This is a genomic window from Phenylobacterium sp., from assembly GCF_025351295.1.
Classification (GTDB): Bacteria; Pseudomonadota; Alphaproteobacteria; order Caulobacterales; family Caulobacteraceae; genus Phenylobacterium.
The window spans coordinates 55,362-100,132 of sequence record NZ_JANXWD010000087.1 but is presented as its reverse complement, the minus strand read 5'-3'; the positions used below and the strand labels follow the sequence as shown (position 1 = coordinate 100,132).

Annotated in this window: 45 protein-coding genes (1 of these 45 only partly in view); 16 read left to right on the top strand and 29 right to left on the bottom strand. The window is 71.1% G+C overall.

The features are described 5' to 3' along the window. Positions 1 to 344: 344 nt before the first annotated feature. Both Q0R13_RS12485 and mnmH read right to left on the bottom strand, forming a co-directional pair. On the bottom strand, positions 345 to 1,115 hold the full coding sequence (locus Q0R13_RS12485) for a class II aldolase/adducin family protein (protein ID WP_293904344.1): 771 nt from the start codon (positions 1,113 to 1,115) through the stop codon (positions 345 to 347). Positions 1,116 to 1,170: 55 nt separating this feature from the next. Next, positions 1,171 to 2,226: a tRNA 2-selenouridine(34) synthase MnmH gene (gene mnmH, locus Q0R13_RS12480; protein ID WP_293904342.1), complete on the bottom strand. Its 1,056-nt coding sequence runs from the start codon at positions 2,224 to 2,226 to the stop codon at positions 1,171 to 1,173. A 39-nt stretch (positions 2,227 to 2,265) separates the two neighbouring features. Here mnmH and selD point away from each other — a divergent pair, with 39 nt between their 5' ends. Further along, positions 2,266 to 3,321 (top strand): selenide, water dikinase SelD, encoded by a 1,056-nt coding sequence (gene selD / locus Q0R13_RS12475; RefSeq protein ID WP_293904340.1) that lies wholly within the window; start codon positions 2,266 to 2,268, stop codon positions 3,319 to 3,321. Here the strand turns inward: selD and glpK are convergent. Beyond that, complete coding sequence (glpK, locus tag Q0R13_RS12470) at positions 3,318 to 4,814, bottom strand: glycerol kinase GlpK (protein ID WP_293904338.1); 1,497 nt, start codon at positions 4,812 to 4,814, stop codon at positions 3,318 to 3,320. The genes selD and glpK overlap by 4 nt on opposite strands. Positions 4,815 to 4,928: 114 nt before the next feature. On the opposite strand from glpK, the gene Q0R13_RS12465 reads away from it, so the two are divergent. The 3 genes from Q0R13_RS12465 (at position 4,929) to Q0R13_RS12455 (ending at position 7,659) form a co-directional block, all read left to right on the top strand. Beyond that, positions 4,929 to 6,041, top strand: coding sequence for a DUF2336 domain-containing protein (locus Q0R13_RS12465; protein ID WP_293904336.1), 1,113 nt, complete (start codon positions 4,929 to 4,931; stop codon positions 6,039 to 6,041). 259 nt (positions 6,042 to 6,300) lie between these two features. Beyond that, positions 6,301 to 7,080 (top strand): NAD kinase, encoded by a 780-nt coding sequence (locus tag Q0R13_RS12460; protein ID WP_293904334.1) that lies wholly within the window; start codon positions 6,301 to 6,303, stop codon positions 7,078 to 7,080. A 96-nt stretch (positions 7,081 to 7,176) separates the two neighbouring features. After that, positions 7,177 to 7,659, top strand: a complete 483-nt coding sequence (locus tag Q0R13_RS12455) for an Hpt domain-containing protein (protein ID WP_293904332.1) — start codon at positions 7,177 to 7,179, stop codon at positions 7,657 to 7,659. 156 nt (positions 7,660 to 7,815) lie between these two features. Here Q0R13_RS12455 and Q0R13_RS12450 read toward each other — a convergent pair whose 3' ends face one another. Both Q0R13_RS12450 and Q0R13_RS12445 read right to left on the bottom strand, forming a co-directional pair. Beyond that, the gene (locus Q0R13_RS12450; RefSeq protein WP_293904330.1) at positions 7,816 to 8,601 is read right to left on the bottom strand and encodes an NUDIX domain-containing protein; all 786 of its coding nucleotides are present in this window, start codon (positions 8,599 to 8,601) and stop codon (positions 7,816 to 7,818) included. A gap of 43 nt (positions 8,602 to 8,644) precedes the next feature. Then, positions 8,645 to 9,790 (bottom strand): DUF2336 domain-containing protein, encoded by a 1,146-nt coding sequence (locus tag Q0R13_RS12445; RefSeq protein ID WP_293904328.1) that lies wholly within the window; start codon positions 9,788 to 9,790, stop codon positions 8,645 to 8,647. A 173-nt stretch (positions 9,791 to 9,963) separates the two neighbouring features. Between Q0R13_RS12445 and Q0R13_RS12440 the strand changes: the two genes are divergently transcribed. Then, positions 9,964 to 11,718, top strand: coding sequence for an ATP-binding protein (locus Q0R13_RS12440; protein ID WP_293904326.1), 1,755 nt, complete (start codon positions 9,964 to 9,966; stop codon positions 11,716 to 11,718). 45 nt (positions 11,719 to 11,763) lie between these two features. Next, entirely contained in the window at positions 11,764 to 12,960 is a 1,197-nt protein-coding gene (locus Q0R13_RS12435; protein ID WP_293904324.1) for a CaiB/BaiF CoA-transferase family protein, read from the top strand. Position 12,961: 1 nt separating this feature from the next. Here the strand turns inward: Q0R13_RS12435 and Q0R13_RS12430 are convergent, their stop codons facing one another. The 4 genes from Q0R13_RS12430 to Q0R13_RS12415 all read right to left on the bottom strand — a co-directional run bounded on the left by Q0R13_RS12430 (position 12,962) and on the right by Q0R13_RS12415 (position 16,629). Beyond that, positions 12,962 to 13,786, bottom strand: a complete 825-nt coding sequence (locus Q0R13_RS12430; RefSeq protein WP_293904322.1) for a transglycosylase SLT domain-containing protein — start codon at positions 13,784 to 13,786, stop codon at positions 12,962 to 12,964. Positions 13,787 to 13,937: 151 nt separating this feature from the next. Beyond that, positions 13,938 to 14,435 (bottom strand): GNAT family N-acetyltransferase, encoded by a 498-nt coding sequence (locus Q0R13_RS12425; protein WP_293904320.1) that lies wholly within the window; start codon positions 14,433 to 14,435, stop codon positions 13,938 to 13,940. Next, the gene (locus Q0R13_RS12420) at positions 14,436 to 15,605 is read right to left on the bottom strand and encodes an acyl-CoA dehydrogenase family protein (protein ID WP_293904318.1); all 1,170 of its coding nucleotides are present in this window, start codon (positions 15,603 to 15,605) and stop codon (positions 14,436 to 14,438) included. A 1-nt stretch (position 15,606) separates the two neighbouring features. Continuing rightward, complete coding sequence (locus Q0R13_RS12415; RefSeq protein ID WP_293904316.1) at positions 15,607 to 16,629, bottom strand: FAD-dependent oxidoreductase; 1,023 nt, start codon at positions 16,627 to 16,629, stop codon at positions 15,607 to 15,609. 203 nt (positions 16,630 to 16,832) lie between these two features. Here Q0R13_RS12415 and Q0R13_RS12410 point away from each other — a divergent pair, with 203 nt between their 5' ends. Continuing rightward, positions 16,833 to 17,447, top strand: coding sequence for a DUF6644 family protein (locus tag Q0R13_RS12410; protein ID WP_293904314.1), 615 nt, complete (start codon positions 16,833 to 16,835; stop codon positions 17,445 to 17,447). Further along, positions 17,444 to 18,283: a DUF6644 family protein gene (locus Q0R13_RS12405; RefSeq protein WP_293904312.1), complete on the top strand. Its 840-nt coding sequence runs from the start codon at positions 17,444 to 17,446 to the stop codon at positions 18,281 to 18,283. Before Q0R13_RS12410 ends, Q0R13_RS12405 begins: the two co-directional genes overlap by 4 nt. On the opposite strand, the gene Q0R13_RS12400 is transcribed toward Q0R13_RS12405, so the two are convergent. Both Q0R13_RS12400 and Q0R13_RS12395 read right to left on the bottom strand, forming a co-directional pair. Then, entirely contained in the window at positions 18,280 to 18,693 is a 414-nt protein-coding gene (locus Q0R13_RS12400) for a DUF5360 family protein (protein ID WP_293904310.1), read from the bottom strand. The two genes, Q0R13_RS12405 and Q0R13_RS12400, sit on opposite strands and share 4 nt — an antisense overlap. Before the next feature lie 14 nt (positions 18,694 to 18,707). Next, positions 18,708 to 19,715, bottom strand: a complete 1,008-nt coding sequence (locus Q0R13_RS12395; protein ID WP_293904308.1) for a LysR family transcriptional regulator — start codon at positions 19,713 to 19,715, stop codon at positions 18,708 to 18,710. A 55-nt stretch (positions 19,716 to 19,770) separates the two neighbouring features. Between Q0R13_RS12395 and Q0R13_RS12390 the strand changes: the two genes are divergently transcribed. After that, a complete protein-coding gene (locus Q0R13_RS12390) occupies positions 19,771 to 20,346 on the top strand; it encodes an NAD(P)H-dependent oxidoreductase (protein ID WP_293904306.1) in 576 nt (191 codons plus the stop codon). A gap of 212 nt (positions 20,347 to 20,558) precedes the next feature. Beyond that, positions 20,559 to 21,359, top strand: coding sequence for a class III extradiol ring-cleavage dioxygenase (locus Q0R13_RS12385; protein WP_293904304.1), 801 nt, complete (start codon positions 20,559 to 20,561; stop codon positions 21,357 to 21,359). Between the two features lie 94 nt (positions 21,360 to 21,453). On the opposite strand, the gene Q0R13_RS12380 is transcribed toward Q0R13_RS12385, so the two are convergent. The 3 genes from Q0R13_RS12380 to Q0R13_RS12370 all read right to left on the bottom strand — a co-directional run bounded on the left by Q0R13_RS12380 (position 21,454) and on the right by Q0R13_RS12370 (position 25,331). Continuing rightward, positions 21,454 to 22,191 (bottom strand): RNA methyltransferase, encoded by a 738-nt coding sequence (locus Q0R13_RS12380; protein ID WP_293904302.1) that lies wholly within the window; start codon positions 22,189 to 22,191, stop codon positions 21,454 to 21,456. 80 nt (positions 22,192 to 22,271) lie between these two features. After that, positions 22,272 to 24,410 (bottom strand): M13 family metallopeptidase, encoded by a 2,139-nt coding sequence (locus Q0R13_RS12375; RefSeq protein WP_293904300.1) that lies wholly within the window; start codon positions 24,408 to 24,410, stop codon positions 22,272 to 22,274. 102 nt (positions 24,411 to 24,512) lie between these two features. Then, on the bottom strand, positions 24,513 to 25,331 hold the full coding sequence (locus Q0R13_RS12370) for an acyl-CoA thioesterase domain-containing protein (protein WP_293904298.1): 819 nt from the start codon (positions 25,329 to 25,331) through the stop codon (positions 24,513 to 24,515). Between the two features lie 132 nt (positions 25,332 to 25,463). On the opposite strand from Q0R13_RS12370, the gene Q0R13_RS12365 reads away from it, so the two are divergent. Further along, entirely contained in the window at positions 25,464 to 25,886 is a 423-nt protein-coding gene (locus tag Q0R13_RS12365) for a hypothetical protein (protein ID WP_293904296.1), read from the top strand. Here Q0R13_RS12365 and Q0R13_RS12360 read toward each other — a convergent pair. Genes Q0R13_RS12360 through Q0R13_RS12345 form a run of 4 tightly spaced genes read right to left on the bottom strand, consistent with a single transcriptional unit; the run spans position 25,883 to position 30,059 of the window. After that, on the bottom strand, positions 25,883 to 26,647 hold the full coding sequence (locus Q0R13_RS12360; RefSeq protein WP_293904294.1) for an enoyl-CoA hydratase/isomerase family protein: 765 nt from the start codon (positions 26,645 to 26,647) through the stop codon (positions 25,883 to 25,885). The two genes, Q0R13_RS12365 and Q0R13_RS12360, sit on opposite strands and share 4 nt — an antisense overlap. Continuing rightward, positions 26,644 to 27,837: a CoA transferase gene (locus Q0R13_RS12355; RefSeq protein WP_293904292.1), complete on the bottom strand. Its 1,194-nt coding sequence runs from the start codon at positions 27,835 to 27,837 to the stop codon at positions 26,644 to 26,646. Before Q0R13_RS12355 ends, Q0R13_RS12360 begins: the two co-directional genes overlap by 4 nt. After that, on the bottom strand, positions 27,837 to 28,607 hold the full coding sequence (locus Q0R13_RS12350) for an SDR family oxidoreductase (protein WP_293904290.1): 771 nt from the start codon (positions 28,605 to 28,607) through the stop codon (positions 27,837 to 27,839). Before Q0R13_RS12350 ends, Q0R13_RS12355 begins: the two co-directional genes overlap by 1 nt. Before the next feature lie 45 nt (positions 28,608 to 28,652). Beyond that, entirely contained in the window at positions 28,653 to 30,059 is a 1,407-nt protein-coding gene (locus Q0R13_RS12345; RefSeq protein WP_293904288.1) for an AMP-binding protein, read from the bottom strand. A 166-nt stretch (positions 30,060 to 30,225) separates the two neighbouring features. On the opposite strand from Q0R13_RS12345, the gene Q0R13_RS12340 reads away from it, so the two are divergent. After that, positions 30,226 to 31,503 (top strand): amidase, encoded by a 1,278-nt coding sequence (locus tag Q0R13_RS12340; protein WP_293904286.1) that lies wholly within the window; start codon positions 30,226 to 30,228, stop codon positions 31,501 to 31,503. On the opposite strand, the gene Q0R13_RS12335 is transcribed toward Q0R13_RS12340, so the two are convergent. The 4 genes from Q0R13_RS12335 to Q0R13_RS12320 all read right to left on the bottom strand — a co-directional run bounded on the left by Q0R13_RS12335 (position 31,500) and on the right by Q0R13_RS12320 (position 34,492). Then, positions 31,500 to 32,213: a phosphatase PAP2 family protein gene (locus Q0R13_RS12335; protein ID WP_293904284.1), complete on the bottom strand. Its 714-nt coding sequence runs from the start codon at positions 32,211 to 32,213 to the stop codon at positions 31,500 to 31,502. The two genes, Q0R13_RS12340 and Q0R13_RS12335, sit on opposite strands and share 4 nt — an antisense overlap. A gap of 42 nt (positions 32,214 to 32,255) precedes the next feature. After that, on the bottom strand, positions 32,256 to 32,438 hold the full coding sequence (locus Q0R13_RS12330) for a hypothetical protein (protein WP_293904282.1): 183 nt from the start codon (positions 32,436 to 32,438) through the stop codon (positions 32,256 to 32,258). A 105-nt stretch (positions 32,439 to 32,543) separates the two neighbouring features. Beyond that, positions 32,544 to 33,686, bottom strand: a complete 1,143-nt coding sequence (locus tag Q0R13_RS12325; RefSeq protein ID WP_293904280.1) for an L-lactate dehydrogenase — start codon at positions 33,684 to 33,686, stop codon at positions 32,544 to 32,546. A 59-nt stretch (positions 33,687 to 33,745) separates the two neighbouring features. Continuing rightward, on the bottom strand, positions 33,746 to 34,492 hold the full coding sequence (locus tag Q0R13_RS12320) for a hypothetical protein (protein WP_293904278.1): 747 nt from the start codon (positions 34,490 to 34,492) through the stop codon (positions 33,746 to 33,748). Positions 34,493 to 34,671: 179 nt separating this feature from the next. Between Q0R13_RS12320 and Q0R13_RS12315 the strand changes: the two genes are divergently transcribed. Then, entirely contained in the window at positions 34,672 to 35,004 is a 333-nt protein-coding gene (locus tag Q0R13_RS12315) for a hypothetical protein (protein WP_293904277.1), read from the top strand. Between the two features lie 13 nt (positions 35,005 to 35,017). Here the strand turns inward: Q0R13_RS12315 and Q0R13_RS12310 are convergent, their stop codons facing one another. From Q0R13_RS12310 to rlmJ, 4 genes are all read right to left on the bottom strand, one after another. Further along, on the bottom strand, positions 35,018 to 37,054 hold the full coding sequence (locus Q0R13_RS12310; RefSeq protein ID WP_293904276.1) for an AsmA family protein: 2,037 nt from the start codon (positions 37,052 to 37,054) through the stop codon (positions 35,018 to 35,020). Between the two features lie 65 nt (positions 37,055 to 37,119). Continuing rightward, positions 37,120 to 37,680, bottom strand: a complete 561-nt coding sequence (locus tag Q0R13_RS12305) for a sugar transferase (protein WP_293904357.1) — start codon at positions 37,678 to 37,680, stop codon at positions 37,120 to 37,122. Positions 37,681 to 37,720: 40 nt separating this feature from the next. Next, positions 37,721 to 38,356 (bottom strand): hypothetical protein, encoded by a 636-nt coding sequence (locus Q0R13_RS12300; protein ID WP_293904275.1) that lies wholly within the window; start codon positions 38,354 to 38,356, stop codon positions 37,721 to 37,723. Positions 38,357 to 38,425: 69 nt separating this feature from the next. After that, a complete protein-coding gene (gene rlmJ, locus Q0R13_RS12295; RefSeq protein ID WP_366852863.1) occupies positions 38,426 to 39,298 on the bottom strand; it encodes a 23S rRNA (adenine(2030)-N(6))-methyltransferase RlmJ in 873 nt (290 codons plus the stop codon). A gap of 49 nt (positions 39,299 to 39,347) precedes the next feature. Here rlmJ and Q0R13_RS12290 point away from each other — a divergent pair, with 49 nt between their 5' ends. Next, positions 39,348 to 40,346 carry a DNA topoisomerase IB gene (locus Q0R13_RS12290; protein ID WP_293904273.1) on the top strand — a complete coding sequence of 333 codons (999 nt, stop codon included), beginning with the start codon at positions 39,348 to 39,350 and terminating at the stop codon, positions 40,344 to 40,346. A gap of 99 nt (positions 40,347 to 40,445) precedes the next feature. Further along, on the top strand, positions 40,446 to 41,261 hold the full coding sequence (locus tag Q0R13_RS12285; protein WP_293904271.1) for an arylamine N-acetyltransferase: 816 nt from the start codon (positions 40,446 to 40,448) through the stop codon (positions 41,259 to 41,261). Here the strand turns inward: Q0R13_RS12285 and Q0R13_RS12280 are convergent. Further along, positions 41,258 to 41,677, bottom strand: coding sequence for a hypothetical protein (locus tag Q0R13_RS12280; RefSeq protein WP_293904269.1), 420 nt, complete (start codon positions 41,675 to 41,677; stop codon positions 41,258 to 41,260). The two genes, Q0R13_RS12285 and Q0R13_RS12280, sit on opposite strands and share 4 nt — an antisense overlap. A gap of 18 nt (positions 41,678 to 41,695) precedes the next feature. Further along, entirely contained in the window at positions 41,696 to 43,699 is a 2,004-nt protein-coding gene (locus tag Q0R13_RS12275; protein WP_293904267.1) for a TonB-dependent receptor, read from the bottom strand. 75 nt (positions 43,700 to 43,774) lie between these two features. On the opposite strand from Q0R13_RS12275, the gene Q0R13_RS12270 reads away from it, so the two are divergent. Beyond that, complete coding sequence (locus Q0R13_RS12270; RefSeq protein ID WP_293904265.1) at positions 43,775 to 44,518, top strand: SDR family oxidoreductase; 744 nt, start codon at positions 43,775 to 43,777, stop codon at positions 44,516 to 44,518. Positions 44,519 to 44,551: 33 nt separating this feature from the next. On the opposite strand, the gene Q0R13_RS12265 is transcribed toward Q0R13_RS12270, so the two are convergent. After that, positions 44,552 to 44,771 carry the 3' portion of a crotonase/enoyl-CoA hydratase family protein gene (locus Q0R13_RS12265; RefSeq protein WP_293904263.1) on the bottom strand. The gene runs 626 nt beyond the window's last position, so only the last 220 of its 846 coding nucleotides appear in the window; its start codon lies beyond the right edge, outside the window — the gene reads right to left on this strand; the stop codon is at positions 44,552 to 44,554.

The window sequence follows — 44,771 nt, the reverse complement described above, 5'->3', positions numbered from 1 at the left end:
CGCCGCCCCCCCCAGGGCCTTGGGCCGCCGCCGTCGGCGGACCGCCCGCGCCACCCGCCTTCTTGGTCAGCACCTTGAAGCCGCCCGCCACGACCATGACGGCCAGGACCATGACGGCCGCGATGAGAAAGAAGTGACGTCTGATCAAAACCGCGGACTCCGTCCGCCCGAGCCAACACGGGCGGTGCACTGAAAACCAAGGGCGCTCTTAGGACGCCTGCATACACGCGGTCCAGTGACAGGCGGATGGCTGTCCATTTCCACGCTGAAACTTGTCCTGCGAAAACAAACGGGCGCCCTCGGCAAGGGCGCCCGTATGCCGAACCGCAGCGTGGCGATGCTCTCTAGGCGTCGTAGCCCGGCAGCGCGCGATCCAGCTTGCGCAGGCAGGCGGGCCAGGCCAGCCCCCCGCCGACCCCGCCTGCCACCTGGGACCGGACCTCGGCCTGCGATGCCTCCGGCGCGATCAGCACGTTGTCGCGGCCGCCCGACATGGCCTTGACCTGCATGGTGCAGGACCGCTCCAGGTAATACATCCCGACCCAGCAGTTGGCCGCCGTCTCGCCCACCGACAGCGTGCCGTGGTTCTTCAGCAGCATCAGGGTCTTGTCGCCGAGATCGGCGACCAGCCGCTCACGTTCGTCGTGGTTGAGGGCGATGCCTTCGTAGTCGTGGTAGGCCAGCCGGGGCAGGGCGATCAGCGAGTGCTGGGTCAGCGGCAACAGTCCGCCCTGCTGCGCCGCCACCGCCACGCCGTCGTCCGAATGCAGGTGCATGACGAACCTGGCGTCCTCGCGGGCGGCATGGATCGCCGAGTGGATCGTGAAGCCCGCCGGATTGATGAAGTAGGGCGTCTCCTGCAGAACGTTGCCGTCCAGGTCGATCTTCACCAGCGACGAGGCGGTGATCTCCTCGAACAGCAGGCCGTAGGGATTGATCAGGAAATGATGCTCCGGCCCCGGGATGCGGGCCGAGATGTGGGTGTAGATCAGGTCGTCCCACCCATAGAGCGCCACCAGGCGGTAGAGGGCCGCCAGGTCCACCCGGGCCTGCCACTCCTCGGCGCTCACCTTGCCGTGCAGCGATACGACGCCAGCAACCGAACCGTCAGCCATGGCCATTTCCTTCATCTAGAACGTCGCCCAAGAGTCGCCCTCCGGGAGGCCAGCGTCAAGCGTGCGCCAGCCGTATCGCGGCATCAGCCGCCCGGTCGAGGTCGGCGAGGTCCTGCGGCCGCACTGCGATCTGGCCCAGCAGCGGCCGCGCATGCCGCTTCCGGCCGCGGTCGTAGGCTGGGTCGTAGTGCAGCGTCAGCAGCGCCTGCGCCAGCTCGGCGAAGGCCCCGGCGTCCGCCAGGGCCCGCCAGCCGGCCAGTCGTTCGCGGCTGGGATGGACCGGCAGGCGCTCGATCGCCGCGTCCAGCGCCGCGCGATCGGCGGTGATCTCGGCATAGGCGGTGACCAGGTGGCGCGCGCGGTCGGCCGGCCCGGCGACCAGTTCGATGCAGGGCGCCTGCGCCAGCCTGGCCCACAGCGCCGGCGGCAGCATGCGGTCGCCGATCTTGCTGGATTCGGCCTCGGCGATCACCGGGCGGCCGGGGTCCAGCGCGTCGAGGGCCGCCAGCAGGCGGCTCTCGAACAGCTTCTGGCTGGGCTGCGGCCGCCCGGCCAGGGCGCCGAACAGCGAGCCGCGGTGTTCGGCCAGCGCCTCAAGGTCCAGGGTCTGCAGGCCCTGGGCGGCCAACCGGGTCAGCACCTGGGTCTTGCCGGCGCCGGTGTGGCCGTCCAGCAGGATGAACTCCAGCGCCAGCGCGCCGTCGTAGAGCCGCGCCGTGACATGGCGGCGATACGTCCGATAGCCGCCGGCGAGCACGCTGGTCCGCCAGCCCACCTGTGCCAGGATCGTGGCCATGGCGTTGGAGCGCATCCCGCCGCGCCAGCAATAGATCAGCGGCGCGAACCCACCGCCCCGTTCGGCCAGAGCGGTCTGCAGGTGGCGCCCGACGTTCTGCGCCACATAGGCCGCGCCCAGCCGCCGAGCCTTGAAGCGGCTCTCCTGCACATAGATCGTGCCGACCTCGGCGCGCTCCGCGTCGGACAGCACCGGCAGGTTCACAGCGCCGGGCAGGTGGTCCTGGGCGAACTCGCCGGGACTGCGGACATCGATCACCATGTCGAAGCGCGCCAGCGCCGCGGCGGAAACATCCTCGAAAAGGATAGGTGTCATGGTGGCTGCTATAGCCCGGATTGCGTTATTGGAGACCCCATGCCCGAGCCCGTGCGCCTGACCTCCCTCGCCCACGGCGGGGGCTGTGGCTGCAAGCTGGCGCCGGCTGTCCTGCGCGAGATCTTGGCCGGGATGCCGGCCACGGCCGCCTTTCCCGATCTGCTGGTCGGTACGGAGACCTCCGACGACGCGGCCGTCTGGCGGCTGAACGACACCCAGGCGCTGGTGGCGACCACGGACTTCTTCATGCCGGTGGTCGACGACCCGTTCGACTTCGGGCGCATCGCGGCGACCAACGCGCTGTCGGACGTGTACGCCATGGGGGCCACGCCGATCCTGGCCCTGGCCATCGTCGGCATGCCGATCGCCCAGCTCAGCCCCGAGACCATCGGCCGGATCCTGGCGGGCGGCGCGTCCGTCTGCGCGGCGGCCGGCATCCCCATCGCCGGCGGCCACTCCATCGACAGCGTCGAGCCGATCTATGGGCTGGTCGCGCTGGGCCTGGCGCACCCCGACCGCATCCTCACCAACCGCGGCGGCCGCGAGGGCGACGTGCTGATCCTCACCAAGCCGCTGGGCGTGGGTGTGCTCAGCGCGGCCTTCAAGCAGGATCGCCTGGACGCCGCCGGCTATGAGGCGATGATCGCCACGACCACCCAGCTCAACATCCTGGGTCGCGACCTGCCGCAGCTGCCGGGGGTGCACGCGGTCACCGACGTCACCGGCTTCGGCCTCATCGGCCATGCCATGGAGATGGCGGTCGGCGCCGGCCTGGTGGCAGAGATCGACGTCGAGGCCCCGCCCCTGCTGCCCGGCGTCGCCCAGCTGGTCCGCGCCGGCGTGCGCACCGGCGCCTCCACCCGCAACTGGGAAAGCTATGGCGAGCAGGTGCAGGAGCTGGTCGGGGTCAGCCACTGGCGGCGCGACCTGCTCACCGACCCGCAGACCAGCGGCGGCCTGCTGATCGCCGTGGCGCCGGACGCGGTCGGGACGGTGCTGAACGCTGCGCGCGACCGCGGCTTCGAGCACGCGACCGTGGTGGGCCGGCTGGTGGGCCTGTCGATGGCCAACAAGCCGCGGGTGCGGCTGACCTAGCTGGAGCGCACCCGGGCCACGGCGTCCAGCCACCGGGCATAGGCCAGTTCGCGCGGCACGCTGGCCATAGCGGGCGCATAGGCCTCGGTCTTCGGCCGCGCCGCGGCGGCCTCGGCGACGTCGCGGTAGACCCCGGCCCCGACGCCGGCGAACAAGGCCGCGCCCAGGGCCGTGGTCTCGCGATAGGTCGCCCGGCTGACGCCCACCCCGGTCAGGTCGGCCAGTCTCTGGCTGAACCAGGCGCTCTTCGACATGCCGCCGTCGATGCGCAGCTCCACCTCGCCCTTGAACGCCGCGGGGGCGTCGGCGCGCATGGCCTCGATCAGGTCGCGGGTCTGCAGCGCGCAGGCGTCGAAGGCGGCCCGCGCGATCTCCGCCAGCCCGGCGTCGCGGGTCAGGCCGAACAGCGCGCCGCGCGCATTGGCGTCCCACCACGGCGCGCCCAGACCGGTGAAGGCCGGCACCAGCACCACGCCCAGCTCGTCGTTGGCGCTGGCGGCCAGGGCCTCGGCGGCCTGCGGACCGCCCTCGACCCCCAGGCCCTCGCCCAGCCACTGGATCGCGGCCCCGGCGATGAAGATCGCGCCCTCCAGCGCATAGGTGGTCCGCCCCGCCACCCGCGCCGCCACCGTGGTCAGCAGCCGCGCGTCCGAGACCGGCGCGGCCTCGCCGGTGTTGAGCAGCATGAAGCAGCCGGTGCCGTAGGTGGCCTTCATCTCGCCGGGGTTGATGCAGCCCTGCCCCATCAGCGCCGCCTGCTGGTCGCCGGCCACGCCGCGGATCGGGATCGCTCGGCCCAGCACGCCGGCGTCCGTCTCGCCGTAGTCGCCGGCGCAGTCGCGGACCTGCGGCATCATCGCCAGCGGCACGTCCAGCATCTGGCCCATCTCGCCCGACCAGTCGCCGGCGCGGATGTCGTACAGCAGGGTGCGCGAGGCGTTGGTGGCGTCGGTGGCGTGCACCCGGCCCCCGGTCAGCTTCCAGATCAGCCAGGTGTCGATCGTCCCGGCCAGCAGCTCGCCGGCCTCGGCCGCGCGGCGCGCGCCGGCCACATTGTCCAGCAGCCAGGCCAGCTTGGTCCCGGAGAAGTAGGGGTCCAGCAGCAGGCCGGTGATCTCGGTCACCCGCCCTTCGCGCCCCGCCGCCCGCAGGCGCGCGCACAGCGGCTCGGTGCGCCGGTCCTGCCAGACGATGGCCCGGTGGATCGGCCGGCCGGTGGCCTTATCCCAGACCACCACCGTCTCGCGCTGGTTGGTGATGCCGATGGCGGCCACCTCGGCCAGGGTGCGGCCGGCGCTTTCGACGACCTCATTCAGCACCGCGACGGAGGTCTCGAAGATCTCGTCGGCGTCATGCTCAACCCAGCCGTCGCGTGGATAGTGCTGGACCAGCGGCCGCCCCGCCTCGGCCAGCGGCGAGCCGTCGGCGGCGAACAGGATCGCCCGTGTGCTGGTGGTGCCCTGGTCGAGCGCCAGGATCAGCGGATGGGCCATGGTGTCGCGTTCCCCTGGTTCGGCGGACGGCTTAAGCATGTCTTCACGGTGAACCGCCACACTGATCCTAGCCGCGTTCACTTTAGAATGGAGGGGTCCGGCGTGAGTCTCGCGATGAGCAGCGAAAGTCTGCTCGACCTCGCAAAAAGCCGCCAGCCGGCGGACCGGGAGCGCCTGTTGCTGGCGATCGCGGACCTGTGCGATTCGCCGCACGCCGGCGAGGCGATGAAGACCCGGCCCATCCAGGCCCTGCTGGCCTCGATCTTCATGAGCCTGGTGGTCGAGGCCGAGCGCGACATCCGCCACCGCCTGTCCCAGAAGCTGGCCGCCGCCGACTGGGCGCCCAACGCCCTGGTCAACGTCCTGGCCCTGGACGACATCGAGATCGCCCGGCCGATCATCGCGTTGAGCCCGGTGCTGCGCGACCTGGACCTGGTGCGCCTGCTGGTCGAGGCGACCATCGAGCACCAGATCGAGGTGGCCCGCCGGCCGCACCTGTCGCAGACCATCATCGGCGCGATCCTGGAACAGGCCGAGCCGGCGGTGCTTACCGCGCTGGCCGGCAACCATACCGCCGAGCTGTCGCCGGCCGACATGGAGGAGCTGGTCGAGGCCTCGCGCCAGATCGCCGCCATGCGCACGCCGCTGTCGCAGCACCCCAGGCTGACCGGGCAGCTGGCCAAGCGCCTCTACCTGTGGGTCGGGCTGGCGCTGCGCCAGGGCCTGGCCGACCGCTTCCGCCTGGACGTCGCCGTGCTGGACGAGGCCCTGGCCGCGGCGGTGACCGAGGCCCATCAGTCGCTGACCGTCGAGACCGTCTTGCGCACCACCCGCGAGGGCGAGCGCGAGGTGATGGAGCAGCGGCTGGTCGACAAGCTGCACGCGGCGGGACAGCTGCGCCCCGGCTACCTGGTCCGGGCGCTGCGCGAGGGCCGCCTCGGCCTGTTCGCCACCGCGCTCGCCATTCTGGGCCGCTTCGAGGCCCAGCAGGTGCAGGCCACCCTCGATTCGGACCGCCCGGAGCTGTTGGCGCTGGCGTGCGCGGCGGTGGGCATCGACCGTAGCGTGTTCCCCGACATCCTGGACATGGCCCGCAACCTCAACCAGGGCCGACCGGGCGGCGGGGCCGAGGGCGCGCGCAAGGCCTCCGTGGCCTTCGCCCCGGTCTCGCCCGAGGTCGCCGGCGCGGCCTTCCGCCAGGCCGCGCGATCCCTGGCCACAGCTTAGGGCCCGGACCCAATCGGACCTTTGAGATTTCAATATCATAGACAACTCCACCCGGTCATCCCGGCGAAAGCCGGGACCCAGATCCGATAGCTAAGGTGCGGGTTGGATGGGCTCAGAGCGACCGGAGCCCACGTCTCTGTCATTCCATCTGGGTCCCGGCCCTTCGCCGGGATGAGCGGGATCGAGTGCGGGTCCTGAGCCTCGACCTTCCCTTGCGGCCGTTTGACACGGACGCCCGCTTCGCCATGTTGGGCGCGCCATGAGCAAAGCCGCCTTCGTCACCAAACTGACCTTCGTGTCCAGCTCCCGGCCGGAGGCGCAGGAGGCTCGCGACAAGCTGGCCGCCCGCTATGGGGACGCCGGGCTGGCGGAGGCCCAGGTGATCGTGGCGCTCGGCGGCGACGGCTTCATGCTGGAGACGGTCCACGCCTTGATGCACTCGGGCAAGCCGCTCTACGGCATGAACCGCGGCTCGGTGGGCTTCCTGATGAACGAGTTCAGCGAGGACGACCTGCTGGGGCGCATCAACGCCGCCGAGCGCGCGGTGATCCATCCGCTGCGGATGAACGCCGTGGACGTCGACGGCCAGAGCCACGAGGCGCTGGCCTTCAACGAGGTCAGCCTGCTGCGCACCACCCGCCAGGCGGCCAAGCTGCGCATCTCGGTCGACGGCAAGGTGCGGCTGTCGGAAATGATCTGCGACGGGGCGCTGATCTCCACCCCGGCCGGCTCGACCGCCTACAACCTCTCCGCCCACGGGCCGATCATTCCCCTGGACGCCAAGATCCTGGCGCTGACCCCGATCAGCGCCTTCCGCCCGCGCCGGTGGCGGGGCGCGCTGCTGTCGCACACCGCGCGCCTGCGCCTGGAGGTGCTGGAGGGGGCCAAGCGGCCGGTCTCCGCCGTCGCCGACAACTTCGAGGTCCCCAACGTGGTCGAGGTCTACATCGCCGAGGACCGCGACGTGTCCCTGTGCATGCTGTTCGACGCCGGGCGCAGCCTCGAGGAGCGGGTCCTGGCCGAGCAGTTCTCCGCCTGAGTCAACGCCGGCGCCCGAGGGCGCGGGCCCCTGCCCTCACCGCTTATTAACGGGTTCACCCTATCTTGGGCTGGCTATTCCGTCGGGAGAGTTAGCGTGAGCGAACCCAAGACCGGGCAGATGTTTCAAGCCCCCAATGCCCTGCGCCTCAAGGTCGGCGGCCGCTTCGGCGCCATCGACCCGGCGGCCATCGCCAAGGCCGAAGCCGCGCTGAAGAGTCTCTCGGGCAACTTCGCCCAGTGGCTGAACGACGAGATCACCAAGCTCGAGGGCGCCCGCCAGACCGTCAAGGCCGAGGGCATCACCAACGAGAACATGGAATCCCTGTACCTGCGCGCTCACGACCTGAAGGGCCTGGGCGCCACCTACGGCTTCCCGCTGATCACCCGTATCGCCGGCCTGCTCTGCAGGCTGATCGACGACAAGTCCAAGCGCCACCAGGCGCCCATGGGCCTGGTCGACGCCCACATCGACGCCATCAAGGCCGCCGCCCGCGACGACATCAAGACCGAGGACCACCCGGTGGGCAGGATCCTGGTCCAGGAACTCGAAGGCCGGATCCGGGAATACGGGGCCTAAGCTCCACCCACCCAATTCCGCTCATCCCGGCGAAGGCCGGGACCCAGATCCGAGGGCTGGGACGCGGGTTGGACGCCCTCAGCGCGCCTGGAGCCCCCATCTGAGCCATTCCATCTGGGTCTCGGCCTTCGCCGGGATGAGCGGAGACGGTAGGGCCTAAGCCCCGATCCGCGCCATCGGCTCGGCCACCACGCCGTAGCCGGCGTCGGGCGGCAGAACCAGGAAACGGCCGGTGTCGCGGGTCTCCACCTTTGGCAACACCGTCACTAGCGTCCGCGCCTGCGCGCGCGCCACACAGTCGGCGGCGCTCGACGCCTCGTTCAGCAGCTGCACGTTCATGCGGGTCGGGAAGATCACCGTGCGTTCGCCGGCCGCCTCAAGCCGCAGGATTTCGGCGGGATGGATCCACTCGGCGTCCACGGTCTCGCGCCCGTCGCAGGCCGCCACCTGGTCCGACGGCGCACGCACCGCATAGAACCAGGTATCGAACCGCTTGGGCATCATGGTGGGCGTGATCCAGCGGGCGAACACGGTCAGCGCATCCAGCCGCAGCCGCACGCCCAGGTCGGCCACCACGTCGATGAAGGCGGTCTCGCCGCGGTCCACAGCCTCGCGCACGGCGAGGTCGCAGGCCTCGCCGAAGGTCGAGCCGTCCAGCCGCTCGGCCAGCAGGATGCCGGCCTCCTCGAAGGCCTCGCGGATGGCGCCGATCCGCAGGCCCCGCTGCTCGGCGTCGAACGCCGCCCAGCCGTTGCAATGGTCCGCCCAGGCCGGGTCATGATCGCCGGCGTGCATCTTGCCGCCCGGGAACACCAGGGCGCCCGACGCGAAGTCGATCTGGTGGTGGCGCTTGACCATCAGCACCTGGAACTCCGGCGCGTCGCGCAGCAGCAGGATGGTGGCGGCGGGCTTGGTCTCGGCAGGTTGCGGCGTTTCGCTCATGCCGCCAGCTTGGAGCGCGCCCGCGCGCCCGGCAAGGCTGGCCTCACAACAGTATGGCGCGCTCGTCGATCCTGGCGGCGTCGGCGACCTGGCCCATGCGGTCCAGCAGATAGTCTATGTCCTCGCGGGCCACCGCCTCCGGCTGGGTCAGGAAGCGCTGCAGCATGCGCTCCTGGAACCGCTCCCGGTCGCGCGGCTCGCCGTCGAACTCCATCGAGTGGAAGGTGTCCACCGCCGCCCGGAACGCCGGGAACAGCCGCGCCGGCAGCCCGGCCCGCTCGTAGATGGCGCGCAGGCCCAGCGGCCCGGCGTCGTGGATCATCAGCCAGGTGCGGTGGTGCGGCACCCCGGCCAGCTGCGCAACCGACCATTCGAAGAAGGTCATGTGCCCGTGCGCCAGGGCCCGCAGCATCAGCGACGCGGTCAGCCGGCCCTCGCCGTGCAGATGGTTGACCAGCCCGCGGATGTCGGCGCTGCGCCCGGCCTGGTCGACGATGTCGACCGTCGCCCGCTCGGCCCCGCCGACGGCGATCTCCAGGGCCACCTCCACCGAGATCGAATGGCGCTTCAACAGGTGCTCGCGCGCCTGCTCGCTGACCAGGGTGATCAGGCGTTCGGTGACCGAGAGCGGCAGGGCGTTGCGGTAGGCCACCGCCGCCAGCACCCGCTCGGCAGTCTCGAAGCGGTCGACCACCCGCTGCAGGGCATCCTCGGTGAACTCCGCGCCGGCGTTGGCGCAGGCCGCGGTGACGGCACGCTCGCCGCCGTGCTCGACGATGGCGTCGGTCACCCGGGGGCTCAGCGTCGGGCGCTGGGCGATGGCCACCTGGCGCACCGGCCCGCCCAGGCGGACGATCTCGGCCAGGTCGTCGTCGGTGAAGGCCGGCGAGAAGGCCAGCATCGGCAGGCAGATGTTCTCAACGTCGCGCGACAGCTTCAGCGCCACGTCGCGCGGCACGACGGTGGACGCTTGCAGGGTCTCGGCGATGGCCCGGCGGACCAGTTCGGCGGCGTCGGCCGCCATGACCCGCAGGATGTCGGCCGCCAGCGCGCGGTCCTCGTCGCTGAGCGGGGCGCGTTCCATGGTGGCGCAGAGCTTGCGCGCGGCCAGGGCGCGCTCGTCCGGCGTCGCGCCCTTCACGAGCGTGCGGATGTCCTCATCCGTCAACGCGGTGCGCGTCGTCGCCATACCCGTCTGAAGTCCCCGTCGTGCAACCGGAGCGCAGTCCAGTGATTCGAGCTTTGCCTTGGGCCGCTTAACGAGACGTTGCGACGTGAATCGGTGGATTAAGGATCTCTCCTAACGAGCCGCGAACGGGTCGCCGGCTAGGCTCTCCTTTCGCTCGCGAAGGGAGCCCGACCGTGGCGCCGACCAAGTCCGCCGAACCGGTCCCCGGCCTGACCGCCGGGGCGCAGGGGATGAGGGCGCAGGCGGGGCTGCTTCCCTATGCGCTACTGGCGTTTGGCGTCGCTTTGCCGATCTTCGTCTGGGTCGCCAGCCATGCCGCCAACGCCTCCTGGATGAGCGCCAGTTTCGCGGCCTTCGCGGTGGGCTGGGGCGCCTTCTACGGCGCCGTCGGCTGGCTGAAGACCTCGGCTGCGACAGATTTACGCACCCGGGCGCGGGTGCAGATTCTGGGCGGCCTGGTCTGGGCCCTGGCCATCGCCCAGCTGGCCGCCTTCGCCCAGTTCGCCGGTCCGGCGCGCGAGACCCTGCTGCTGCTGACCCTGGGCGCGGCGATGATCTGCGTGGTGTTCACCGCCCCCTGGCTGCCCAGCCTGCTGATCGTCGCCCCCGCCGCACTGGCCGGTCCGCTGATCGCCCTGTTGCTGCGGCCGCAGGACCAGCCGATCGCCCGCCTGGCCCTGGCGGCCTCGGCGCTGGCCCTGGCGCTGGCCATGCTGGTCAACCGGATCCTGCGCACCCAGTTCGCCCTGGCCGCCGAACGCGAGATCCTGATCGCCGAGCGCGGCGAGCAGGCCGAAGCGGCCCGCCGGCTGGCCCGCTCCAAGTCGGACCTGGTCTCCACGCTCTCGGACGAAATCCGCAACGGCCTCACCGGCGTCGCCCACGTCCTGGCCTCCGCCGCCGGTCGCGGGCGCGCCGCGCCGTCGCGCCAGCAGATCGGCGCCGCCCTGGACGCCGTCAACGACCTGCTGGCGGTGCTCAACACCACCGTCGACGCCGAGAGCGCCGAGGCCGGAAGGCTCAGCGTCGAGCCGCGGCCGGTGGACCTCACCGCTCTGGCCCGCGACCTGGTGCTGCTGAACCGGCCCGCCGCCGCCGCCAAGGGCCTGGAGCTCACCGTCCACGTCGACGCCGCCCTTGCCGTCGGCCCAGGCGCGGCGATCGCCGACCCCGCCCGCGCCCGCCAGGTGCTGGCCGCGCTGATCGGCAACGCCGTGAAGTTCACCGTCCGCGGACGGGTAGAGGTGCGGGTCCAGCGCGCCGGTGAGCGCCGTGTCTCGGTGGCGGTCGCCGACACCGGGCCAGGGCTCAGCGAGGACGAGCTGCTTACGGCCCACCAGCCCTTCCAGCGGGTCGCTCGCACCAGCGCCGGCAGCTCCGGGGCGGGTCTCGGCCTGCCGCTGGCCAACCAGCTCGCGCGGCTGATGGGCGGCGACCTGCGGGCCGAGAGCGCGCCCGGGGTCGGCAGCTGCTTCACCCTCGACCTGCCGTTCGATCCCACGGCCGCACCGGCCCCGGCCGAACCCGCCCCGCCGCCCGAGGCCTCCGCCCGGCGCCTGCGCATCCTCACCGTCGAGCCGGAAGCGCTGTCCGCCGCCATGCTGCGCGCCAGCCTCGAACAGCTGGGCCATCAGGTCGTCCACGCCGCCGATGGCGCGCGGGCGGTGGAGCTGGCGAGGGTCTGCGACCTCGACGTCGTGGTGGTGTCCGGCGCCGAGACGATCTGCGCGCTCAGGGCCCTGGGCGGCGCGGCCGGCCGCACCCCCGCCGTAGCCCTGACCGGCGGCGACGCGGAGGAGGCCCAGGCCGCCCTGGCCGCTGGCGCCGACGCCCTGTTGCGCCGCCCGGTGGCCGTCCCAGCCGCCGCCCGCGCCCTCGCCGAAGCTCTCTCGGCGAAGGCCCCGGTCAACGAACGGGCGGTAGCCTAGGCTCCTCCCGCCCGCTAAAGCCTTACCCAAACGGGGAGGCCGCGCGTGCTGCTCAAGGGTCTGAAGGTCGTCGATTTCTCCGCCTACATCGCCGGGCCGGGCGCCGCCTGCATCCTTGGCGACTGGGGCGCCGACGTGATCAAGGTGGAGCGGCCCGGCGGCGACATGATGCGCGCGGCCTTCGCCGACCTGAAGACCGACCTCGGCGCCAACCCGACCTTCGACCTCGACAATCGGGGCAAGCGTGGCGTCGTGCTCGACATCACAAAGCCGCAGGGCCGCGACGCCCTGGCGAAGCTCGCCGAAACCGCCGACGTCTTCCTGACTAATGTGCGGCCGGTGTCGCTGCGCAAATATGCCCTGGACGACGTGACCCTGCGCGCCGCCAACCCGCGGCTCGTCTACGCGGTGATCACCGGCTATGGCCTGGAAGGTCCGGACGCCCACCTGCCCGGCTTCGACGTCACCGCCTTCTGGGCCCGCTCCGGCATCGGCTACATGACCGCGCCCAAGGGGGCCGAGCCGTTCATGCGCACCTCGGGCATGGGCGACCACACCACCTCGCTGGCCACCGTCTCGGCGATCCTGGCCGCCCTCTACGAGCGTGACCGCACCGGCGAGGGCCGCCTGGTGCAAACCTCGCTGCTGGCGTCCGGCGTCTACCTCTGGGGCTCCGACATGGCGGTGCAGCTGAAGTTCGGCCGCGTCGCCTCGGTCCGGCCGCGCGACAACCCGATCAATGCGCTCGCCAACTACTTCAAGAGCGCCGACGACCGCTGGTTCGTGCACAACCCGCGCGGCGGCTCCGGCGGCTGGGAGGCGTTCGCCACGGCCGCCGGACGGCCCGACCTGATCACCGACGAGCGCTTCGCCAGCGGCAAGGCGCGCCGCGCCAATGCCCGCGACCTGGCGGCCGAACTCGACGCCGCCTTCGCCGCCCTCCCCTTCGAGGAGATCGCGCGGCGCCTCGACGCGGCCGATCTGGTCTGGGCGGCGATGCAGACCCCGGCCGAGGTCGCCGCCGATCCGCAGATCGCCGCCGCCGGCGCCTTCGTCGACGTGGAAGACGGCCACGGCGGCACCTACCGCTCGCCGGCCGCCCCGGCCCGCTTCCCCGGCGCGGACGCCACGGTGCGTCCCCCGGCTCCGAAACTGGGCGAGCACACCCGCGAGGTCCTGGCCGAACTGGGCTACGCCGAAGCGGCCGTCGAGGCGATGTTCGCGAGCGGCGCGGCGGGGTGAATCAGCCTTCCCGGCTGTCCGACATCAGCTTCAGCATCTCGCTGGTGAACATCGAGCCGGTCAGGCGGCTGCCGACGCCGGTCTGGTCGTCCGGTTGCGCGCCGTGCAGGATCATCGAGATCAGCGCCTCCTGCTCGTGCTGTCGGGAGATGCGCCGGGCCGAGGCGTACTGGATGAAGCCGCCGTCCTGCGGGTCGACCGCCGGAGCCGTCTCGACGCCCTGCTGGCCGCCGCCGGTCTTGGTCAGGTTGGCGTAGACCTCGCCCACCGTGGCGGCGCGCCCGTCGCGGTAGAAGATCGATTTGTTGGCATGGGCCGCGTCCGGAAACAGCGAGGCGGCCGAAACGCCCGGCCGGGTCTGCACCGCCTCGATCAGCCGCGCCGACCCCTGCGGCCCCAGGAAGTGCGCGGCATAGAGTTCGCCCGCCGTGGGATCGCGCCCCACCCGGCCCTTCAGATAGGCCGCCGACTGCGACGCCAGTTCGCCGGCCATCAGCGACGCGGCGTGCGGGTCCAGCCGTAGGTCCATCACCGCGCGCTTCGCCTCGGCGCCGTCGACGTGGTAGCGGCCGTCGGAGCCCTTGTTGATCAATTCGGCATAGCGGGCATAGCCGTACTTCGAGCCATGCTGCTTGAGCGTCGACAGCCAGGTCTGCTCCACGAACTGGAACAGCCCCGCGGCGGAGGATGAGCCGGCCTTGGCGACGGGATTCATCCCGCTCTCGCGCCCGGCGGTCTTCATCAGGAATCCGAAATCGACGCCCGTCGCCTTGGAGGCGCGTTCGATCGCGGCTTCGACGATGCCCCGGATGCCTTGGACGGCCATCCCCTAGGAAGTCGCCGATCATGGTGAATGCGCCGTTAACCCTCGGCGGATCCTTCCGTCTACTCGTGTAATTTACAAAACGAGTGACACGTGTAATATCTGTCACATCGATCCACCTCGGGGACAGCGCGGTACACGAAGCCTGCCAGCCTCATGTCACCGCTGGGATTCTGTAGACGACCGAATCGTACTTCTGGCTCGACCGGCTGGCGAAGACCTCTCCCCGCAGACCTTCGGCAATCCGCCGGCTGGCGATGTTCTCGATGGCGACGGGGTAGATGAAGCCACCTTTGTTCAAGATGCTTGACGCCCACGCCGCGATCGCTTCGACAGCCTCTCGGCCATAGCCCTGGCCGTGAGCCGCTTCCTTCATCCAGATGCCAAGTTCGGGGAGATCATCTCTCAGGCGATCTATTCCAGCGATGCCCAAGCACTCCCGGCTGTCTTTGCGCCGGATAACGAACTGAACCTCCGTCTGGATGTCGGCCTGCACAAGGCTTTCGCATCTCGACATGTAGTCATCGAAGGTCGGAGGGTCCCATGACAGGAACCGGGTCACTGCAGGCGTGATGCACCGAAACACATCATCGGCGTCGGCCAGTTCAAACCGGTCCAGGCATAGCCGCGCGCTCTCGATGCGCAGGCCCATTCAGTAGCTCTTCGGGAGGCCCAGCACCCGCTCGGCGATGTAGTTGAAGATCATCTCGCGGCTGACCGGCGCGATCCGAGCGATCATCGCCTCGCGGAAATAGCGCTCCACGTCGTATTCCTTGGCATAGCCCATGCCACCGTGCGCCATCACCGCCGCCTCGCAGGCGTTGAACCCGGCTTCCCCGCCCAGGTACTTGGCCGCATTGGCCTCGGCCCCGCACTCGCGGCCGGCGTCGTAGAGGGCGGCGCCCTTGAAGGCCATCAGGTTGGCCGCCTCCAGGTCCGCCCAGGCCTTGGCCAGGGGGTGGGCCACGCCCTGGTTCTGGCCGATCGGCCGGCCGAACACGACCCGCTCCATGGCATAGGCCGCCGCCCGCTTCAGCGCCGCGCGCCCCAGCCCCACGGCCTCGGCCCCGATCAGCACGCGCTCGGGGTTGAGGCCGGCCAGCAGGTAGTAGAAGCCCCGCCCCTCCTCGCCCACCAGGGCGTCGGCGGGCACATGCAGGTCGTCGATGAACACGGAATTGGACTCGATCGCCTTGCGGCCCATCTTCGGGATCGGCGTGGCGTGGATCCGCTCGCGGTCGAAGTCGACGTAGAACAGGCTGATGCCGTCGGTGGCCTTGGCGACCTGGTCCTTGGGCGTGGTGCGGGCGACGATCAGCATCTTGGTGGCGCGCTGGGCCATGGTCGTCCACATCTTGCGGCCGGAGATCACATAGCCGTCGTTGGTGCGCACGGCCTTGGTAGTCAGGCTGGTGGTGTCGAGGCCGGCGTCGGGTTCGGTGACCCCGAAGCACATCCGGTCCTCGCCGGAGATCAGCCGCGGGATCAGCTTGCGCTTCTGGTCGTCGGTCCCGAACTTGGCCAACGGCATGGGGCCGAAGATGTTGAGGTGCAGCGCGCTGGCGCCGGAGAAGCCGGCCCCGCTCTCCGCCACCGCCTGCATGGCGATCGCCGCCTCGGTCAGGCCCAGGCCCGAGCCGCCCAGTTCCACCGGCATGGCCGCGCCCAGCCAGCCGGCGTCCGCCATCGCCGCCACGAAGGCCTCCGGAAAGTCGCCGGTCTCGTCGGTGCGCCGCCAGTAGTCGGCGTCGAAGCGTTCGCACAGCTTCAGCACGCCCTCGCGGATCGCCTGCTGTTCCTCGCTGAACCAGAAGCCGTTCATGTCATCCTCGAAAGCGGGCGGGATCCAACATCGCCGCATAGGGGCCAGGTTCGCGCCCCGTCACGCAAGCCGCCACGATCTCGGCGACCAGCGGCCCCAGCAGCCAGCCGTTGCGCCGCGCGCCCACCGCCAGCAACACGCCCGGCGCGGCGCTCCAGCCGACCATGGGCAACCCATCCGGCGTGGCGGCCCGCACTCCCGCCGCGAGCTCGAACCGGGTGTCGGCCAGTTTCGGGAACAGCTTCACACCCGCCGCCAGCAGCGGCGCGGCGGCCGCGAAGTCCACCAGGGTGTCGGCGCGCCCGGGCTCCATGGTCGCCCCCACCGCCAGCCCGCTCTCGCCCGGCGCGGCGTAGGCGGTCTCGGCGCGGACGGTTAGGCCCGCGGCCGGCGCCAGGAACCGCATGATGTGCCCCTTGATCGGACTGAGGCGCGACAGTTCCGGCGCCGCAGCGGCCAGCCCCTGCCCTGCCCCGCTGGCGATCACCAGTACATCGGCCTCGCCCCGACCGGTGACCGCCTCGGTCCGGAACACCACGCCGCGCGCCGCCGCCACCCGGCGCAGGGCCGGCAGGGCGACCTGCGGATCGACCCGCCAGTCCTCCCGCGTCAGCAGCGCCCGTCCGGCCCGCTCGGACAGCCCCGGCGCCAGCGCCAGCGCGGTCGCGGGCGCGATCTCGGTCGCCCGCAGGCCCAGGGCCCCGAACCCGGCGGCCACGCCTGCCAGCCAGGTCTCATCCCCCACCGCCAGCGCCCCGGACCGGTCCAGCGTCAGGCCGGCGCGCTGGGCCAGTCCCGGCCAGCGGTCGCGCCCGGCCATCAGCAGGTCCAGGTGGGCCCGCGCCTCGGCGTCCAGCACCGCCTCGAGCACCGGGGCGATCATTCCAGCCGCCACGCCCGAGGCGTTGGGCCCGCCGCCCGGGTCGCAGACGGTCACCGCGCAGCCGGCCTCGGCCAGCGCCAGGGCGCTCGCCAGGCCCAGCACGCCTGCCCCGGCGATCGTCACTGTCGGCGCCCCGCTCATGCCCCTAAGCACCCGCTCCGCCTGCGAAAATCAAGGCCCGCCGCCGGCCGGCGCGACGCCTCGATTGCTCCGACTGCCGCGACCCCGTAGCGTCCGCCGCCGCCGGGGCCTCGCGGCTATTGCGGCGGCGACGCAATCGCGAAATGGACGCGGGCGCCGAACGCTGTAGAAGAGCCGGTATGGTTTTGGGGAGGGGTTCCTAGTTGCTACGCGAGTTCCTGGTCTGGATGGCCACGCACGTCGGCAAGGGACCCGGCGCGGACGACCCCTCCTGGAGCGACCTGCTCGCCGGCTCCCTGAACTTCTGGAGCCTGCTGGAAGGCACCCACGTCCTGTCGCTGATGCTGTTTGCCGGCACCATCTTCATCGTCGACCTGCGGCTGCTGGGGGTGATCTTCAAGCGCACGCCGGTGTCCGTGGTCAGCGACCGGATCCTGCCGCTGACGATCTTCGGCCTGGTGATCATGATGCTGACCGGCGCGGCATTGTTCTACGCCAAGCCATTGCTTTATTACCATAATCTCTGGTTCCGCCTGAAGCTGATATTCCTCGTCCTGGCGGCCATCAACATCATGGTCTTCCACTTCCGGGTGCAGCGGACGATGCCCGCCTGGGACAACCAGCCCAAGCCGCCCCGCGCGGCGCGGCTCTCGGCGATCGTCTCCCTGGCCTCGTGGATCCTGGTGATCAGTTGCGGCCGCTTCATCGCCTACGACTGGTTCAACTGCGGCAAGCCGCTGCCCCACTGGGCCAATGTCGCCGAGGAGTGCCAGACCTCCGAGACCGGCGCCCTCGAGCTCGACGGGACCGCCAAATGAGCCTGGCGCCGCAAGACCTTTTCCCCCAGGCCGCCGCCTGGGTCGGGAGCCTAGAGAACACCTTTCCCGGCAAGCCGATCAAGGATTCCGTCTACCTCTTCGCTGTGCTGGAAGTGGGCCACGTCCTGTCGCTGGTGGTCCTGGGCGGATCCAGCATCCTCCTGAACCTGCGACTGATCGGCGTCGGCCTGAACGACGAGACGCCATCGGAGGTGCACCGCAACCTGCGCGGCTGGATGTGGGCCGGGGTGATCGGGATCATCGTCACCGGCCTGTTGATCGGCTCGGCGAATGGCACGCGGCTTTACACCTCCGGGGCCTTCTCGGCGAAGATGGTCGGGCTGCTGGCCGGGATCATCCTGACATTCGGCGTCACCTTGCCGACGACCCGCAACGACGGGGTCATGGGGGTGGGGTCGCGGCTGGCCGGACTGCTCGGCGTCGCGCTCTTCCTGCTGGCGATCTGGGTGTTCCTGGCGGCGAAGCTATCCAACCCGGGCCTCTGGCATGTGATCAGCGCCGGTGGCCTGATCGTCCTCTTCGCCACCCGCGGACTGACCCGCATCGGCTACCTGGCCGTTATGGCGGTCATGATCGCCGCCCAGCAGGTGATGACCCACATCGTGGTCAAGGCCGACGACTACGCGCACCTCGATCCGGTCAACAAGGGGTTCGCCTGGGCCTTCGTCGGCGCGATCCTGGGCTTCGGCGCCCTGCAGGCCCTCACCGCCGGCCGGACCCGCGAAGGCGGCCCGTTCGTCAAGCTGATGGCCTTCGCCGCGATCCTGGTCTGGGTCATGACCGCCGCCGCCGGCCGTTGGCTGGCGTTCGCCTAGCCTTTCGCGCCCAGGTTGCAGACCAGCTTGGGCAGGAAGGCCAACGGCCACAGCACCAGGGCCACGTTCGGCAGGAACCAGGAAAGGTCGAACTCGCCCAGAAGGGCCCAGTAGCCGACGGCCATCAGCCCGGCGACCTGGGTCAGGATCAGCGAGATCAGCGTGAGAGGGCGCCACAGCGGGTCCGCTCGGCGCGCCGCCCGCACCGCCAGCAGCCCCGTCACCGAGAACGCCAGGTCGATGGGCAGGAACGACCAGTTCCAGGCGATCACCCGCGGCTCGTCATATCCCGCGTACATCAGCGAGGCCGGCAGGGCTATCAGCCCGGCCTGCGCCGCCGCGGCCACGGCCCAGTAGGCCAGGAACAACAGGTCGGTGACCGAGAGCGCAACCGCAAGACGTCGATCCATATCCGTTCTCCACTCTACAACGCCCCGACCCGCCGCACCTCAGCCCCCCACCCCTGGTGCCACTGTGGCTCGCCGGCGTAGCGCTGGGCCAGGAAGTCCACGAACGCCCGCACCTTGGCCGCCAGATGCCGTGCGTGGGGATAGACCGCGTGGACGTGGATCAGCTCCGGCTCGAAGTTGCAGAGGATTGGCACGATGCGTCCGGCCCGCAGGTCGTCGGCCGCCGCGAAGGCCGGGGTGCGGGTGACGCCGAAGCCCGCCACCGCCGCCGCTACGCAGGCCTCCGCCCCGTTGAACCGCAGCCGCCCATGCACCCGCACCTCACGACGGTCGGAATGCGAGCCGAAGGTCCAGGTGGTGGCCTCGCGGGCGTTGGTGTCGAGCACCGCCTCGTGCCGGGCCAGGTCCTCCAGCGCCGCCGGCAGCCCATGCCGCGCCAGGTAGTCGGGCGAGGCGCAGGTCACCATCCGCACCGCCGCCAGCCGCTTGGCCACCAGGGACGAGTCGGTCAGGTGGCCGATCCGCACTGCCACGTCGAACCCCTCCTCCACTAGGTTCACCAGCCGGTCGGCGAAGGCTACGTCCAGCGACACCGCCGGATGGGCCGACGCGAAGTCCAGCAGGGCCGGCGTCAGCTGCCCCTTGCCGAACGACACCGGGGCGGAGACCTTCAGCTGCCCGCTGGGCCCGCTCTGGTCGCGCACCGAGCTCTCCAGCGCGTCGAACCCCTCCAGCAACTCCCGCGCCCGCTCCAGATAGGCCTGGCCGGTGTCAGTCAGCGACACGTCGCGGGTGGTGCGGTTCAGCAGGCGCGCGTCCAGCCGGTTCTCCAGCCGCGCCACCAGCTTGGAGATCTGGGCCGGCGACACGTCCAGCTTGCGCGCGCCCTGGGTGAAACTGCGCGCCTCGGCGACGGCGGTGAAGGCGCGGATCTCATCCAGCCGGTCCATGGCGATTGTTTCCTGTTCGGAGACACTGTCGTTCGATCCGCGCTGATTATCAACGGCGACGGTCGGGACCATCTTCCCCTCACGCCGAGCAACACGGCGGCCAAATTCTCTCGCAAGGAAGCCCGCCATGTCCCAACCCCGCTCGGTCGCAGTCGTCGTCGGCTCGCTTCGCAAGGACTCCGTCAGCCGCAAGCTTGCCAAGGCCTTCGCCGCCCTGACCCCCGGCCTCAAGTTCGACATCGTCGATATCGGCGACCTGCCGCTGTTCGACCAGGACCTCGAATCCGCGCCGCCGGCCCCGTGGGTCCGCTTCCGCAACGAGATCGCCGCGCACGACGCGGTTCTGTTCGTGACGCCGGAATACAACCGCTCGGTCCCCGGCGTGCTGAAGAACGCGGTCGACGTCGGCTCGCGCCCCTACGGCGCCAGCGCCTGGAACGGCAAGCCGGGCGCGGTGATCAGCGTTTCCCCCGGCGCGATCGGCGGCTTCGGCGCCAACCACCACCTGCGCCAGTCGCTGGTGTTCCTGAACGTGCCCCTGCTCAGCCAGGAAGCCTACATCGGCGGCGCGTTCGCCCTGTTCGACGAGCACGGCGAACTGATCAACGAAGGCACCCGCGAGTTCCTGCGCGCCTATGGCGCGGCCTTCGCCGCCTGGATCGAAAAGATCCTCGACGACGCCCCGGCCGCCAAGGCCGCGTGACGTCCGGACGCCATCTCGCCTTCCCCCTTTGGGGGAAATTTCGCCAAAGCCGAAGGCGGGCGACAATGGGGGAAGTGTCAGACGAGGATCACCTCCCCCATCGACCCTCGACCTTCGGTTGTCGGGCCACTTCTCCCAGAGGGGGTAGGTGCAAGGCCGCCTAGTTTCCGCCCTCCGCTCCCCCGCGGAGAGGTCCCAGGAGTTTGCCTAAGATGACCCTGCCCACCGTCTACCTCCCCCACGGCGCGGGGCCCTGCTTCTTCATGGAGTGGCAGAGGGGTCCGGCCGACACCTGGGACCGCACCGCGGACTATCTACGCGGCCTGGTCGCCAGCCTGCCCGAGCGGCCCAAGGCGATCCTGATCGTCTCCGGCCACTGGGAGGCGCCGCAGTTCACCGTCGGCACGGCCCAATGGCCCGCGCTGGAGTTCGACTACTACGGCTTTCCGGAGTTTACCTATCGGCTAGAGTTCGGCGCCCCCGGGTCCCCCGGCCTGGCGCGCCGCGTCCGCCGGCTGCTGGCCGACGCCGGCATCGCCGCCGGCGAGGACGCCGAGCATGGCTGGGACCACGGCGTCTTCGTGCCGCTGAAGCTGATCACGCCGGACGCCGACATCCCGGTCGTCCAGCTGTCGCTGAAGGCGGGACTGGACGCCGAGGCCCACCTGGCCGCCGGCCGGGCACTGGCCCCGCTGCGCGACGAAGGCGTGCTGATCGTCGGCTCCGGCATGAGTTGGCACAACATGGCCGGCTTCACGCCGGACTTCACCGAGCGCTCGATCACCTTCGACGCCTGGCTGGAGGGCGCGGTCGCCGACCCGGCCCGCCGCGACGCCGCCCTGGCCCACTGGGACCAGGCCCCCTACGGCCGCGACGCCCACCCGCGCGAGGAACATCTGCTGCCCTTGATGGTCGCCGCCGGCGCCGCCCAGGGCGAACGCGGCGTCGTCGCCTTCCGCGACACGGTCATGAACGTGGTGGTCTCGGCCGTGGAGTTCGGCCGCGCCGCCTGACCCTCTCAGCGAGAGGGACCGGAGACCTTCGCAGTACCCCCCGGCGCCCACACCCGCCGTCGAAGGTCTCCGGATCTCGCGAACGCGCCCGGATTTAGACCCCGGCGTTCCAGTGTGCGGCCAGGTGATGCAGAACGATGCCGCTGGTGGTCGCCACATTGAGCGAATCGAAGCGTCCGGCCATGTCGATCCGCACCGATCGCGCTCGCGCCAGCACCGCCGCGGGCAGTCCCGGCCCCTCGGCTCCCAGCAGCACGGCTACCCGCGGGCCGGGCTCGAAGGCGCGCAGTTCGGTCTCGCCGCGCGGCGACAGGGCGACGGCCGGGACGCCGGCCGCCTCCAGCATCGCCATCAGGTTCGCCGCGTCGCCCACCCGGGCGAACGGCGTGGTCAGCACTGCGCCGACGCTGACCCGGATGGCCTTGCGATAGAGGGGGTCGCAGCAGGTGGCGTCCAGCAGCACGGCGTCCGCGCCGAACGCCGCGGCGTTGCGGAAGATCCCGCCCATGTTGTCGTGGTTGGCGATCCCGACCAGCCCCACCACCAGCGCCCGCGCGGGCAGGCCGGCCAGCAGCGCCTCCGCCGACCGCTCGGGGCGTCGCACCAGCGCCAGGACGCCGCGATGGATCGGGAAACCCACCACCCGGTCCATGGCCGCCTGGCCGGCCGCATAGACCGCCGCGCCCGGCGCCAGGCCGGCCAGCAGGCCCGCCAGGCTCTCCGCCCGATGCGCCGCGATCAGCACCGAGACCACGGCGCCCGGATCGGCGGCGATGGCCTTCTCCAGCACCACACGGCCCTCTGCCATGTAGAGCCCGTCGCGACCCGCCAAGTCGCGCTCGCGGACGGCCCGGTAGGGCTCCAGGCGCGGGTCGTCGGGGTCGTCGACCGCGACGATGGCGGGCGCGGCGCCTACCAGATCTTCACCCGGTCGGCGGGGGCCAGGTACAGCCTCTGCCCCGGCTTCACATCGAACGCCGGGTACCAGGCGTCCAGATTGCGCACGGTCAGCGCCCGCCAGGGCGCGGTGGCGTGGACGTCGGTCACCACCTGCCGGCGCAGCGCCGCCTCGCGGTACTTGGTGCGGTAGTTCTGTGCCCAGGCCAGGAAGAACCGCTGGTCGGCCGTGAAGCCGTCGACCACCGGCGCCGGCGCGCCCTGCAGCGAGATCCGGTAGGCATCGTAGGCCGTGGCCACGCCCGCCACGTCGGCGATGTTCTCGCCCAGCACCTGCTGGCCGTTGATGTGCAGGCCGGGCAGCGGCTCATAGGCGCTGTACTGGTCGGCCAGCTTCTTGGTCTCCGCCTTGAAGTGGGCCATGTCGGCGTCGGTCCACCAGTTGCGCAGGTTGCCGTTCTCGTCGAACTGCGAGCCGGTGTCGTCGAAGCCGTGGCTGACCTCATGGCCCAGCACCCCGCCCACCGCGCCATAGTTCACCGCGGCGTCGGCGTTGGGATCGAAGAAGGTCGGGGCCAGGATCGCCGCCGGGAAGGTCACCGAGTTCTGGCTGGGGGCGAACAGGGCGTTCACCGTCTGCGGCGTCATGAACCACTCGTTGCGGTCCACCGGCTGGCCCAGCTTGGCGAGGTCGCGTCGGTATTCGAACAGGCCGGCGCGCTGCCAGTTGCCATAGGCGTCGCCGCGCACGACGGAGAGGCCCGAATAGTCGCGCCACGTGTCGGGATAGCCGACCATGACGTGGAAGTTCGCCAGCTTGCGCTTGGCCTGGGCCTTGGTCTCCGGGCTCATCCACGCCACCCGGTCCAGGCGCCGGGCGAAGGCGGCCAGGATGTTGTCGGCGATCTGCCGGGCCTGGGCCTTCGCCTCGGGCGAGAAATAGCGCTCGACGTAGAGCTTGCCGATCGCCTCGCCTAGGGCGCCGGACGTGTAGTCGACGCCGCGCTTCCATCGCTCCCGCTGCTGCGGCGTCCCCGTCATGGCCAGCCCGTTGAAGGCGAAGCTCTCATCGACGAACGCCTTGGGCAGTAACGGCGCGCCCCGCTCGAGGGTGTGGAAGGCGAGGTAGTCCTTCCACGCCTGGATCGGCTGGTTGCCCACCAGTTTCGCGGTTCCCACGATCGCCGTCGCCTGCCAGGGCCCGATCCGTGGCTGGTCGGCCAGGCCCGCGGCGCTGAGAAACGCGTCCCAGTCCAGGCCCGGCGCCCGCTTGGCGATCTCGCCGCGCATCCAGACGGTGTTGCCCTTGGTGACGTCCGAGCTCTGGTCGACCGAGACGTGGACCTTGGCGATCGCCGTCTCCAGGTCGAACACCCGCTTCGCGCGCGCCTCGGGCTCGGAATAGCCGGCCAGTCTCAGCATGTTGGCGATGTGCGCCTGGTACTTGCCGCGCAACTCCGCATAGCGCGGGCCGGCGCCCAGGTAGTACGCGCGATCCGGCATCCCCAGGCCGCCCTGCAGCAGGTAGGGACGGTATTGGGTGGTGTCGACGAGGTCCTCGGCCACCCACAGGCCGAAGAGGCGGTCGGTGTAGAAGTTGGTGGCGTTCAGCACGTCCACATCAGCGCGGATCTGGCCGCCCAGCACCGAGGCCAGGTCCTTGCGGGTCCGGATCGCCGCGATCCGCTCCAGCTCCGGCTTTAGCGGGGCCGCGCCCAGCTGCTCGATGCGGTCCTGGTCCATGAAGCTGGCGAAATAGTCGCCGATCTTGCGGGCCTCGGAGCCGTCGGCGGACGGGCTCCTGGCCGAGTCCTCGATGATCGTGCGGATCCGGGCCGTGGTGTTTTCGGCGATCACCACGAAGCTGCCCAGGCTGGCGCGGTCGGGCGGGATCTCGGTCCGGTCGACCCATTTGCCGGCCGCATAGCGGAAGAAGTCATCGCCCGCCGCCGCCGCCGTATCCATGCCCGACACGTCGAACCCGAACGTCCCGATCTGCGGCTTGGGCCGGGGCGGCGGCGGCGGCGGGGCTGGGGGCGGCGCCTCGGCCACCGGGGCGGCGACGGGCGCCGGCGCCGGCTTGGTCATGGTCGCACAGGCGGTGAGCAAGGCCGCGGCGGCGGTCGCGGCGAGCCAGGACGGGCGAACGATCATGCGCAGGGGACTCTCCTCCGGCGCGGAACCGGCCCGCGCACTATTTTGCCGGTTCTGACACCGCGGGCGGCACATGGCGAGCGCGCAGGCCCGCAGATGCGATCAGTGGTCCTCCGCACGCTCCCGAACGCGCACGATCAGCGACTGGCTGGCCGTGGCCATCAGCTCGCCGTCGCGACTGTAGAGATACATCTGGCCGTGGGCGAAGCCGCCGTGCACGCCCATGATCCGGATCTCGCACAGCACCCAGTCGGTCGGCACGATGCGGCGGATGCGCAGGGTGTTGTCCAGGCTGTTGCCGCCGGCGTTCTTGCCCAGGGCGTTGCCGACGCCGGAGGGCACGAAGTCGGCCATGATCGCCAGCATGGTGGCGTCGATGGCGAAGTCCTCCCGCGGCCGGATCCACAGCAGCGAGCGGCCGTCGGTTTCCGGGTTGCCGTCCCGCTCGCGGCCATAGCGACCCTTGGCGACCCGTACCTCGATGCGGCTGTGCAGGCCGTCGTCGGCCGAGCGCCAGTGTTCGGCCGGGTCGCAGTCCTCCGGCGGCGGGGCGTCCGGCGCCTGGATCCACTGCTGCGAGAATTCGCTGGGCCGCTCGCCCAGGGCGGCGTTGACGGTGATGATCTCCTTGTCGTCCACGTGGCTGACGACGCGGGCCTGGGTGTTGTACTTGCCCTCCACCGGCGTCCAGACGTCGATGTCCACGATGCTGCCCGGCCGCGCATAGGACAGGTACTGCGCCGTCGCCCAGATCAGCGGCCGCTCGCAGGTGCGCTCCATGGCCGCGACGGCCGACGCCATGCCGATCCCGCCGAACATGAACAGCTTGCCCGGCGGCCCCACGCAGATCGCCGGCTCCACCGGCAGGTACCACCGGTGCGGATTGTGCGTTGCGTGCAGGTCGAAGAACAGCTTGGCCATGGGACCTCCTGAACGCCTTCGCGGCCGCCGGCGCAAGGGCGTGCATAGGGATATGCAGGGCCGTCAGACCCGCATGGCGCGGTTTTGGATACCTCTGCCTAACCACGAAACTTAAGCCTGAAGTGACGGCTGATGTTTACGGTCATTCTCGAGATGATCGCACCGAACGCCAGCACGCTCAGGGCCGTCAGCCTGCCCCGGCCCCTCTATGTGGGCGCCGCCACCGTCATGGGGGCCGCGGTGCTGGCCCTGTCGCTCAGCTCGCTCGCCGACGCCTTCCTGGTGCGCCTGCTGCTGTTCTACGCCGGCACGGCGGCGGCCTATGGCCTGATGCCGTTCGTCCGCCGCGGCGACGTTCCCCTGGTGGCGGCCTGGGTGGTGCTGATCAGCGAACTCGCCCCCTGCATCACCGGCCAGCTGATCTCGCCGATCAAGGTGACGGCCGACATCCTGGGCGTGGCGATGGCCACCGCGCCGATCTTCATCGCCCGCCTGCGCCAGGTGCTGCAGGGCGACATCCGCCCCGCCGGCCGCCGCGCCACCGAGCGCCTCTAGCTGCGCGTGAACACCGGATCGCGGCGCTCGCGGAAGGCGGCGACCGCGGCCTTGTGATCGTTGGACTTTCGCAGCACCCGCAGCTCCTGGCCCAGCATCGCATTGGCGTCCTCCGGCGACAGATCGGGCGCGCGGTTGGCGGTGCGTTTGGAGGCCTCCACCGACAGCGGCGCGCGGCTGGCGATCCGTTCGGCCAGGACGATGGCCGCCGCCAGCAGCGCGTGCGGCGCATGCAGGCCCGTGACCAGGCCGTAGTGCTCGGCCATGGCCGCGTCGTGCGGCGAGCCGGTCAGCAGCATGGCCTTGGCGCGGCTCACCCCGATCAGCCGCGGCAGCCGGTAGGTCGAGGCCATCAGCCCGACGTTGACGCCGGCGCAGACGAACTTCGCCTCGGTCGAGGCGATGCGGATGTCGCAGCACAGCGCCAGCTCGAAGCCGCCGCCGACGCACCAGCCGTTGACCGCGGCCACCACCGGGACCCGCGTGGCCTCCAGCCGGTCCAGCAGCCGGCCGAACCCGGCCAGGTCCTCGCCCTGCGGCCCGGCGTTCTTGAGGTCGTCGCCGGCGCAGAACGACCGCCCCCGTCCCGTGACGATCAGGCAGCGCAGGTCGTCGTTCAGCTCCACCTGGTCCAGCGCCGCCATGAAGATCTCGCGCATCCGGACCCCCAGCGGGTTCATGGGCGGGTTGTCGATTTCCAGCAGCATGACCGCCGGGCCGATCGTCTCGACGTGGACCGTACCGCTCACCCCATCGCTCACTGGGCGACCTCCTTGCGCTGTGTGGCCGCGACGCCGGCGGCGACCAGGCCCTCGATCTCGGTGGCGGAGTATCCGGCCTCGGCCAGCACCTCGCGGGTGTGTTCACCGACCTCGCCCGGGCCGCGGACGAGCTCGACGGGCGTATCGTGCAGCTTGATCGGCGTCTTGACGAACCGCCGTCCGCCCGCCTCGCCCAGCAGGCCGCGCGCCTTGATCTGGGGATCGTCCCAGGCCTGGGCGATGGTGTTCAATGGTCCGGCCGGCACGCCCACCGCCTCGAACCGCGGCAGCCACTCAGCCGTCGTGTCGCGCGCCAGCACCGCCTCGATCCGCGCCTGCAGCGCGTCGCGGTTGTTCATGCGAGCGCCGGGCGAGTTGAAGTCGGCGTCCTCGCAGAGATCCGGATCGCCCAGCGCCTCGCAGAACCGTTTCCACAGTCGCTGGCTGTTGACGCCCACCACGATATGGCCGTCCGCCGTCTTCAGCGGCTCGTAGGGCGCGGCCAGCCGATGGCGCGCGCCATTGCGCTCCGCCACCTCGCCGGTCGACAGGAACATGCCGGTCTCCCAGATCGTGTAGGCCAGGGCGGACTCCAGCAGCGAGGTCTCGACGTGCTGGCCCTTGCCGGTGGCGTGCCGGCTCTGCAGGGCCGCCAGCACGCCCACCGCGCCGAACACCCCGGCGTTGAGGTCGGAGATCGGCACCGCCGTCGAGCAGGGCTTGTCGCTCCCCGCCTCGCCGACGAAGCTCATGATCCCGCTCATCGCCTGGGTGACCAGGTCGAAGCCGCCGCGCTCGCGATAGGGCCCGTCCAGGCCGAACCCCGACACCGAGCAATAGACCAGCCGCGGATTGATCGCCGCCAGCCGCGCATAGCCCAGGCCCATGCGGTCCATCGACCCCGGCCGGTAGTTCTCCACGAAGACGTCCGCCGTCAGCGCCAGCTTGCGCACCACGTCCGCGCCGCGCTCGGTGCTGAGGTCAAGCGCCACCGTGCGCTTGTTGCGATTGACGTAGTCGAAGGCGCGGAACCCGCCGCCCGCGCCCCGCATGCCCCGCGTGGATTCCCCCGCCGGCGGCTCGATCTTGACGACGTCGGCGCCCAGGTCGGCCAGCACCATCGAGCAATAGGCGCCGGCGATGACGTGGGTGCAGTCCAGCACCTTGAGGCCGGCGAGGGCGCCCGCCATCAGAAGTTGGCTCGCCGCGAAATCGCCCCGTCGACCACCATGTTGATGCCGGTGGTGAAGGCCGAGCGCGGGCTGGCCAGGAACACGGTCGCGGCCGCGATCTCTTCCGGCGTCGCCATGCGGCCGGTCGGGTTGCGCTTGATCATCTGCTCGAAGAAGGCCGGCATGCCCGCCTTCACATTGCCCCAGGCCCCACCCTCGAAAAACACCGTGCCGGGCGAGACGACGTTGCAGCGCAACTTCTTCGGCGCGTTCTCGCGGGCCACGCCCTTCGCAAAGTGGATCAGGGCGGCCTTCATGGCCCCGTAGGAGTTGGGGTTGTCGGTCTCCGCCGCCGAGATCGACGAGGTGATCAGGAAGCAGGCGTCGCCCTTCGCCTGACCCGCCTGCTCCAGGAATGGGCGCGCCGCCTCGAAGGTGCGCACGGCGCCCATCATGTCGATATCGAACATCGCCTTCCAGGCGTCCTCGGCGTTGCCCTGCACCAGGGCGCTGGCGTTGGAGACCACGATGTCGATCCCGCCTAGGGTCTCACCCGCCTCGACGATGAAGGCCTTCAGCGCCGGCCCGTCGGCGATGTCCACCACGGCGCCGAACGCCTTGACGCCCTTGGCCTCCAGCGCCTTGACCGTCTCGGCCACCTGCTCGGGGTTGCGCGCGCAGATCGCCACATGGGCGCCCTCGTCGGCGAAGCACTCGGCGATGGCCCGCCCGATCCCGCGCGTCGCGCCGGTGATCACCGCGGTCTTGCCCGTGAGCTGCAGGTCCATCGTCCGTGTCTCCCAATCTCGTTGGGCGGGACCCTGCCCGAACTGTCAGCCCTCGAACAAGTGTTCGTATTGTTGGCGCAGCAGGTTCTTCTGCACCTTGCCCATGGCGTTGCGCGGCAGTTCGTCGACGAACACGATCCGCTTGGGCGCCTTGTAGGCCGCCAGCTGCCGGCGGGCCTCGGCGATCATGGCCGCCTCGTCGCCGGTCCCCATAACCACCGCCACCACGCCCTCGCCGAAGTCCTTGTGGGGGCAGCCGATCACCGCGCTCTCGGCGACGCCCGGCAGCTCGTCGAGCACCAGCTCGACCTCTTTCGGATAGACGTTGTAGCCGCCGGAGATGATCAGGTCCTTGGCTCGCCCGGAGATCCACACCCGGCCGTCGGGATCGCGCCGCCCGACGTCGCCGGTGATGAAGAAACCGTCGCCGGTGAAGTCCTCGGTCGTCTTCTCCGGCATCTGCCAGTAGCCCGAGAACACGCTCGGGCCCCGGATCTCAATGACACCCGTCTGGTCCGGCCCGCCGATGCGAAGCTCGACGCCGGGCAGCGGATAGCCCACCGAGCCGGCCAGCCGACCGCCCGCCAGCGGGTTGGTGGTGATGATCACCGCCTCGCTCATCCCATAGCGCTCCAGGATGCGCTGGCCGGTGCGCTCTTCGAACTCCACGAAGGTCGAGGGCAGCAGGGGCGCGGAGCCGCAGACGAACAGGCGCACGCCCTGCGCCCTGGCCCGCGTGAACCCCGGATTGGCCACCAGGCGGGTGTAGAAGGTCGGCACCCCCATCATCACCGTCGCGCGGTCCAGCCCCGCCAGCACCTCGGCGTCGGCGAACTTCGGCAGCCAGACCATCGCACAGCCGCTCAACAGGGCGCAGTGCAGGGCCACGAACAGGCCATGGACGTGGAAGATCGGCAGGGCGTGCAGCAGCACGTCGTCGGGCGTGAAGCCCCACGCCTCGTGCAGGGCGAGCGCATTGGCCGCCAGCGCGCCATGGCTCAGCATGGCCCCTTTGGAGCGGCCGGTGGTGCCCGAGGTGTAGATCAGGCAGGCCAAGTCACCGGCCCCGCGTGCAACGGTCGTCTCCATCGGCGCCGCGTCAACCGCCTCGCTCACCCAGGCCGGCGGGTCCGTGACGAACACCTTAGGTTCGGCGTCGCCCAGGAAGTAGTCGACCTCGCTCGCCGTGTAGGCCGGGTTCAGCGGCAGGAAGACCGCGCCGGCCTTCAGGACCCCCAGGTAGACCATGATCGCCGCGGCCGACTTCTCCGCCTGCAGCGCCACCCGGTCGCCGGGCGCGACACCCTCGGCGACCAGCCGGCCCGCGACATGGGCGGCGCCCCGCTCCAGTTCGCCGTAGCTGATCGCCGAGCCATCGCTCAGCAGGAAGCAGGCTTTCGAGCGATCCGCCGGAAACCGGCTCTCCAGGAGATCGTAGAGGTTCGCGCTCATTTCCCTCCCTTAATGGGGAGGGACAGGCCGCGCCAGCGGCCAGGGTGGGGCTGTGAGGGCCGAAACGCCGCCTCGCAAGGGGCCACTTAGCAAAATCGGCAGGCCGGCCCACACTTCCCCACCCGGCTCGCTTTCGCGAGCGGTCCCTCCCCATTAAGGGAGGGGAATGACGCCCGCCGACGCGCTCGCCCGCATCCGCCGCTACGATGGCCGCCTGAAGGCCTTCGTCCAGGTGTTCGACCCGCCGCTGGCTGGCGCGACGGCGGACGGGTCGACCGTCGCCATCAAGGACCTGATGGACATCGCCGGCGTTCCGACCGGCGGCGGCGCCCGGGCGCCGCTGGACCCGAACCCCGCCCGCCACGCCATCGTGGTGCAGCGCCTGCTGCAGGCCGGCTGGAGCGTGGTCGGCAAGACCCACACCGTCGAGCTCGCCTATGGCGGCTGGGGGACCAACCGCGCGGTCGGCGCGCCCTGGAACCCGTGGGACGCCCAGGTCCATCGCGCGCCGGGCGGCTCCTCCTCCGGGTCCGCCGTGGCGGTGGCGGCCGGGCTGTGCGACGCGGCGCTGGGCAGCGACACCGGCGGCTCGGTCCGCATCCCCGCCGCGGTCTGCGGCGTGGTCGGCCTCAAGCCCGGCCGCGGCCTGGTGAGCCTGATCGGCGTCCATCCCCTGGCGCCGGCCCTCGACACGGTGGGCGCCCTGGCCCGCGACGTGGCGACCGCCGCCCGAACCCTGGCGGTGATCTCCGGTCCGGACGGGGCTGCCGCCAGCCGCGGGACCTTCGACGCCGAGGCCGCCCTGGCCACCGACGTGCGCGGCCGCCGCCTGGCCGCCATCCCGCTGCACGGCCTGGGCGAGATCGATCCGGAGGTGGGCCGGCTCTATCTGGAGGCGCTGGAGCGGCTGCGCGGGGCCGGCCTGATCGTCGAAATGGTCCAGCCGCCCCAGGCGCTGGACCAGTCGTTCCTGCCCAACGGCCTGCTGATGGCCGGCGAAGGCTGGCGCATCTGGAAGGACCGCATCGCCCGCCATGGCGCGGTCATGGATCCCTGGATCGTCCGCCGGTTCGAGGCCGGACGCGAGGTCAGCGACCAACGCCTCGCCGAAGTCCACCGCGAGCGCGCCGCCGGCCAGGTCGAGTTCCACGACTGGCTCGCCGCCTACGACGGCCTGCTGTCGCCCACCTGCCCGATCGCTGCCCCGCCGCTGGACAGCATCGACGAGACCACCTCCCCGCTCAGCCGCCTGACGCGAGCCGCCAACTACCTAGACCTGCCGGGGATCAGCGTGCCCTGCGGCCTGACCGCCGAGGGCCTGCCCGCCGGCCTGCAGATCCTGGGTGGGCCGCGCGACGAGGCGGGCGTGGTCGCGCTGGGCGCGGCCTACGAGCGGGTCTCAGGCTGGAACGGCCGCGTGCCGGACCTGGTGGGGTTCGCCTAGCCCTGGCCGCGGGTCTCACCGCCGACCGCCTTGAGCGCGATCCAGGCCGCCAGCGCCCACACCGCGCCGAGGCACCATCCGGCCAGCACGTCGCTGGGCCAGTGGACGCCAAGGTAGACGCGGCTGAACCCCACGGCGGTGAGCATCAGCCCGGCCAGGCCATAAGCCAGCGCCTTGGTGCGCCGCCGGGTCTCCAGGCTCGCCACCAGCATGGCGAGGGTCAGATAGGTCGCCGCCGCCAGGGTCGAGTGCCCGCTCGGAAAGCTGGCCGAATAGACGTAGGCCCCGTGCGGCACCAGGTCCGGCCGTGGGCGGTTGTAGATCGCCTTGGTGGCCTCGCTCGACACCCAGGCCAGCAGAACGGCGCCCGCCATCACCAGGCCGTGGCGACGCTTCTTGTGGAACAGGAAGGTCAGCACCGCCACCACCGTCACCAGGGTGACCACCACCGTCCCGCCCAGGGCGGTGATGTCGCGCATGGCTTCCTCCACGCTGCGCGAGCCGATCGGGTTGCTGGGGTCGCCGGGCGTGCGCAGCAGCAGGAGCAGCCGCCGGTCGATGGTCGAGGTCTCGCCGTCGGCCATCTCGCCGCCGATGTTCAGGAAAGCCCACAGGGCGCCGGCCGCCAGGATCAGGCCGATCAGCACCTGCGCCTCGAACCGTCGCGCGAAACGCCAGACGCCGGCGAGCGGCTGAGCCTTGTCCATCATGCCGGAACGCTTGAGACCCGAAAGGTTCCGCACCAATCGCCGCTAAGCCCGGGCGTCCAAGTCGGCGCCTGCGCGGCGCAGGGTGTGTTCCACCGCGGCCTGGGCCGCGGCCTGGTTGGGGTTGGCGCCGTCGGCCACCGTCACCCCGTCCTCGTCGTAGACGCACCAACGCCAGCCGTCCTCGGCCTGGCTCAGGGAATAGGCGAACGATTTCACTTCACGCATGTCCGTCCTCCAGCCGTGGTGGGTGGAACTCGCAACACAGCAGGAAGTTTCGCGCTGCACAACGGTCTTCCCGCAAATGCGAAGGCGGCTCGCGCAATAGGCGATTCAGGGCAGGTCGAGCAGGTCTCTGCCCGCGTCGCGGACATTGGCGCAGCCGGTCAGGATCATCGCCACCGCCAGCTCTGACCGGAGCGTATCGAGCATCCTGGCCACCATCGGCTGGCCGCCCGCCCCCAGCGCCCAGGCCCAGGCGCGGCCGACGAAACAGGCCTTGGCCCCCAGCGCCAGGGCCTTCAGCACGTCCAGGCCCGAGCGCACGCCGCCGTCCATGTAGATTTCCAGGTCGCCGCCCACCGCGTCGGCGATGCGCGGCAAGGCCGCGATCGAGGAGCGCACCCCGTCCAGCTGGCGGCCGCCATGGTTGGACACCACCAGCCCCTGGGCGCCGGCCTTGACCGCGTCGCGCGCGTCTTCGGCGTCCAGCACGCCCTTGACCACGATCGGCCCGTCCCACTGCTCGCGCACCCAGTCGATGTCCTTCCAGGTCACCGAGCGGTCGAAATTCTTGGAGATCCAGGCGAGGAAGTCGGTCACCCGCCGCCCCTCCTTCACCGCGCCCTGGACCGTGCCCAGGGTGTGCGGCCGGCCGCGCATGAACAGGTCCCACGTCCAGCCGGGGTGGCCGATCCCGTCGCGAGCCTGGGTGAGCATCGCCTGCAGCGCGCTTCCGCCGGTGAAGCCGGAGCGGACGTCGCGATACCGCGAGCCCGGCAGCGGCAGGTCGACGGTGAACACCAGCACCGGGCAGGCCTGCGCCTTGGCCCGCGCCAGCAACTCGCGCATGTAGCCGCGGTCCTTCAGCATGTAGAGCTGAAACCAGGGCGGCGTCCCCGTCGCCGCCACCTCCTCGATGGAGCAGACGCCCACGGTGGAGAGGCAGAACGGCACGCCGGCGGCCGCCGCCGCGCGCGCCGCCTGGACCTCGCCGCGGCTGGCGTACATGCCCGCCATGCCGACCGGGGCCAGGCCCACGGGCATCTTGAGGGTCTGGCCCAGGGTCTGGACGCTCATGTCCAGCTTGCTCATGTCGCGCATGACCCGCTGGCGCAGCGCGATGGCCTCCAGGTCGGCGACGTTCCGCTTCAGCGTCACCTCGGCGTAGGAGCCGCCGTCGATATATTCGAAGAAGATGTTGGGCAGGCGCCGGCGCGCCAGTTCCCGATAGTCCGAAACCGAAGCCGCGCGCATGGTCAAGAGCCCTCCCCCGGCGCGGCGTTTGTGACGCCGACGGTCACGGGGCGCAAGCATCAGGCGGTGGCCGTCTCCGCCACGGCCGGCGGCGCAGGCGCCCGGTTCGGGGTGATCCACACTTGGTAGCCGCGGGCCAGCAGGCGGCCCTCGCCGTCATAGAGCGCCACGCCCGAGATTTTCTTCCGGCCGCTCGCCTCGATCGGCCAGGCCAGGACGACATGGTCCTGGCCGGCGCGGACCGGGGCCGTGACCTCGCCGGTCATCGTACCCAGCAGGCCGCCCGGCCGCCCTTCCGTCTCGATCCAGGCGAAGATGCCGGGGCAGTCCAGCGCCGCCCAGACGATTTCCGGGGCGATCACGCCGTCGGCGTCGGCGAAATCGGCGTGCGGGGTCCAGACGCAGGCGACTACACCCCTCTCAGCGCCCTCCAGCTGGCCGGGCAGGACCCGCAGGCCGTCCTCGCGCGTCACGCCGCAGGTGAAACACGGCGGGTGGACTTCCCGCTCGAAGGCCAGGCTGCGCGCCCCGGCGGCGCGGGCCGCTTCGAGGCTGGGCGCAGGCGGCGGCTCGGGCAGCGTCTGGGTCGCGGGTCCGGCCTGACCGATCAGCACGCCGCCCTCGCCCGTCAGGGTGATGACGCCGTCGCGGGTCTCGAGGTCGAGGTCGGTATCCAGCGGCGGCGGGGCGCGCAGCAAGGCCGTCACCGGACCCTCCAGGCCCCTGGCCAGCACACCGCACACATAGCCGCCGTTGCCGGAGTTCGGCGGGCCGCGAAATTGGCGGCCGATCACGATCTTGCTCAAAATCGACAGCCCACCCGAAAACGATCAGAACCCAATTCGGCGGCTTTCTCACGGTTGCGTTGCGGAATGAAAGGCAAAAACCGCGATCCCGCGTTGGACGCGGCGAAGCGGCGCGGTAAAGGCAGTAGCTAGACGCCGCGGCCAGCGGAATCGGCAGGACTTCTTCGACGGAGACAATGGTGAGCGACCGGATCGAACGACCCTGGGCCCTGATGCGCCACCACGCGGGCTGGGCCGACGTGTTCCACATCGACAGCGAGACCACCGATTCGATCACCGGCTTCTATCCGGACCGCGAGACCGTGGGCCCGCCGGTGAACTATTCCACCCGCGCCGTCCTCGCCCGCTACCCGACCATCGAGTCGGCCCGCAGCGCCCGCGAGGGCGCGGTGTCGGAGTGGCGCAAGCACGACGCCCTGGTGCGAGAGGCCGAGATCGCGCTGCACGCGGCCGAGAAGCTGCGCGAAGACGCCTGGCTGAACTCGCTGCGCGACGCCGCGACCCGCAGCTAGGCAGGCATCGGCGTCAGCGCTTCGGCGCGGCCTTCAGGGGAACGGTCCCGGAGGCCGGGGCGCCCTGGCGGCCGGCGCCGGCCAGCAGCGCGGCGCAGTTGGCGTCCTTCGCCAGCCCCGGATCAACGAATGGCAGGATCGCCGCCAGCGGATTCAGCGCGCCCAAGGCCAGGCCCAGACCACCCTGCGCCATGGCGGCGCCCGGCTCGACCCCCAGCTTCGGCGCGGTCAGCGGTCCGCTGGCGGTAATCGGCAGCAGCACCCGCAGCAGGCGGAACGTCTTGTTGTGGCCGCGCAGGTGGAAATCCATCCGCTCGGTATCCAGGTTGACGGTCCCCGAGCCGGTCACCAGCACCGGGCCGGTGTCGAACACGATGTTGTCCGCCCGCATCACCCCGCCCCGGGTCTCGAAGCTGGCCACTGCACAGTTGATCGGCGTGGTATCCTTCTTGTTCAGCAGGCCCAGGCCCTTGACGACGTTCGTGCCCAGCAGTTCGGCGAAGGCCTGGCGGATCTCGCCGCCCGGCTGCACCACCACCACCCGGCCGTCGGCGTGGGCCAGCGCCTTGTGCAGGCTGTCGCCCGCGCCCGACAGCTTGGCCCGCCCCACCAGGGCGCCGGTCAGCGGCGGCGCGCCGTCGAACCGCAACGGCAACAGCTGTTCGATCCGCGCGCCGGTCAGGCGCAGGTCGAGGTCGGTGACCGGGACGGCCTTGCGCGCGTCCAGGCCGATACGCCCCGCCACCCGACCGCGCGAGAGGTCCAGCGTCAGCGGTTCGATGTTCATCAGGCCGTCGTCCAGCTTCACATGCGCCGAGGCCGAGGCCAGCTTGATCGGCGCGTCGCGGATCGACAGCGCGCGATAGGTCACGTCGGCGTCGATGGCCCGGATGCGGCTGACGTCCAGCGTCGTGTCGGGCATCATCCGTTGCTGGGCGCTGAGCGCGGCGTGCGCCGCCCTCTGCTCCGGCGAGGCCGTCTCGCCCGGACCCACGCCCGGCGCGCCGCCGAACAGGGCGCCGAGGTCGTCGAAGTCCAGGCTGTTGGATCGCAGGTCGGCCTTCAGGAACGGCCGCTTGCCGCCCGCCTGCACCGAAAGATCGCCGCTCAGGTCGCTGTCGCCCACCCGGCCGCCGAGGTCGTCGATGCGGTAGGTGTGGCCGTCGCGAGTCAGCCGGCCATGCAGGTTGTAGGGCGGGGTATTGGGCAGGGCGATGCCGGTCAGGGGGAACAATCGGGCCATGTCCGGGCCCCGCACCGTGGCGGTCAGATAGTACTGGCCCAGGTCGAAGGGCTTGGGCACGGCGCCGTGGGCGCTGATGTAGGTGTCGCCCGCCCGGATGTCGGCGTCGAATGGATAGGGCCGGTCGCGCCGGACGTTGATCAGCGGCCCGCCGGTCACGTTCATCCGGAACGGCGCCCGGTTGACCGTGCCCGTCCCCACCAGGGCGAAGCCGCGATTCGCGGCGCCCACCGTCTCGCTGGCGTTGATCACCCCTTCGAGACGCAGCCTGCGGTGCGCATCCACGTACAGCAGATGGCCGTCGCGGATGACGAAGTCGTGGATCAGCGGCAGCTTCAGAGGCGCCGTCACCCGGCCGTCGGAGAAGTCCCAGTTGCGGCGGCCGCGGGCGTCGGCGAACAGCGCCAGGTTCGGGCGCTCGAAGCTGAGCAGGCGCAGGTCGACCTGGCCCCACAGCAGCGGGACCAGCCGGATCCTCACCGCGATCCGCTGGACGTTGGCCATTTCCTTGCCCCCCGCCCAGGCCGGATTGGCCATGTGGACGCCATCGACCGTGGCGCTGGGCTGCCAGGACCAGGGGTTGACGTTCAGCGGCCCGGCGATGGTCACCTCGCGATGGGTCCGCGCCGAGGCGATCCGCTCCAGCGGTCCGCGGAACCAGTTCCAGTCCCAGACGGCGAACAGGATGGCGATCGCCAGGGCAAGGATCGCCAGGACCCCGCCGGTCCAGGTCAGCGCCTTGCGGCTGGGGCGCGGGAAGCGGGGCGGCGTCGGGGGCTCCGGCGTCTGGACAGGTGGCTGGCTCACAAACAATCTCCGGGAGGCCTCTCAACGCATGGGCTCCCGGGTCGTTTCCCAGATTCCCGAAGGCTTTAGTGGTTGACGCCGCGCGCGGTGACCGCCGCCAGCGCCGTCGTCGCGATGATCCGCAGGTCCAGGCCGAACGACATCCGCTCCAGATATTCCCGGTCCAGCCGCACCTTGTCCGCGATCGGCAGTTCGTCGCGGCCATTGACCTGGGCCCAGCCGGTGACCCCCGGACGCAGGACCTCGACACCGGCCGCCGTACGCAGGGCGATCAGGTCGTCCTGGTTGAACAGCGCCGGGCGCGGCCCCACCAGGCTCATGTCGCCCACCAGCACGCTCCACAACTGCGGCAGCTCATCCAGGCTGAACCGGCGCAGCACCCGGCCCAGCGGGGTGATCCAGCGGCCGGGGTCGTCCAGCAGGTGGGTGGCCACGTCCGGCGTGTCGGTGCGCATAGTGCGGAACTTCGGCATCGGGAACACGCGGTTGCCCCGCCCGACTCGCCGCGACCAGTGGATCGCCGGGCCGGGGCTCTCCAGCCGCACCGCCAAGCCAAGCGCCAGCAGCACGGGCCAGCCCACCATGAGGCCCGCAAGCGCGACGGCGATGTCGAAGCCCCGCTTCAGCACCCGGCGTTGTTACCGCCGCGGGGGCCGCGGCGCCACGTCAGGCTTTCGGCTTGGACGCCTTCGTGGCGCGGGGCTTGGGCGCCGGCGCGACAGCCGCGGCCACGGGCGCAGGCTCTTCCGGGGCCCCGAAGTCGATGTCGGCCTTCGGCTCGACCCAGGCATAGGCGTCCGCGGTGGCTTCGGTCGGAGGTTCCGGCGCGAGCGCCGCCACGGCCGGTACGTCCTCGACGACGGGGGCGGGCTCCGAAGCGACGATGTCCTCGACGAGCAGCGGCTCCAGGACGGTTTCGGCAACGACCGGCTCGGGCGGCGCAACCTCAAGGACCTCGGCGACGGGCGCCACCAGGGTCAATGTGGGAGCCGCCGGCGGTTCCGGGGCGACCTCCATGAGGGGGGCGACAGGCTCGGGGGCGACAGGCTCCGGCGCGGCCGCCTCGACCGCCTCGACGAGGGCCAGGGGCGCTTCCACGACCGCGTCGAGCACCGGCTCGGCGGCGGGCTTGGCCATGGCCAGGACGGCCTCGAGGTTCACCGGCTTGGCCCAGCGGGTCATCCACCAGAAGGCGACCCCGCCGGCGGCGGCGACGCCAAAATAGGCCCAGAGCGGCGAGGCGGCGCCGACCAGATACTGCGGGAGGACCCGTGGCTTCGGCGGGGTTTCGATATACGCCATGATGAAGTTCCTGTGCGGCAGTGATTGTGCGCCGCAGCATAACACGCGCATCTCTTCGCAGTTGCGAAATTATTGTGGGGCGAGGGGGTAAATCCGCGCGCCGCCGCCGGCGCCCAAGGCTTGCGCGACCCAGCCGCAGATGGCGGCAAGCGGGGCCTCCAGGTCCGGCCCGCCCACCAGCACCAGGGCGCAGCCGTTCATCTTCATCGGGTCGGCCAGGGGACGCATCCGCGTCTCCGCCACCACCATCGGCGCGGCGACCTCGTCCTCCAGGTCGCGCAGGAAGGCGTCCAGGGTCTCCAGGTCCTTGATCGGCAGCCAGACCAGCGCCTGGGCGGTGCGGTTACGCCGCCGGACGGCCGCCAGGGTCCGGACGATCCGGTCATAGTCGTCGGCCTGCTCGAACGGCGGGTCGATCAGCACCAGCACCCGGCCGGTCGGCGGGCATTCCTTCACCGCCGCGGCATAGCCGTCGACGCACAGTGTGCGCACGTTCGGCCGGCCCCGCAGGATCACCCGCAGCGCCTCGTGCTCGTCGGGCCGCAGTTCGCAGGCCACATAGCGATCGGCCGGCCGCAGCGCCTGGGCGATCAGCCACGGCGAGCCCGGATAGCTGCGGATGGCGCCGCCGCCGTTCACCGCCGACACCTGGCCGGTCAGGCGGGCCAACTCGGGCGGCGGATCCTTGGCCCGCATCAACTGGAGGATCCCCGCCTCCGCCTCGCCGGACTTGCGCGCCTCCGGCCCGCCCAGGTCGTACAGCCCGCGCCCGGCGTGGGTGTCGATGATGGTCAGCGGCGGGCCCTTGGCGGTCAGCTCGGCCAGCAGGCTGAGCAGGGCCGCGTGCTTCACCAGGTCTGCGAAGTTCCCGGCGTGGAAGGCGTGGCGATAGTTCAAGGCGTCCAGGGGCTTGGGGCTGCGGGCGGGAACCGGGGTCCGCATATCACGTTGCGGCCAAGCCGGTAGAGGGGCTCGGGAAATGGCCAGGGACATGAACGACGAGCCGGCCCCGGAAGGCCTGAGCTACGTCAGCGATCAGGACGCCGGGATCGTCCGCACCCCGGCCCGGAGCCACGGCTTCAACTACCATCGGGCCGACGGCTCGGCGGTCGCCGACGAAAAGACGCTGGACCGCATTCGCGCCCTGGCCATCCCGCCCGCCTGGACTGAGGTGTGGATCTGTCCCAACGCCAACGGCCATCTGCAGGCCACGGGCCGCGACCGGAAGCGGCGAAAGCAGTACCGCTACCACGCCCGCTGGAGCGCGGCGCGCTCGGGCGGCAAGTTCGATCGGCTGATCGCCTTCGGTCGCGCCCTTCCCCGGCTGCGCAAGCGGGTGGACCGGGACCTGGCCCGCCGCGGCCTGCCGCGCGAGAAGGTGCTGGCGGCGGTGATCCGGGTCATGGAGATGACCCTGATCCGCGTGGGCAACGAGGAATACGCGAAGCAGAACAAGAGCTTTGGCCTGACGACCTTGCGCAATCGCCACGCCAGGATCGGCGCCGCCAAGGCGATGTTCGAGTTCCGCGGCAAGAGCGGCAAGGTCCACGCCACCGGCTTCAGCGACCGTCGGCTGGCCCGCGTCGTCAAGGCCTGCCAGGACCTGCCCGGCCAGCGGCTGTTCCAGTACCTCGACGACGACGGCCAGCGCCGCGCCGTGGAGTCCGCTGACGTCAACGCCTACATCCGCGACGCCATCGGCGACGACTTCTCGGCCAAAGATTTCCGGACGTGGGCCGGCACCGTCGCCGCCGCCCGCGCCCTCACCTCGGCCGAATGCGCCGCCCTGCCCGACCCGAAGCGCAGCGTGAACACCTGCGTCAAGGCCGTGGCGGGCGTGCTGGGCAACACCGCCGCCGTGGCCCGCAGCGCCTATATCCATCCGGCCATGCTGGAGGCCTTCGCGCAAGGCCGCCTCGGCCTGACGGCCGCCCGAAGCGCGCGCGCCTTCGAACTGGCGGTCCTGCGGTTCCTCGAAGCTCAGCAATGAGTTTCCTGCACGCTCGCCGCCGGGCCTCGCCTCCGCTAGATTGAGCTCCGATAAGGCGCGGCCATGCTAAGCGCCCGCGCCGGCCATGACGGAGTAGGAATGGACGTCCAGGCCTATCTCGACCGCGTCGGGTTCAAGGGCGTCGCGCGTCCGGACCTGGCGACCCTGCGCGCCCTGCACCGGGGCCATTCGCTGAACATCTCCTACGAGAACATGGACGTCCAGCTGGGCCGCCCGACCACCCCCGACCCGGCCGCCGCCTTCAACAAGCTGGTCCACGGCCGGCGCGGCGGCTGGTGCTACGAGATGAACGGCGTGCTGGGCGCTGTCCTCGACGACATCGGCTTCAAGGTCACCCGGCTAGCCGGCGGCGTGATGCGCGCGGTGCGGGGCGACGACGCAGTGGGCAATCACCTGGTGCTGAAGGTCGTCCTGGACGGCGAACCCTGGATCGCCGACGTCGGCTTTGGCGACGGCTCGCGCGATCCGTTTCCGCTGCGCCAGGGTCCGATCCTCTCGGACGGCTATCTCTATGGCCTGGAGAAGATCGACGCCGACTGGTGGCGCTTGACCAACCATCCGGCCGGCGGCGCGCCCAACTTCGACTTCACCGAGCAGCCGGCCGACCCCGCCCGCCTGGCCGCCAAGTGCCAGGAGCTGCAGACCTCGCCGACTTCGATCTTCGTGATGACCGCCGTCGCCCAGCGGCACATGGGCGAGGAGATCCGCCTGCTGCGCGGCCGCGCCTTCCGCCGGCTGACGCCCGGCGGCAGGACGGACAGCCTGATCGACACCGCGCCGGATTTCGTGGCCCTGCTGAAGCGCGAGTTCGAACTCGACCTGCCGGAAGCCGCCGGCATCTGGGACCGCGTCTGCGAGCGCCACCAGGACCTGTTCCCACCGGACCCGGTCTAAGCCGCGCCCCTTCCTTTGCGGCTCGCGAGGAGGCCGCCGGCCAGGGCGGCGAGCAGGGCCAGCAGCATGGACACGGCGAAGGTCACGTTCGCCATGGCCGCTGCGCCCGCCATTGCCGCGCCGCTGCCCAGGTCGACCAGCCCATACGCCACCCCGACGGCCGCGGCGAACAGCAGGGCGTTCCGCTCGCGGCGCCGGCGGCCCAGCCACCAGCTCGCGGCGAACAGCAGCAGGACCCCGCCGGCCGGGCCGGACCAGGCCCCGATCCTGGGCGCGGCGGCCTGGTAGAAAGCCGGCGGATGGCCTGGAGCGACCAGCACCGCGTAGGCGGTGATGATGGCCGTGGTCGCCAGCAGGTTCAGGACCAGCACGGCGAGACCGACCCCCAGCGCCTTGGCGATGTCGATGGGTTTCATCCGGCCTCCATCGTGCGCTCAGCGGCGGTAGGTTACGCCCACCCGAAACGTCCGCGGCGCGGCGAAGCTCTCGACGCCGTCCGCCGTCTGCCCGACCTCGAGGTCCTTGTCGGCCAGGTTGTCGACCGCGACGTAGAGCTCGGTTTCGGGCCGGAAGCGCCAGGCGGCCTTGGCGTCCAGGTTGAGCCCGGCCGACAGGCGGCGGCTGTTGAGATCGTCGTCGAAGCGCAGGCTCTCATAGCGCAGGTCGCCCGACACGGTGATCGCGTCGGTGGGGTGGACGTCGAGCCCGCCGGTCACCGTCCAGCGCGGGGTCTGGGCCGGGCGCAGGCCGGTGAGCTGCGGGACCCTCGATCCGCCGTGGATCTCGGCGTGGGTATAGGCGAACGCCGCGCGCCAGCCGATCGTCGGGTTGATCGCCCCCGAGCTGTCGGCCTCCACGCCCCAGGCGTCGATCTGGCCGGCGTTCTGGCGCTGGCGCAGGGTGCCGCCGGCCGGCACGAAGCCGGCCAGCGGGAACGTGCCGGGACCGACCCCGATGGTGACGTTGGTGATCGGGTCGTTCAGCTGGTTGTAGAACAGCGTGGCGCCCCAATGGATCGCCCCGTCGCCGCCCATCCCGGCCTCGATCCCCTGCAGGGTCTCGGGCTTCAGGGTCGGGTTGGACTCGGTGATGTCGTTGCCGACCCGGAACGGCCGGTGCAGCTCATTGAGCGTCGGCGGCCGGAACCCGGCGTAGGCCGCGCTGCGCAGATAGACGCTGTCGCTCAGCGCATAGCGCACTCCGACCCGGCCGGTGGGCGTGGTGTCGGCGCGGTTGGCGAAGCTCTGGTTCAGGGTGATCGCCCCGGTGGCGGTGTCGCGCTCGCGCCGCACGGCGTCATAGGCCCGCGACCGGTCCAGCCGCACGCCGCCGGTGACGATCCAGGGCCCCTGGTCCAGGGCGGTCTCCAGATAGACCCCGGCCACCAGGGTCTTGCCGCCCGCCTCGCGGTCGCGGGTGAAGACGCCGCTCAGGAAGCGGAACCGCTCGTGGTCGGTCCCGTCGGCCAGCCGCACGTCCGTCCCGACCTCCCAGGCTATGTTGGCCGTCTTGCCCTGGACGGCGGCGTTGAGGCCGTAGCCGACGGCGGGCGTGCGGTATTCGTTGCTGGCCGGTGTGGTCGTGGCGCGGTTGGCGGCCACCGCCACGGAGCTGTTCTGGAGGTCGCTGCCGCGGATCCAGCCCTGCAGCCGCCAGCCGCCGACCCCCTGCGATGCCGGCTGCGCCAGGGTCAGCGTTGCCGAGGCGCCGGAGGCCTCCGAGCGCGCGCCGATCAGGCCCGCGCCCTGCCGCACCTGGAATCCGGCCAGCCGCACGGCGGCCTGCACGCCGTCGAAGTCGTGCTGCACCCGCATGGCCAGCGAGGCGTCGTCCAGCTTCAGCCGCTGGTCCACCGCGCCCTTTCGCGGGCCGCGGACCGCGTAGTAGCCTTCGGTCCCGGACCGCTCGGCCGTGACCAGCACGCCTGGCCCGCCGCCCACCGCCACCAGCCGGTAGCTGTCGCGCTCGCCCGCCGAGGCCGAGGCCGCGGCGAGGCCGTCGACCGTCCCGCGTTCCTGCAACGCCACCACGCCGGTCAGGGCGCCGGCGCCATAGGGGCCCGCCCCCGCGCCGCGCACGATGGTCGCACCGTCCAGCCCCTCGGCGGGCAGGGCGCTCCAGATCACCCAGCCGCCGAACGGATCGTTCTGCGGCGCGCCGTCCAGCGTCACCAGCGCCCGGCCGGCCCCGGAGGGCGCGATGGCCCGGAGCGACAGGCCCTGGGTGGTCGGGTTGGCCGCGCCCGAGCCTGTGCGGCGGAAGAGCGAGACCCCGGGCGCGTTTTTCAGCGCGTCGTCCAGGCGCGGCGCGGTCTGGAGGATTTCGGGGCCCAGTTGGATCGTGCTGAACGCCGCCTCCCCGCCGAGCGGCGCCAGGCGCGGGGGGTGGACGACCACGACTTCGACTTCGGGCGCTGGCGGCGGCGGCAAGGCGGGCATGACAGCTCGTAAATCTGGTATGGCGGCGCGCCAGATGGCGCCCTATGGGGCTAATGACACCCACGGGAGAGCGCAATGGCTAAGGTCGCAATCGTGACGGGGGCCGGTAGCGGGATCGGCCGGGCTGTGTCCCTGGCGCTACTGAAGGCCGGCTGGAGCGTCGCCCTGGCCGGCCGCCGCGCCGAGGCGCTGGACGCCACCGCCGCGATGGCCGAGGGCGGCGAGGCGCTCGCCCACGCCACCGACGTCGCCGACCCTGACAGCGTCGAGGCCCTGTTCGAAGCCGTGAAGACGTGGTTCGGGCGGCTGGACCTGCTGTTCAACAACGCCGGCACAGGCGCCCCGCCCGGACCGATCGAGGACCACTCCATCGCGCACTGGCGGCGCGTGGTCGACGTGAACCTGACCGGCGCCTTCCTCTGCACCCGCGCCGCCTTCCGGCTGATGAAGGCCCAGGACCCGCACGGCGGGCGGATCGTCAACAACGGCTCCATCTCGGCGCACACGCCCCGTCCCGGCTCGATCGCCTATACCGCCACCAAGCACGCGATCACCGGCCTGACCAAGTCCACGGCCCTGGACGGCCGGGCTTTCGACATCGCCTGCGGCCAGATCGACATCGGCAACGCCGCCACCGACATGACCCGCGCCATCGCCCGCGGCGCGCTCCAGGCCGACGGCTCGCTGAAGGCCGAGCCGACCATGGACGTCCAGGCCGTCGCCGACGCCGTGCTCTACATGGCCGGCCTGCCGCTCTCGGCCAATGTCCAGTTCATGACTGTGATGGCGACCCAGATGCCCTACATCGGCCGTGGGTGATCGGCGGCCGTCGCCAACATCCGGCGACGCGCGTTAGCTCGCGCCGAACGGAACCGGCGCCCGGGTCTCGACCTCGGGCTCGGCGAAGTTCGGCGTGCGCTTCTCCAGGCTGGCGCGGACGGCCTCCACCTGATTGGGCGAACCGATCAGCGCCGTCTGCTCGCGGCTCTCCTCCAGCAGGATCTCATGCTGGTCGCCCTCGACCATCAGGTTCAGCAGCCGCTTGCCGGCGCGGATGGCGTCGGGGTTCTTG

What these genes read in the sequence shown, in the direction of transcription:
- selD (WP_293904340.1), top strand. Translation starts at nt 2,266, where the DNA reads ATGCCCGAGCCCGTGCGCCTGACCTCCCTCGCCCACGGCGGGGGCTGT.
- Q0R13_RS12375 (WP_293904300.1), bottom strand. Translation starts at nt 24,410, where the DNA reads ATGATCGTTCGCCCGTCCTGGCTCGCCGCGACCGCCGCCGCGGCCTTG.
- Q0R13_RS12405 (WP_293904312.1), top strand. Translation starts at nt 17,444, where the DNA reads ATGAGCCTGGCGCCGCAAGACCTTTTCCCCCAGGCCGCCGCCTGGGTC.
- Q0R13_RS12280 (WP_293904269.1), bottom strand. Translation starts at nt 41,677, where the DNA reads ATGAAACCCATCGACATCGCCAAGGCGCTGGGGGTCGGTCTCGCCGTG.
- Q0R13_RS12325 (WP_293904280.1), bottom strand. Translation starts at nt 33,686, where the DNA reads ATGCGCGCGGCTTCGGTTTCGGACTATCGGGAACTGGCGCGCCGGCGC.
- Q0R13_RS12290 (WP_293904273.1), top strand. Translation starts at nt 39,348, where the DNA reads ATGAACGACGAGCCGGCCCCGGAAGGCCTGAGCTACGTCAGCGATCAG.
- Q0R13_RS12300 (WP_293904275.1), bottom strand. Translation starts at nt 38,356, where the DNA reads ATGGCGTATATCGAAACCCCGCCGAAGCCACGGGTCCTCCCGCAGTAT.
- Q0R13_RS12420 (WP_293904318.1), bottom strand. Translation starts at nt 15,605, where the DNA reads ATGAACGGCTTCTGGTTCAGCGAGGAACAGCAGGCGATCCGCGAGGGC.
- Q0R13_RS12485 (WP_293904344.1), bottom strand. Translation starts at nt 1,115, where the DNA reads ATGGCTGACGGTTCGGTTGCTGGCGTCGTATCGCTGCACGGCAAGGTG.
- Q0R13_RS12445 (WP_293904328.1), bottom strand. Translation starts at nt 9,790, where the DNA reads ATGGCGACGACGCGCACCGCGTTGACGGATGAGGACATCCGCACGCTC.
- Q0R13_RS12350 (WP_293904290.1), bottom strand. Translation starts at nt 28,607, where the DNA reads ATGGACCTGCAGCTCACGGGCAAGACCGCGGTGATCACCGGCGCGACG.
- Q0R13_RS12285 (WP_293904271.1), top strand. Translation starts at nt 40,446, where the DNA reads ATGGACGTCCAGGCCTATCTCGACCGCGTCGGGTTCAAGGGCGTCGCG.
- Q0R13_RS12355 (WP_293904292.1), bottom strand. Translation starts at nt 27,837, where the DNA reads ATGGCGGGCGCCCTCGCCGGCCTCAAGGTGCTGGACTGCACCCACGTC.
- Q0R13_RS12425 (WP_293904320.1), bottom strand. Translation starts at nt 14,435, where the DNA reads ATGGGCCTGCGCATCGAGAGCGCGCGGCTATGCCTGGACCGGTTTGAA.
- Q0R13_RS12340 (WP_293904286.1), top strand. Translation starts at nt 30,226, where the DNA reads ATGACGCCCGCCGACGCGCTCGCCCGCATCCGCCGCTACGATGGCCGC.
- Q0R13_RS12395 (WP_293904308.1), bottom strand. Translation starts at nt 19,715, where the DNA reads ATGGTCCCGACCGTCGCCGTTGATAATCAGCGCGGATCGAACGACAGT.
- Q0R13_RS12270 (WP_293904265.1), top strand. Translation starts at nt 43,775, where the DNA reads ATGGCTAAGGTCGCAATCGTGACGGGGGCCGGTAGCGGGATCGGCCGG.
- glpK (WP_293904338.1), bottom strand. Translation starts at nt 4,814, where the DNA reads ATGGCCCATCCGCTGATCCTGGCGCTCGACCAGGGCACCACCAGCACA.
- Q0R13_RS12335 (WP_293904284.1), bottom strand. Translation starts at nt 32,213, where the DNA reads ATGATGGACAAGGCTCAGCCGCTCGCCGGCGTCTGGCGTTTCGCGCGA.
- Q0R13_RS12460 (WP_293904334.1), top strand. Translation starts at nt 6,301, where the DNA reads ATGAGCAAAGCCGCCTTCGTCACCAAACTGACCTTCGTGTCCAGCTCC.
- Q0R13_RS12275 (WP_293904267.1), bottom strand. Translation starts at nt 43,699, where the DNA reads ATGCCCGCCTTGCCGCCGCCGCCAGCGCCCGAAGTCGAAGTCGTGGTC.
- Q0R13_RS12385 (WP_293904304.1), top strand. Translation starts at nt 20,559, where the DNA reads ATGACCCTGCCCACCGTCTACCTCCCCCACGGCGCGGGGCCCTGCTTC.
- Q0R13_RS12430 (WP_293904322.1), bottom strand. Translation starts at nt 13,786, where the DNA reads ATGGCCGTCCAAGGCATCCGGGGCATCGTCGAAGCCGCGATCGAACGC.
- Q0R13_RS12400 (WP_293904310.1), bottom strand. Translation starts at nt 18,693, where the DNA reads ATGGATCGACGTCTTGCGGTTGCGCTCTCGGTCACCGACCTGTTGTTC.
- rlmJ (WP_366852863.1), bottom strand. Translation starts at nt 39,298, where the DNA reads ATGCGGACCCCGGTTCCCGCCCGCAGCCCCAAGCCCCTGGACGCCTTG.
- Q0R13_RS12390 (WP_293904306.1), top strand. Translation starts at nt 19,771, where the DNA reads ATGTCCCAACCCCGCTCGGTCGCAGTCGTCGTCGGCTCGCTTCGCAAG.
- Q0R13_RS12330 (WP_293904282.1), bottom strand. Translation starts at nt 32,438, where the DNA reads ATGCGTGAAGTGAAATCGTTCGCCTATTCCCTGAGCCAGGCCGAGGAC.
- Q0R13_RS12370 (WP_293904298.1), bottom strand. Translation starts at nt 25,331, where the DNA reads ATGGCCAAGCTGTTCTTCGACCTGCACGCAACGCACAATCCGCACCGG.
- Q0R13_RS12415 (WP_293904316.1), bottom strand. Translation starts at nt 16,629, where the DNA reads ATGAGCGGGGCGCCGACAGTGACGATCGCCGGGGCAGGCGTGCTGGGC.
- Q0R13_RS12345 (WP_293904288.1), bottom strand. Translation starts at nt 30,059, where the DNA reads ATGAGCGCGAACCTCTACGATCTCCTGGAGAGCCGGTTTCCGGCGGAT.
- Q0R13_RS12465 (WP_293904336.1), top strand. Translation starts at nt 4,929, where the DNA reads ATGAGCAGCGAAAGTCTGCTCGACCTCGCAAAAAGCCGCCAGCCGGCG.
- mnmH (WP_293904342.1), bottom strand. Translation starts at nt 2,226, where the DNA reads ATGACACCTATCCTTTTCGAGGATGTTTCCGCCGCGGCGCTGGCGCGC.
- Q0R13_RS12450 (WP_293904330.1), bottom strand. Translation starts at nt 8,601, where the DNA reads ATGAGCGAAACGCCGCAACCTGCCGAGACCAAGCCCGCCGCCACCATC.
- Q0R13_RS12365 (WP_293904296.1), top strand. Translation starts at nt 25,464, where the DNA reads ATGTTTACGGTCATTCTCGAGATGATCGCACCGAACGCCAGCACGCTC.